Origin of the sequence: Kribbella antibiotica (genome assembly GCF_004349055.1) — a bacterium.
GTDB classification, from domain to species: domain Bacteria; phylum Actinomycetota; class Actinomycetes; order Propionibacteriales; family Kribbellaceae; genus Kribbella; species Kribbella antibiotica.
Genome location: NZ_SMKX01000005.1, coordinates 1 through 56921 on the forward strand (window position 1 = coordinate 1; position 56921 = coordinate 56921).

The 56921-nt window shown below is 67.5% G+C and carries 51 protein-coding genes (1 of these 51 running past the window's edge); 22 read left to right on the forward strand and 29 right to left on the reverse strand.

The genetic code is table 11. From position 1 onward, the window contains the following. Both E1263_RS02640 and E1263_RS02645 read right to left on the reverse strand, forming a co-directional pair. A partial coding sequence (locus tag E1263_RS02640) for an epoxide hydrolase family protein (protein WP_202868691.1) occupies positions 1–1076 on the reverse strand: 1076 nt, incomplete at its 3' end. Between the two features lie 105 nt (positions 1077–1181). Continuing rightward, entirely contained in the window at positions 1182–2141 is a 960-nt protein-coding gene (locus E1263_RS02645) for a GlxA family transcriptional regulator (protein WP_132164933.1), read from the reverse strand. 70 nt (positions 2142–2211) lie between these two features. Between E1263_RS02645 and E1263_RS02650 the strand changes: the two genes are divergently transcribed. Continuing rightward, complete coding sequence (locus E1263_RS02650; RefSeq protein WP_132164935.1) at positions 2212–3159, forward strand: NADP-dependent oxidoreductase; 948 nt, start codon at positions 2212–2214, stop codon at positions 3157–3159. Here the strand turns inward: E1263_RS02650 and E1263_RS02655 are convergent. Then, positions 3156–4949: a hypothetical protein gene (locus E1263_RS02655; RefSeq protein ID WP_132164937.1), complete on the reverse strand. Its 1794-nt coding sequence runs from the start codon at positions 4947–4949 to the stop codon at positions 3156–3158. The genes E1263_RS02650 and E1263_RS02655 overlap by 4 nt on opposite strands. 16 nt (positions 4950–4965) lie before the next feature. Further along, a complete protein-coding gene (locus E1263_RS02660; protein ID WP_132164939.1) occupies positions 4966–6693 on the reverse strand; it encodes a hypothetical protein in 1728 nt (575 codons plus the stop codon). Between the two features lie 119 nt (positions 6694–6812). On the opposite strand from E1263_RS02660, the gene E1263_RS02665 reads away from it, so the two are divergent. The 4 genes from E1263_RS02665 to E1263_RS02680 all read left to right on the forward strand — a co-directional run bounded on the left by E1263_RS02665 (position 6813) and on the right by E1263_RS02680 (position 11957). Then, positions 6813–7985, forward strand: a complete 1173-nt coding sequence (locus E1263_RS02665) for a PucR family transcriptional regulator (RefSeq protein WP_132164941.1) — start codon at positions 6813–6815, stop codon at positions 7983–7985. A 143-nt stretch (positions 7986–8128) separates the two neighbouring features. Continuing rightward, complete coding sequence (locus tag E1263_RS02670) at positions 8129–10318, forward strand: discoidin domain-containing protein (protein WP_132164943.1); 2190 nt, start codon at positions 8129–8131, stop codon at positions 10316–10318. 113 nt (positions 10319–10431) lie between these two features. Beyond that, entirely contained in the window at positions 10432–10989 is a 558-nt protein-coding gene (locus E1263_RS02675) for an RNA polymerase sigma factor (protein WP_132164945.1), read from the forward strand. Further along, complete coding sequence (locus E1263_RS02680; protein ID WP_132164947.1) at positions 10986–11957, forward strand: CU044_5270 family protein; 972 nt, start codon at positions 10986–10988, stop codon at positions 11955–11957. Before E1263_RS02675 ends, E1263_RS02680 begins: the two co-directional genes overlap by 4 nt. Here the strand turns inward: E1263_RS02680 and E1263_RS02685 are convergent. Further along, a complete protein-coding gene (locus tag E1263_RS02685) occupies positions 11939–13174 on the reverse strand; it encodes an aminotransferase class V-fold PLP-dependent enzyme (RefSeq protein ID WP_132164949.1) in 1236 nt (411 codons plus the stop codon). The two genes, E1263_RS02680 and E1263_RS02685, sit on opposite strands and share 19 nt — an antisense overlap. Between E1263_RS02685 and E1263_RS02690 the strand changes: the two genes are divergently transcribed. The 3 genes from E1263_RS02690 to E1263_RS02700 are packed head-to-tail and all read left to right on the forward strand — an operon-like array spanning position 13173 to position 16349. Next, entirely contained in the window at positions 13173–14561 is a 1389-nt protein-coding gene (locus tag E1263_RS02690) for an aminotransferase-like domain-containing protein (protein WP_132164952.1), read from the forward strand. The genes E1263_RS02685 and E1263_RS02690 overlap by 2 nt on opposite strands. Positions 14562–14584: 23 nt before the next feature. Next, the gene (locus tag E1263_RS02695; RefSeq protein WP_132164954.1) at positions 14585–15253 is read left to right on the forward strand and encodes a response regulator transcription factor; all 669 of its coding nucleotides are present in this window, start codon (positions 14585–14587) and stop codon (positions 15251–15253) included. Continuing rightward, a complete protein-coding gene (locus E1263_RS02700; RefSeq protein WP_132164956.1) occupies positions 15246–16349 on the forward strand; it encodes a sensor histidine kinase in 1104 nt (367 codons plus the stop codon). Before E1263_RS02695 ends, E1263_RS02700 begins: the two co-directional genes overlap by 8 nt. Here E1263_RS02700 and vanX read toward each other — a convergent pair. The 5 genes from vanX to E1263_RS02725 form a co-directional block, all read right to left on the reverse strand. Then, positions 16325–16933: a D-Ala-D-Ala dipeptidase VanX gene (gene vanX / locus E1263_RS02705; RefSeq protein WP_132164958.1), complete on the reverse strand. Its 609-nt coding sequence runs from the start codon at positions 16931–16933 to the stop codon at positions 16325–16327. The two genes, E1263_RS02700 and vanX, sit on opposite strands and share 25 nt — an antisense overlap. Next, positions 16930–17886 (reverse strand): D-alanine--D-alanine ligase family protein, encoded by a 957-nt coding sequence (locus E1263_RS02710; RefSeq protein WP_202868692.1) that lies wholly within the window; start codon positions 17884–17886, stop codon positions 16930–16932. Before E1263_RS02710 ends, vanX begins: the two co-directional genes overlap by 4 nt. Continuing rightward, on the reverse strand, positions 17877–18860 hold the full coding sequence (locus E1263_RS02715; RefSeq protein WP_132164960.1) for a D-isomer specific 2-hydroxyacid dehydrogenase family protein: 984 nt from the start codon (positions 18858–18860) through the stop codon (positions 17877–17879). Before E1263_RS02715 ends, E1263_RS02710 begins: the two co-directional genes overlap by 10 nt. A gap of 123 nt (positions 18861–18983) precedes the next feature. Further along, positions 18984–19436, reverse strand: coding sequence for a hypothetical protein (locus E1263_RS02720; protein ID WP_132164962.1), 453 nt, complete (start codon positions 19434–19436; stop codon positions 18984–18986). Between the two features lie 126 nt (positions 19437–19562). Continuing rightward, on the reverse strand, positions 19563–22055 hold the full coding sequence (locus E1263_RS02725) for an ATP-binding protein (protein ID WP_165956438.1): 2493 nt from the start codon (positions 22053–22055) through the stop codon (positions 19563–19565). 162 nt (positions 22056–22217) lie between these two features. On the opposite strand from E1263_RS02725, the gene E1263_RS02730 reads away from it, so the two are divergent. The 4 genes from E1263_RS02730 to E1263_RS02745 all read left to right on the forward strand — a co-directional run bounded on the left by E1263_RS02730 (position 22218) and on the right by E1263_RS02745 (position 25378). Next, positions 22218–22751: an EF-hand domain-containing protein gene (locus tag E1263_RS02730; RefSeq protein ID WP_132164966.1), complete on the forward strand. Its 534-nt coding sequence runs from the start codon at positions 22218–22220 to the stop codon at positions 22749–22751. A gap of 272 nt (positions 22752–23023) precedes the next feature. Continuing rightward, a complete protein-coding gene (locus tag E1263_RS02735; RefSeq protein ID WP_132164968.1) occupies positions 23024–23968 on the forward strand; it encodes a glycoside hydrolase family 6 protein in 945 nt (314 codons plus the stop codon). Positions 23969–23982: 14 nt separating this feature from the next. Further along, entirely contained in the window at positions 23983–24474 is a 492-nt protein-coding gene (locus tag E1263_RS02740; RefSeq protein WP_132164970.1) for a hypothetical protein, read from the forward strand. A gap of 43 nt (positions 24475–24517) precedes the next feature. Next, a complete protein-coding gene (locus E1263_RS02745) occupies positions 24518–25378 on the forward strand; it encodes a hypothetical protein (protein WP_132164972.1) in 861 nt (286 codons plus the stop codon). Between the two features lie 26 nt (positions 25379–25404). On the opposite strand, the gene E1263_RS02750 is transcribed toward E1263_RS02745, so the two are convergent. The 3 genes from E1263_RS02750 to E1263_RS02760 all read right to left on the reverse strand — a co-directional run bounded on the left by E1263_RS02750 (position 25405) and on the right by E1263_RS02760 (position 29304). Further along, complete coding sequence (locus E1263_RS02750) at positions 25405–26022, reverse strand: hypothetical protein (RefSeq protein WP_132164974.1); 618 nt, start codon at positions 26020–26022, stop codon at positions 25405–25407. Between the two features lie 67 nt (positions 26023–26089). Beyond that, positions 26090–28177: a peptidoglycan DD-metalloendopeptidase family protein gene (locus tag E1263_RS02755; RefSeq protein ID WP_132164976.1), complete on the reverse strand. Its 2088-nt coding sequence runs from the start codon at positions 28175–28177 to the stop codon at positions 26090–26092. Between the two features lie 119 nt (positions 28178–28296). Next, positions 28297–29304, reverse strand: a complete 1008-nt coding sequence (locus E1263_RS02760) for a YihY/virulence factor BrkB family protein (RefSeq protein ID WP_132164978.1) — start codon at positions 29302–29304, stop codon at positions 28297–28299. Between the two features lie 121 nt (positions 29305–29425). Between E1263_RS02760 and E1263_RS02765 the strand changes: the two genes are divergently transcribed. Further along, positions 29426–30247: an ACT domain-containing protein gene (locus E1263_RS02765; RefSeq protein ID WP_132164980.1), complete on the forward strand. Its 822-nt coding sequence runs from the start codon at positions 29426–29428 to the stop codon at positions 30245–30247. On the opposite strand, the gene E1263_RS02770 is transcribed toward E1263_RS02765, so the two are convergent. The 4 genes from E1263_RS02770 to E1263_RS02785 are packed head-to-tail and all read right to left on the reverse strand — an operon-like array spanning position 30244 to position 36370. Beyond that, the gene (locus E1263_RS02770) at positions 30244–33180 is read right to left on the reverse strand and encodes a helix-turn-helix transcriptional regulator (protein ID WP_337590268.1); all 2937 of its coding nucleotides are present in this window, start codon (positions 33178–33180) and stop codon (positions 30244–30246) included. The two genes, E1263_RS02765 and E1263_RS02770, sit on opposite strands and share 4 nt — an antisense overlap. A gap of 56 nt (positions 33181–33236) precedes the next feature. Beyond that, positions 33237–33443: a hypothetical protein gene (locus E1263_RS02775; RefSeq protein ID WP_132164983.1), complete on the reverse strand. Its 207-nt coding sequence runs from the start codon at positions 33441–33443 to the stop codon at positions 33237–33239. Between the two features lie 22 nt (positions 33444–33465). Continuing rightward, positions 33466–33675 carry a hypothetical protein gene (locus E1263_RS02780; protein WP_132164985.1) on the reverse strand — a complete coding sequence of 70 codons (210 nt, stop codon included), beginning with the start codon at positions 33673–33675 and terminating at the stop codon, positions 33466–33468. Between the two features lie 34 nt (positions 33676–33709). Further along, positions 33710–36370 (reverse strand): type 2 lanthipeptide synthetase LanM family protein, encoded by a 2661-nt coding sequence (locus E1263_RS02785; RefSeq protein ID WP_132164987.1) that lies wholly within the window; start codon positions 36368–36370, stop codon positions 33710–33712. A gap of 157 nt (positions 36371–36527) precedes the next feature. On the opposite strand from E1263_RS02785, the gene E1263_RS02790 reads away from it, so the two are divergent. Next, positions 36528–36758, forward strand: coding sequence for a hypothetical protein (locus E1263_RS02790; RefSeq protein WP_132164989.1), 231 nt, complete (start codon positions 36528–36530; stop codon positions 36756–36758). Between the two features lie 8 nt (positions 36759–36766). Here the strand turns inward: E1263_RS02790 and E1263_RS02795 are convergent, their stop codons facing one another. Continuing rightward, positions 36767–37366, reverse strand: a complete 600-nt coding sequence (locus E1263_RS02795; RefSeq protein ID WP_132164991.1) for a hypothetical protein — start codon at positions 37364–37366, stop codon at positions 36767–36769. A 52-nt stretch (positions 37367–37418) separates the two neighbouring features. Further along, positions 37419–37991 (reverse strand): RNA polymerase sigma factor, encoded by a 573-nt coding sequence (locus tag E1263_RS02800; protein ID WP_132164993.1) that lies wholly within the window; start codon positions 37989–37991, stop codon positions 37419–37421. A 22-nt stretch (positions 37992–38013) separates the two neighbouring features. Between E1263_RS02800 and E1263_RS02805 the strand changes: the two genes are divergently transcribed. Further along, a complete protein-coding gene (locus E1263_RS02805) occupies positions 38014–39357 on the forward strand; it encodes a serine/threonine-protein kinase (protein ID WP_132164995.1) in 1344 nt (447 codons plus the stop codon). Here the strand turns inward: E1263_RS02805 and E1263_RS02810 are convergent. Beyond that, positions 39342–40505: a hypothetical protein gene (locus E1263_RS02810; RefSeq protein ID WP_132164997.1), complete on the reverse strand. Its 1164-nt coding sequence runs from the start codon at positions 40503–40505 to the stop codon at positions 39342–39344. The two genes, E1263_RS02805 and E1263_RS02810, sit on opposite strands and share 16 nt — an antisense overlap. Positions 40506–40616: 111 nt before the next feature. Here E1263_RS02810 and E1263_RS02815 point away from each other — a divergent pair, with 111 nt between their 5' ends. Beyond that, entirely contained in the window at positions 40617–42050 is a 1434-nt protein-coding gene (locus E1263_RS02815; protein ID WP_132164999.1) for an alpha-amylase, read from the forward strand. A 35-nt stretch (positions 42051–42085) separates the two neighbouring features. On the opposite strand, the gene E1263_RS02820 is transcribed toward E1263_RS02815, so the two are convergent. The 8 genes from E1263_RS02820 to E1263_RS02855 form a co-directional block, all read right to left on the reverse strand. Further along, a complete protein-coding gene (locus E1263_RS02820; RefSeq protein ID WP_132165001.1) occupies positions 42086–42454 on the reverse strand; it encodes a hypothetical protein in 369 nt (122 codons plus the stop codon). Continuing rightward, positions 42451–42714, reverse strand: coding sequence for a hypothetical protein (locus tag E1263_RS02825; protein WP_132165003.1), 264 nt, complete (start codon positions 42712–42714; stop codon positions 42451–42453). Before E1263_RS02825 ends, E1263_RS02820 begins: the two co-directional genes overlap by 4 nt. Then, positions 42711–42983, reverse strand: coding sequence for a hypothetical protein (locus E1263_RS02830; protein ID WP_132165005.1), 273 nt, complete (start codon positions 42981–42983; stop codon positions 42711–42713). The genes E1263_RS02825 and E1263_RS02830 overlap by 4 nt, the downstream gene beginning before the upstream one ends. 97 nt (positions 42984–43080) lie before the next feature. Further along, on the reverse strand, positions 43081–44841 hold the full coding sequence (locus tag E1263_RS02835; RefSeq protein ID WP_132165007.1) for a 13E12 repeat family protein: 1761 nt from the start codon (positions 44839–44841) through the stop codon (positions 43081–43083). Positions 44842–45005: 164 nt separating this feature from the next. Beyond that, the gene (locus E1263_RS02840; RefSeq protein WP_132165009.1) at positions 45006–45224 is read right to left on the reverse strand and encodes a hypothetical protein; all 219 of its coding nucleotides are present in this window, start codon (positions 45222–45224) and stop codon (positions 45006–45008) included. Positions 45225–45643: 419 nt separating this feature from the next. Next, complete coding sequence (locus tag E1263_RS02845; protein WP_202868693.1) at positions 45644–47212, reverse strand: DUF4139 domain-containing protein; 1569 nt, start codon at positions 47210–47212, stop codon at positions 45644–45646. 52 nt (positions 47213–47264) lie between these two features. After that, entirely contained in the window at positions 47265–50606 is a 3342-nt protein-coding gene (locus E1263_RS02850; protein ID WP_132165013.1) for a S8 family serine peptidase, read from the reverse strand. 206 nt (positions 50607–50812) lie between these two features. Continuing rightward, positions 50813–51985 carry a chymotrypsin family serine protease gene (locus E1263_RS02855; RefSeq protein WP_132165015.1) on the reverse strand — a complete coding sequence of 391 codons (1173 nt, stop codon included), beginning with the start codon at positions 51983–51985 and terminating at the stop codon, positions 50813–50815. Positions 51986–52173: 188 nt separating this feature from the next. Between E1263_RS02855 and E1263_RS02860 the strand changes: the two genes are divergently transcribed. From E1263_RS02860 to E1263_RS02885, 6 genes are all read left to right on the forward strand, one after another. Beyond that, positions 52174–53172 (forward strand): extracellular catalytic domain type 1 short-chain-length polyhydroxyalkanoate depolymerase, encoded by a 999-nt coding sequence (locus tag E1263_RS02860; protein WP_132165017.1) that lies wholly within the window; start codon positions 52174–52176, stop codon positions 53170–53172. Positions 53173–53239: 67 nt separating this feature from the next. Then, on the forward strand, positions 53240–53827 hold the full coding sequence (locus E1263_RS02865) for a TetR/AcrR family transcriptional regulator (protein WP_165956439.1): 588 nt from the start codon (positions 53240–53242) through the stop codon (positions 53825–53827). 2 nt (positions 53828–53829) lie between these two features. Then, positions 53830–54105 (forward strand): DUF167 domain-containing protein, encoded by a 276-nt coding sequence (locus E1263_RS02870; RefSeq protein WP_202868694.1) that lies wholly within the window; start codon positions 53830–53832, stop codon positions 54103–54105. Between the two features lie 148 nt (positions 54106–54253). Continuing rightward, complete coding sequence (locus E1263_RS02875; protein WP_132165023.1) at positions 54254–55936, forward strand: L-lactate permease; 1683 nt, start codon at positions 54254–54256, stop codon at positions 55934–55936. Between the two features lie 148 nt (positions 55937–56084). After that, positions 56085–56525 (forward strand): hypothetical protein, encoded by a 441-nt coding sequence (locus E1263_RS02880; RefSeq protein ID WP_132165025.1) that lies wholly within the window; start codon positions 56085–56087, stop codon positions 56523–56525. Further along, positions 56525–56836 (forward strand): RDD family protein, encoded by a 312-nt coding sequence (locus E1263_RS02885; RefSeq protein WP_272949638.1) that lies wholly within the window; start codon positions 56525–56527, stop codon positions 56834–56836. Before E1263_RS02880 ends, E1263_RS02885 begins: the two co-directional genes overlap by 1 nt. Here the strand turns inward: E1263_RS02885 and E1263_RS02890 are convergent. Continuing rightward, on the reverse strand, positions 56829–56921 hold the 3' portion of the coding sequence (locus E1263_RS02890) for a hypothetical protein (protein ID WP_132165029.1). It continues 135 nt past the right edge of the window; 93 of the gene's 228 nt are visible here — the last part of the coding sequence; the start codon falls outside the window, past its right edge; its stop codon occupies positions 56829–56831. The two genes, E1263_RS02885 and E1263_RS02890, sit on opposite strands and share 8 nt — an antisense overlap.

Consider the following 56921-nt stretch of genomic DNA (forward strand, 5'->3'; position numbering starts at 1 on the left):
CTTTCCCAGTAGACGCGGGCTGCGGAGGCGCCGGTGCCGGTGAGCCAGTAGAGGGAGATGTTGTCGAGGATGTGGTCGCGGGTGAGGTTGCCGGCGGGGTGGTTGCCGACGAAGGCCTGGGAGATCTTGTAGTAGCTGTCGGTGTCGTGGTCGAGCATCCAGGCGGCTAGCGCGACGGGGGAGTCGAGCAGGGCGTAGCCGATGGTTTGGGGGCGGGTGGTCTGCTCGATGCGGTAACCGTTGCCGGTGGCGTTGAATTCGGCGACGGCGGCTGCGGCGGCGCGTTCTTCGTCGGTGGTGGTGGGCCAGCCGACTCCGCCCAGGGCTGCGCCGAGCAGGTTCACGTGGATGCCGAGCAGGCCGGTGGGAGCCTGGCGACCGAGATTGTCGGTGACGGCGGAGCCGACGTCACCACCTTGGGCGACGTACCGGGTGTAGCCGAGCCGGTGCATGAGTTCGTTCCAGGCCCTGGCGGTGCGGCCGGGATCCCAGCCGATCTCGGTGGGCTGGCTGGAGAATCCGTAGCCGGGAATCGACGGCAGGACGAGGTGGAACGCGTCCGCGGCGCGACCGCCGTGCGCGGTCGGGTTCGTCAGCGGGCCGATCGTTTCGAGCAGTTCCACGAACGAGCCCGGCCAGCCGTGTGTCATGACCAGCGGCAGCGCGTCCTTGTGTGGCGACCGAACGTGGATGAAGTGGATGTCCACGCCGTCGATCTCCGTGGTGAACTGCGGCAGCTTGTTGATCTTGGCTTCGAAGCGGCGCCAGTCGTAGCGACTCACCCAGTACTTCGCCAGTGCCTTGGTGGTCGCTAGTTGCACCCCTTGGGTGCGGTCGCCGACCAGCTCAGCGGTCGGCCAGCTCACTCCGGAAACTCGCCGCCGCAGGTCCAGCAGTTTCTGCTGCGGGATCGACGCCCGGAACGGACGGATCCCCGTACTGCCCGACGAGCTGACCGTTGCAGCGCTCGCTACCTGGTTGCCGAGGGCAGCCAAGCCGACCCCCGCGGCAAGCCCGCCCTGCAGCACTGCCCGTCGTGGCAGCATTGTCTGTGTCAGGCCATCCGTGAACTGCATCCGTCTTCCTCTTCCCATCCGGCAACTCGTGCGGTCACCACCCACCCTGGTCGGACCACGGGCCCGTCGCACCCGTGAAACCCCCTGGTCTGCACGGGTCAGCGGTCAGTTGCGGAAGGCCCGCCGGTACGCCGTGGGGGACACGCCGTGGTTTTCGCGGAGTTGCAGGCGCAGCGTGGTACCAGTCCCGAGGCCGGCGCGGTCGGCGACCTGATCGACGGTGAGGTCGGTCTCCTCGAGCAGTTGGCGGGCGTAGTCGAGGCGCTGCATCGTCAGCCAGGTGGCCGGGCTCACGCCGGTCTCGGCGCGAAAGCGACGGGTGAACGTGCGCACGCTCATCCGGGCGTGCTCGGCCATCTGGGTGAGGCTCAACGGCCGACCGACCTGCTCAGCCGCCCAGGCGCGAGTGGCCGCCGTACCGCCGTCTTGGGCGGGTGGGATCGGGCGGAGCACGTACTGCGCCTGGCCACCATCACGCCGCGGCGGTACGACGCACAGTCGCGCGACCGAGTTGGCAACCGCGCTGCCGTGGTCGCGGCGGATCACGTGCAGGCAAAGGTCGATGCCCGCGGCAACACCCGCGGAGGTGAGGATGTCGCCGTCGTCGATGAACAGCACCACCGGATCAACCCGTACGGCGGGGAACAGCTCCTGCAGGAGTTCCGCCTCGGCCCAGTGTGTCGCCACGGGCCGTCCGTCGAGCAATCCCGCAGCAGCCAGCACGAAAGCGCCTGTGCAGATCGCTAGCAGCCGAGTGCCGGGCCGAACCTCCTTGAGCGCACGCAGCACGGCGTCCGCGATCAATCCGTCGGCGTCGACGATCTCCTGGAGCATGTGCGACGGCGGGATCACCACGGTGTCGACCGTCGCCAGGACCGACGCGTCGTGCTGGACGGTGATCGAGTAGTCGTCCGAGGTCTGCACGGGAGCGCCATCGACCGAGCAGGTGATCACGTCGTACAGCGGCTCGTCGTCGCTCGTCAGCGCGCGCCCGAAGATCCGGGCCGCGATCCCGAGCTCGAACGGCACGACCCCAGGTAAGGCCAGTACGGCGATGCGATGCATGGCCGGATTCTTTCACATGATGTCCATCCGGCCAGTAGTCGCGAAGCGGAGCAGCCGAAAGACTTGCCCCATGAACAAGAAGACGATGCAGGCCGCAGTCGCCAAAGCGCCCGGCGGCCCCGAGGTTCTGCAGCTCGAAGAGGTCGAACGCCCGACGCCCGGCCTGACCGAGATCCTGGTCCGGGTCCACGCCGCCGGGGTCAACCCCACCGACTGGAAGAGCCGCGCCGAGGGCCGCGACTACGGCTACCCGGCGATCCTCGGCTACGACGTTGCCGGTGTGATCGAGGAGGTTGGTGTCGGCGTCACCTGGCTGCGCGTCGGCGACGAGGTCCTCGGGATGCCGATGTTCCCGCACCTGCCGGGCGCCTACGCCGAGTACGTCGTCGCGCCGTCTCGCCAGTTCGTCCGCAAACCGAAGACCCTCACCTTCGAGCAAGCCGCCGGTCTGCCGCTGGCCGCGCTCACCGCCTGGCAAGGCCTGGTCGAAACGGGCGGCCTGCAACCAGGTCACCGCGTTCTGATCCACGCCGCCGCCGGCGGTGTCGGCCACCTCGCCGTACAGATCGCCAAGGCGCTAGGCGCCTACGTCATCGGTACGGCGAGTGCCCCGAAGCACGAGTTTGTTCGCGCTCTCGGCGCCGACGAGGTGATCGACTACCGCACCGAGGACTTCACCGCCGTACTGGCCGATCAGCCGGTCGACGTCGTCTTCGACCCGATCGCGGGCGAGACCGGCCTCCGCTCGCTGAAGATCCTGAAGGACGGCGGCTCCTTCGTCTCCATCCTCCCGGTCGCCCCTGAGGCAGTGGCAGAAGCCGACCGCCGTGGCATCCAGGCCGAGTTCACCCTCGTGGAACCCGACCGCCTGGCCCTGACTGCGATCACCGACCTGGTCGAGGAGGGCAAGCTGCGCCTGGAGATCGACTCGGTCTTCCCACTGGCCGAGGCCGCCGACGCGCATCGACGCGGCGAGACGAACAAGGCCAGCGGCAAGATCGTGATCAAAGTTCTTTAAGGCTGCGTATTCGCGGCCATGAAGTTGGTCAGGGCTGTGCTGACGATCTCGGGCCGTCCGTCGTTCTGCCGGGCGGCGCCGGCCATCGTCGACTGGTGGTGGTAGTTCGGCGCGATCACCGCGTCGGCCGGCAGCACCGGCGGGTCGGCCGGGTTCAGGTAGGCGGTGATCGGGTTGAGGAGCTTGGCCGTCGGCAACGACGGCCCGTCGCCCGCCAGCACGATCAGCATCGGCTTCGTCGCCGCCGCGTGGTCGTACTTGATGTGGCGAAGCTCGCCGGTCCGGGCACCGGCCAGGTCGAACAGGTCGACGATCGCCCGGGTTGGGTAGAACGAATCGAGGTAGCTGGTGGGTCCGTCGAAGAGCAGCGGCGCGAACTCGCGGATGTCCGTGACCTCATTGGCCGGTGTCGAGAACACCTTCCCGTCGATCCGGCGCTGGGCGGGCTCGTCGTAGTTCTGCCAGCGGTAGAGCTTGCGCGGGTCGAGCGGCGCGACCTTGTCCTGCCCCGAGCCACCACCCCGAATGATCGGGCCGATGAGCGGGAAGGCGTTCACCAGCTCAGGAACCGCGAAGGTCTTCGGTCCCAACGGTCCGCCGGCCAGGCTGCCGAGCCCGAGGTGACCGATCGCGATCGGGCCGGAGTTGTCGTCCCACATCGCGCCGAGCAGCGCTTCGTTCGTGTACCGGAACGATTGGACGGCAGGGATACCGGTGCTGAACTGCGTGTACGTGCTGGAGAAGAAGGCGCGCAGTGTCAACTGGATGTTCAGCGTGCCGAGCGGCGTACTGATGGTGCGGGCGAAGTCCCGCAACAAGGTCGACTCGGCATCGGGTTCGAAGTACGCCGCCATCGCGATGATCGCGGCCATGTTCCAGGTCTGCGCGGTCATCACGACCTTGAGGTCGATACTCGGGTGGAAGCCGAGCCGGCCGAGCAGTTCGATCACCTGCGCCGACGCCAGGTTGAGCCCGCCGACCGCTTCGCTCACCAGCGGTACGTCGGACAGTCCGGCCGGATCCTGGATCACGTACGAGTCGAGCGCGAAAAATCCGGCACACAGATTCGCACCGGCATCATCCCCAGTCGCAGTGTCGCCATCGAAATCCCAGGCACTCAGTACGCCGGTACCGAGCCCGCCGAGCGAGTGTCCGCCGCAGAAGACCTTCTTCGTGCGCTGAGCCGGATCCGGGATACCTTCAGTGATGACGGTGCGCCAGTCGTTCATGGTTTGCGCGACACCAACGGTGGCCAGCCAGGATTCGTCGCGCCAGCTCGGCCACCCGGCGAACCGCTTCCCGTTCACCGCCTGGTTCTGGTAGTAGTACCCGTACGCGACCCGATAGTTGCGGGCGGCAACAGCTGCGTCGAGACCGGTCCGGTCGTTCAGGCACTCCGAGCGATAACTCAGCACCCAGTACTCGACGTACCGGCCGAGTTTCGCCGAGCTCTTGATCGTGTTCCGCGCATTCGGCTCGAACTCGTCCGCGCCACCGGCCAGCCCGGGCAGTACCGTCATGATCGAGTCCGCGGCCGACGACTGCGCCGGCCCGGAAGCGGAGCGATACCGGACGTACCGGGCGTAGTCGCAGGCCGCCGGATGCGCCGCGGTCCCCGCCGGCAGCGGCGAATAGATCTCCACCAAAGACTTCCGTACGGCGGGATCTGCGTTGATCGACGTGATTGCGCGCTCGGTGCGCGGACCGGGTTCGGCGGCCGCGGGTGCGGCGCCGAGGGTTGTGGAGATGAGGGCCGTCACCAGTGCGGCCGGCATCCTGCGATGGGACATGAATGCTCCTGGGAGGTCAGCTGCTGGCGAGGACGAAATCGGCGAGCAGTTGGCCGCTCGGATCCGGCCGGCCGTCGTTCTGGACAGCAGCCGCGTTGATCGTGTCGATGTGCGTGTACCCGGGGATCACCGTCGTCGCGCCGGGCAGGAAGATCGCGGTCGCATGCCGCACCGAGCTGTTCCCGGCCAGCAAGGTCACCGTCGGCTTGGTGGTGTCGCGGGCAGCGTTTTCGTAGCGCACGTTGGCCAATTCGCCATCCCGAGCACCACCGAAGGCGAAGATGATGTCGGCGAGCAGTTTGACCGGGAAGTTCTCTTCCCAGTAGCCGATCGGGCTGCCCTGAGCGAGCTGTCGCGCAAGGTCGCGAATGTCGGTCGCCTCCTGGTCAGGCGCCGTAAAGGACACCCCACTCACTTCGTTGAAGTTCTTCCAGGTGTAGAGCGCCCGTGTGCTCAGCGGCGCAACCCGCGGCGAAGGCCCAGCCACCGCACTCAACAGTCCACCAGCGATCGGGATCTCGCTCACCTGCCCGGGCAGCGGGAACGTCTTCGGCCGAACCGGCCCACCACTCAGCGCTCCGACACTCACCTGGAACAGCCCGATGTTGACCGAGTTGTTGTCCACCAGCGTTCCCAGCAACGCCTCGTTCGTGTACCGGAAGCTGCGCAGCCCGTTGAGCCCGGTCACGAACTCCGTGTACGACGGCGCGTACAGAATCCGCTCGCCCAGCTTGGTGGCCGGGTCGTTCGGCAGGTACGACAACACGTCAGTCTCGGCCTCGGGCGCCAAGTACGCCGCCAGTCCAGCCATCCGCTGCAGATGGAACCCCTCAGGACCAAGAGCCGGTACGCCGGCCAAGGTGCGGGGGAGCGTGCCGTTGCGGAAGGCCGCGCTGGCTGCTTGGTGCGTCGTACCGACGAGGAGGTTCGACACGAATCCCAGCAGGGGATCGGCTTTGAGCTGCACCGGATCGCTCGGCAGGATCGTGTCCTGGGCCGCGAAGCCCGCGCACTGGTTGAACCCGGCATCGGCCGTCGTCGCGGGGTTGCCGTCGAAGTCCCAGGACGCGAACAGGCCGGTCACCAGGCCGCCCATCGAAATCCCGGTGCAGAACGCCTTCGTCTGCCGGACGTGCTGGCTGGGAAGCTCGTGCAGCATCAGGTCGTACTGGTCGCGCAGGGTGCGCTCGAGCCCGAGGTCGGCCAGGAACGGCGAGTTCTTCACCGCGTCGTACCCGGCGAAGCGGTGGCCGTCGATCGTCGTACCGCGGTAGTAGTAGTTCAGGGCGACCCGGTAGTCGCGGGCGCGCAGAGCCGCGTTGATGCCGGTGTCGTCGTTGAGGCAGTTGCCGCGCCGGGCGAGTGACCAGTACTCGAGGTGCTTGCCGGCCGCGATGGCCGAGCGCACGGTGTTTCGCGCGACGCTGTCGGAGTTGTACGCGTTACCGAAGGTGCCCTGCTGCGAGACGACCACCGAGTCGGCCTGCTGCGGATCAGCCGGGCCGGCCGTGTCGCGGTACCGCAGGTAACCGATCGCATCGCAGGCCGCGGGGTGCGGGTTGGCGTTCGGCAGCGGCGAGGTGAGACTGACATGGCTCACCTGGATCCGGCCATCGGTCTCCAGCACGGTCTCGGTGCGGCCCGTGATGGGGGAGGCGGTCGCTGGGCCGGCCGGAAGGGCGACCATGAGGCCGGTGGTCAGCGTGAGCGCGACCAGTACGGCGGTCCTACGTGGAGCGGGCATCTGTTCTCCCTGATCACGGCATTGTGCTTGTAGACAGCATGGTCCGCAGGGCTGCCGCTGTCTGCTGGCAGAAAGCGCAATCAGTTGCCTGTTCGGTTTGTGCATGATGACAATGCCTGATGGAACCCGAGCACGTTCTCCAGGGCGCGATCGACCAGATGACCGAACACCTCGACGAGATCGCGGCCCTGGTGATCGCCCGCAGCGCAGAGCGGATCCCCGCCTACCACCGGCTGCCGACGAGCGTCCTCGAAGGCGACCTGGTGGCCAACGCCAAGGATCTGATCGGGCTGTTCCTGCGCTCGATCAAAGAAGGCCGGACGCCGTCCGAGGAAGAGTTGCAGCAGCCGGTGGCCTGGGGAGCCGAACGCGCCCGCGACGGCCTGCCGCTGGACGCCGTACTGCGGATCTATCCGATCGGTGTCCGGGAAGCCTGGGCCTACGCGGCCGAGCACGCCCTCCCGCCGCAGGACCCCGAGATCGTGGCATTCGTCGACCATCTCCTGGCGTTGCTCGGATCAGTTCAGCCGCTGGTGGCCGCCGCCTACCTCCGCGAGCAGCAGGAGCTCGCCTGGGAGAAGCGCGAAGGCCGCCAGAACCTGGTCGCCCGACTGCTCGAGGGTCTGCCCGCTGACCGCCTCGCCGCCCGCGTCGGCACGAGGCTGGCCGACCAGTACGCCGTCGTCGCCTACCGCCTGCCCGATCTCCAGCGGGGTGCCACGGCCACCGTTCGGGCGATCCAGTCTGCGCTCGACGAGCAACCCGAGGTGATGTGGACCTTCGACCACGACCTCGGCATCCTGCTCGTGCCCGACGCCAGCCAGGTCCCCGACGTGCTGGGCCGAGTGGACACTGCTGCAGGCGCCGGTACGACGAGGCTCGCCGCGGCCGCGATCGCAGCAATCGCGGCGGACATCCCGCGCGCCCGTCGGGAGGCCGTGGATCTGCTCCAGCTCGCCGAGCGGCTCAATCGTCCGGCTGGGTTGTTCTGGCTGCCCGATCTCGCGATCGAGTACCAGCTCTCTCAGCCGGGGCCGGCGCGCGACTACCTGGCTGGCTTGATCGCGCCGCTGGCCGGCCATCCGCATCTCGTCGACGCGCTGCGCGCATTCGTTGCCACCGGCTACAACCGGGCCGAAGCAGCGGAGGCGCTCACCATCCACCGCAACACCCTCAACTATCGCCTGGGCCGGATCCACACGATCACCGGTCACGACCCGACCCATCCCACGGCGGCCGGCACGCTGGCGGCAGCGCTCATCGCCCACGACCTGAGCCCTAGCCTGCAATGAACTTTGCACAAGAGTTCTTGACTAATCGCTGACCGACCACAGGTTGTTCCGTAGCTAATTTGCAAGAACGTGTCGAACTATTGCGTCGACTTGGCTCCTTCCTTAATGTGTGCGCACCCCCCGCCCCGAGGAAGGCACACGCCATGCCAAGACGCGTACAAGCACGCCCAAAAACAGCCCCGTGGCTCGTCCTTGCCGCTCTTGCCGCCACCGGGCTCTCGGTGCCGGCAGCCCACGCCGCACCGGCTGCCATTCAGGCTGTCGGCGCCACGCTGCCGTTCACGATCCTGGAGGCTGAGAACTCGGCCACCAACGGTAGCAAGATCGGCCCGAGCTACGCCCAGGGTTCACTGGCCTCCGAGGCCTCCAACCGGCAGGCAGTGACGCTGAACGGCGGCCAGTACGTCGAGTTCACAGCGCCCGGCACGACGAACGCGATCAATGTCGCCTACTCGATTCCGGACGGCCGCACCGGGACTCTGTCGGTCTACGTCAACGGGCAGAAGCTGTCGCAATCTCTGGCGGTGACGGCGAAGTACAGCTACATCGACACCTCGTGGATCCCCGGCTCGCGGACACACAAGCTCTACGACCACGCGCGGCTGCAGCTCGGCCAGACGGTCAACGCAGGCGCGAAGATCAAGCTCCAGGTCGACGGTGAGAACACCGCCGGGCCCTACACGATCGACGACGTCGAGTTCGAAAATGTGGCCGGTCCCGCCGGTCAGCCTGGTGGCTCGATCTCGATCGTCGACCGTGGTGCGGACCCGAACGGGAACAACGACTCGACCGGTGCGATCCAGAGTGCGATCGACAGCGCCCGCGGTTCTGGTGGAACCGTGTGGATCCCGGCCGGGCGGTTCCGCGTCGGCGGCACGATCAACCCGGACGGCGTCACGCTCCGCGGCGCGGGCCGCTGGCACTCGACGCTGCTCAGCCACCACCTGATCGACCGCCCGAACGGTGGCGGCAATGTCAAGCTGTACGACTTCGCCGTGATCGGTGAGGTGACCGAGCGGAACGACCAGTCGCCGGACAACTTCGTCAACGGCAGCCTCGGCCCGAACTCGATCGTCTCCGGACTCTGGTTGCAGCACCTGAAGTGCGGGCTGTGGCTGACCGGGAACAACGACAACCTGATCGTCGAGAACACTCGCTTCTACGACATGACGGCCGACGGCCTGAACCTCAACGGTACGGCGTACAACGCGCAGGTGCGGAACAACTTCCTGCGCAACCAGGGCGACGACTCGCTCGCCGCCTGGTCGCTGCACTCGGCGAACCGGAGCAGTACCTTCGCCAACAACACCGTCATCCAGCCGAACCTGGCCAACGGCATCGCCATCTACGGCGGCACCGACATGACTGTGCGGGACAACCTGATCGCCGACACCAACGCACTCGGTGGCGGGATCGCGATCTCGAACCAGAACTTCGCCTCGCCGTTCTTCCCGCTGGCCGGGACGATCACCGTCTCCGGCAACACGCTGATCCGCACCGGCGCGATGAATCCGAACTGGGGCCAGAACCACCCGCACGGCGCGATCCGCGTCGACTCCTACGACAACCCGATCAACGCCCAGGTCCGGTTGCTCAACAACCGCTTGGTCGCGAGCCCGTGGTCGGCGTACCAGTTCGTTGATGGTGGTGGCGCCGGGCGTGCGGTGCAGAACGTCACCGTGGACGGCGGTTCGGTCGAAGGGGTGGGGACGTTCGTCTTCCAGGCCGAGACGACCGGATCCGCGACGGTCAGCAATGTCGTTGCCAGCGGCATCGGTCGGGCCGGCGTCTACAACTGCCCCTACCCGAGCGGTTCCTTCGGTCTCAACCGTGGCTCCGGCAACAGCGGCTGGGACTCGAACTGGAGCGGCTGCAACTGGACCGCACCGGGCAGCGGTGGCGATCCCGGTACGCCGACCGGCAATCTCGCGGCCGGCAAGCCCGTCACCGCGACGACCGTCAACCAGACCTACGTCGCGAGCAACGCGGTCGACGGGAACGCGGGCAGCTACTGGGAGAGCGCGAACAACGCCTGGCCGCAGTCGCTGACCGTCGACCTCGGCAGCAACCAGAACGTGAAACGGATCGCCCTCAAGCTCCCGACGAACTGGGGTGCGCGGAACCAGACCGTCGAGGTCCTCGGCAGTACGAACAACTCGTCGTACAGCCAACTGGCCGGTGCCGCCGGCCGCACCTTCGACCCCGGCTCCGGCAACACCGCCACCATCACCCTCCCGAACGTCGTCAACACCCGCTGGGTCCGCCTCACCTTCACCGCCAACACCGGCTGGCCCGCCGCCCAACTCTCCGAATACGAGGTCTACGCCTCCTGAAATCGACCCGGCCGTCCCCGCGCTGACCGGGGACGGCCGGACCCCCGGTTACTGAGATACTCGCGGCCCTGTGATGAATGGCTCGCTGCGGCGGTAAACGGGGTGTGGAACCGATGACCAAACCTGGGCTGGCTGAGATCGAGCAGCTCTATCAGACGCACTATCGCGCCGTCCTGCGGTATCTGAGCCGCCGAACCGAGAGTCCGGACGCTGCTGCCGACCTCGCCGCTGAGGTCTTCCTCGTGGCCTGGCGACGGCGGTCGGAGCTGCCGTGGAACCGGGCACTCCCGTGGCTGTACCGAGTGGCGTCGTACGAGTTGGCCAATCGGCGGCGTTCGGCGAGGCGGGCGACCGCGGCGTACATGCGGGTCGGCAACGACCTGGCGACGCAGACCTCGGCTGAGCCGGGGGAGCAGATCGAGTGGTCGGCCGAGCTGGGTGACACCTTGACCGCGCTGCGGGAGCTGTCCGCTCCGGACCAGGAAGTGTTGCGGCTGGCTGCGTGGGAGGAGCTGCACGGCAAGGACCTGGCCGTGGCGCTGGGGTGTTCAACGACGGCGGCTGCGATGCGGTTGCACCGCGCCCGACGTCGCCTGCGAGCTGCGCTGCACGACCCTGTGGTCCAAGGCTCCGCACCCGTCATCACCAGTCAGCAGGGAGAGCACGCATGAAGATCAACGAACTTGACGCCCTCCGTCGCGTCGACCCCGCCGCAGGCATCCCCGACGGCCCTCTGACCGAGCAGGAGCTCGCCGGGCTGACCCGAATCCGGACCCGCGCTGCCGCAGAGCAGCAGGTCGCGCTCGCCACTGCTCCCCGAAAGCCGGTACGACGACGCCTCGTGCTGGCCGGGGCCGCCGCAACCGTTGCCGTCATGGGAGCGAGCGTTGTGGTGGCCGATCCCTTCGGCTCGACCCCGGTGACGATGGCGGCAACTCCGCCACTGCTCGACCGCGAACTGGCCAAGGGCGGGCCTGCCAAGGCGGAGTTGATCGCGCTGGCCGCGAAAGCTGCCCAGGACACCACCGTCCCGGGCGAGACCGGAGCTGTTCACACGGTCCGAACTCAGGGCTGGAGCCTGTGGACCAGCGTGGACGGGGACGTCGCGACGTCCGAGGTGGTGCCGGGACAGACCGAGCTGACCTGGTCGAGCGCCGACCGGTCCGGGAAGTCCGTCCAGAAGGACCCCAAGACCGGCAAGGTGACCGACACCACGACGTGGACCGCCGGGACCTACACCCCGCAGTTCAGCTATCCGCTGCCTGACGACCCGGAGCGGTTGCTGGCTGAGCTGGAGGTCGGGCACCACATCAAGGAGAACGGTCCCTCGGCGCTGATCGCCGCGATCAGTGATCTGAACCGCGAGTCGGCGCCGACCCCCGCGGTCCGATCGGCGCTGCTGACGATCCTGTCCGGCCAGCGCAAGGTCGTTGCTCTCGGCCCGATCACGGACCGGGCCGGCCGGACCGGTCCGGCCTTCGCGGTCGAAACGGACGCCAGTGGTTTGCCGACCCGCTACATCCTGATCTTCGACCCCAGCACCGGCAAGCTGCTGGCCAACGAAGAGGTGCTGACCACGCGAGCCGGCAAGCTCAACGTCCGGGTCCCGAGTGTCATCAGCTACGCGCTCTTCGAGTAGGCCGGGGCCTGGAGTTCGGTGAGGGCGGCGACTACCTGGTCGATCTCGTCGTCGGTGTTGTAGTAGTGCGGGGACAGACGCAGGCACCAGTCGACATCTTTGTCGCCGAAGTCGAACTGGGCGAATTGCCGGAAGCTCAGGGCGGAGTTGATGCCTCGGGCATCTACTGCCGCCTTGAGTTCGGCGGGCTGCCACCCCTCGAACGCGATCGTGACAAGGGCGGCCAACTGTGAGCCGTGGTCGAGAGCGCGGATTCCGGCGACCGCGTCGAGCTCGGCCCGCAGACGCCCCGCCAGCTGGGGAGTGCGTTGTGAGATGGCTTCGACGCCGACCTCGCGGGCATACCGTACGGCGGCAGCGCAGCCGAGGACGGTCGCGTAGGGGAACTCCCATTCCTCGAAGCGGGAGGCCGTTCGGCTCGGGGTGTACTCCTCTTCGGCCGTCCAGCCGGCGGCGTGCATGTCCAGGAACAGCGGCTCGTAGCCGGCCGCGAGCACGCGGTCGGAGACGAACAGGAACCCCGAGCCACGCGGTCCGCGCAGGAACTTGCGGCAGGTCCCGGTCAGGAAGTCGCAGCCGATCTCGTCGACGTCGAGCGGGTACTGGCCGACCGACTGGCACGCGTCCACCAGGTAGAGCAGATCCAGTTCGCGGCAGTGCCGGCCGATCTCGGCGACGGGCTGGACGAGTCCGGAGTTCGTGGGGATGTGGGTGGCGGCGACCAGCCGCGGCTGGTGTTGCCGCATCAGCAGGGCCATGGCCTCGACATCGACGCCGCCCTCGGGCAGGTCCGGGGCATGCACGATCTGGACCCCGAAGCGTTTGCGCAGCGACAGGAACGCGATCTGGTTGGAGATGAAGTCGTTCCTGGTGGTGAGGATGACGTCGTCGCGCTGGAACGGGATCGACGAGAGTGCGGTCGAGTACGCGTGGGTCGCGCTGCCGGAGAAGGCGAAGTTCTCCGGCCGGCCGCCGATCAGTGCGGCGAGTTCGGTGTAGAAGCCGCGCACCTGTTCCGCGCGTACGGCGGCCGCTTCGTAGCCACCGATCTGGGCTTCCAGCTGCAGGTGCTCGAGCATCGTCGTCAGCACCGGGGTGGCGAGCAGCCCGCACCCCGCGTTGTTGAAGTGGATGACCTGTTCGCAGCCTGGGGTATCGGCCCGCAGGATGGGAAGCGATTCTGTCCACAGCGTAGTAGCACTACCATAGTCTCTCATGAAGGACAGTAGCACTTCTGAAGACCTCTTGAGGGTGCTGCGCGGACTGGTCCATGAGCTGGCGCCGGGGGAGCGACTGCCCAGCAGCCGGGAGCTGATCGAGCGGCATCGGGTCGGTCCGGGCACGGTCTCGCGAGCGATCGCGCAGCTGACGGCTGAGGGAGTCGTCATCACCCGGCCCGGCAGCGGCACGTACGTGGCGCCGCGACAACGCCGTACGGACGCTGCTCTCGACACGGCCTGGCAGACGGTCGCACTGGCCGACCGCAGCGTCGATGCGCGCTCGCTGGCTGATTCTCCTGTTCAGGCGGATGCCATCCGGCTGGACGGCGGATACCTGCACCGAAGCCTCCAGCCGACCCGGCCGCTGGCATCGGCGCTCGCCCGCGCGGCTCGGCGCCCGGACGCGTGGGACCGAGCTCCGGCAGCCGGTCTGCATTCGCTGCGAACTGTCTTCGCTGCTCTGGCAGACGCCGAGGTCGGTGCGGACGACGTACTGATCACTGCCGGCGGTCAGAGCGGGCTGTCGATCGCCTTTCGGGCCATCGCCGCGCCGGGAAGTCCGGTGCTGGTCGAGTCGCCGAGCTATCCGGGTGCGTTGGCGGCGGCTCGGGCCGCCGGTCTGCGACCGATTCCTGTTCCGATGGACGAGAACGGCATCCGGACCGACCTCTTGGCCGAGGCTTTTGCCCGCTCGGGGGCTCGGTTGTTGTACTGCCAGCCGACCTATCAGAATCCGACCGGCGTCGTGCTCAGCGCCGAACGACGGCAGCAGGTGCTGGCGGTTGCCCGGGCAGCCGGTGCTTTCGTGATCGAGGACGACTTCGCCCGGTTCCTGCAGCACGGCGGCTCCGTGCCCAAGCCGTTGCTGAGCGACGACCGGGACGGGACGGTCGTCTACCTCACGTCGCTGACCAAGCCGGCCGCGCCCAGCCTGCGGATCGGCGCGCTGATCGCGCGCGGGCCAGTGCTGGAGCGGCTGCGCGCGATCCGCTTGGTCGACGACTTCTTCGTCGCTCGCCCCTTGCAAGAGGCGGCGCTCGATCTGCTCAGTTCACCCGCCTGGGATCGCCATCTGCGCGGGCTCTCGGTCGCGCTCCGGGACCGCTGTGGTGCGCTCGTGAGTCTGTTGGCCGAGGCTCGTCCTGACTGGACCGTGGATCGGATCCCGACTGGCGGTTTGCACCTGTGGGTGGGTCTCCCATCCGGCATCGATGACACGACCGTCGCGGCCGAAGCACGCCAGGCCGGGGTTGTGGTCAGCCCGGCAACGCACTTCTTCGCGTCCGAGAAGCCGGCCTCCTGGCTTCGCCTCAACTTCGCCGCGGCAGCCGACCTCGCCGAACTCGCCACAGCCGCCGGCCGGCTGACGATACGCGGACGATAGGTGCCGACTCGTAGCATCGGGGCATGCGGGTGCTGATCGTGGAGGACGAACCGGAGTTGGCGGAGGCGATTCGCGACGGGCTCCGGCTGGAGGCGATCGCCGCGGACATCGCTGGTGACGGTAACACCGCGCTGGAGTTGCTGAGCCTGCACCAGTACGACATCGCCGTACTTGATCGGGATATCCCCGGCCCGTCCGGTGACGACGTCGCCGCCAGCATTGTTGCCTCAGGCAGCGGAATGCCTATCTTGATGCTGACTGCGGCCGATCGGCTGGATGACAAGGCGTCGGGGTTCGAGCTCGGCGCCGATGACTATCTGACCAAGCCGTTCGCCCTGCAGGAGCTCGTCCTCCGGCTCCGGGCGCTCGATCGGCGGCGGGAGCACAAGCGCCCGCCGATCTGGGAGGTCGCGGGGCTCAAGCTCGACCCGTTCCGCCGCGAGGTCTACCGCGACGGCCGGTACGTCGCCCTGACGCGGAAGCAATTCGCCGTACTGGAAGTGTTGGTCGCGGCCGGGGGCGGCGTGATCAGCGCGGAGGAGTTGCTGGCCCGGGCGTGGGATCAGAATGCCGATCCGTTCACCAACGCGGTCCGGATCACGGTGTCGACGCTGCGCAAGCGGCTCGGCGAACCGTGGTTGATCGCGACCGTGCCCGGTGTCGGCTATCGGATCGGCACCGAGGATGAATAGGCAGCCTGGGCTGAGTGTCAGGCTGAAGCTCACGCTCAGCTATGCCGGTCTCGTGATGGTTGCCGGCGTTCTGTTGATCGCGGCCGTGATGGTCGCGTTCCGGCTCATCCCGCCGGACGGTGTGGTGATCACCGTGCGGTATTCCTACTACGAGGGCATCCTGCGCAAATTCCTGCCGGCCAGCGGCGTGATGCTGGCGCTCTTGCTGATCTTCGGGCTGGTCGGCGGCTGGATCCTGGCTGGGCGGATGCTCGCGCCGCTGTCGCTGCTCACGAACGCAACCCGGCTGGCCGCGACTGGGTCGCTGTCGCATCGCATCCAGTTGCCGGGGCGCAACGACGAGTTCCGCGAGCTGGCCGACAGCTTCGACGCGATGCTCGCGCAGCTCGAAGCGCATGTCGCCGAGCAGCGGCGGTTCGCCGCGAACGCATCCCACGAACTGCGCACGCCGCTGGCGATCACGCAGACGATGCTCGACGTGGCGCGCAAGGACCCGAACAGTTCGACCGGCGATCTGGTCGACCGCCTGCATGCCGTCAACGCCCGCGCGATCGACTTGACCGAAGCGCTGCTCCTGCTCAGCCGCACCGACCAGGGCTCCTTCACCCGCGAAGCCGTGGACCTGTCCCTGGTGGCCGAGGAAGCGGCCGAGACGCTGCTGCCCCTGGCCGAGGAACACGACGTGCTGCTCGAAACCTCAGGCGATGTTGCCTTCACCGTTGGCTCCCGCGCGCTCCTGCTGCAGCTGACAACAAACCTTCTGCACAACGCGATCGTGCACAACCTGCGTACTGGCGGCATCGTGCAGGTCGAGGCTGCCGAGTGGGCCGAGGCCGTTGTCCTGACGGTCGAGAACACCGGCGAGCCCGTCACCCCCGAGCTGCTCTCGACCCTCACCGAACCTTTCCAGCGCGGCGCCGAACGCCTCCGCAGCGATCACGGTGGCGTCGGCCTCGGCCTGGCCATCGTCAAGCGGATCACTCAGGTCCACAACGGAACCCTGAGCCTGATGGCCCGCCCCGACGGCGGCCTCCGCGTCACCGTCGAGCTTCCTCGCGGCGAGCTGGGTGCTCATGCGATCGGGAAGTCGAAGTAGCTGTCGGGGTAGGGCTCGTTCCGCAAGGTGTAGTGCCACCATTCGTAGTCGTAGTGCTGGAAACCTGCGGTGGCCATGATGTTGCCCAGGTGCCGGCGGTTGCGCGCCTCGGTCGCGGTGATGCCGTCGGCACCGTGGTGGGAGATCGAATCCATCAGGTCATGATCGCCGCCCATCGAGGTCAGCTCGCCGGTGTCGAGGTGGTAGAGCGTGAGGTCGACCGTGCTGCCGCGGCTGTGCCCGGACCGAGCGGAGACGTAGCCCTGGTCGAACATCTCGGCGCGGGCGATATTCGGGTAGTGCCGCGACTTGGTGCGGTTGTCCTCCGGCTCGTTTGCCCAGCGCAGGAAGCGATTCACGGCACTCTGCGGCCGGTAGGCATCCCAGATCAGGAGCCCGAATCCGAGCGCGGCCGCTGCTTCCCGGCCGTCGGCCAGCGCAGTGGCCAACGCTTTGGTGCCCACGATCCGGTTGGCGAAGTAGCCGTCGACCGGGCGGCCGGTGAAGTTGTCCCAGGTCGCGTATTTGGCGTCCCAGCGGATGCCGGAAACGAACTCGTCGAGGAAGACGAAGTCGGCTCTCATCGTCCCTCCAGCGCCAGCGCGACCGCCTTGTCGACCACGTCGCCCAGCGACAGCCCAGCCGCCGCCATCATCCGCGGATAGCGACTGTACGACGTCAGTCCCGGCATCGTGTTGACCTCGTTGAGCACCACCGTTCCGTCATTGGTCAGGAACATGTCCACGCGCGCCAGCCCGCGGCAACCGAGCGCGCGATAGATCGCCATCGCCGTCTCCTGGACCAGCTTGCGAGCATCCGACGAGATCTGCGCCGGAACGATCGGTGTCGAGTTCTCGGAACCGTCCTCGGGCGAGTCCTCCTGATGGATGCGGAAGAAGCCGTGGGTGAGCGAGATGTGGTCGAGTTCGCCGGTGACAAGCTCGCCGTCGTTGCCCAGCATCGCGCAGCCGATCTCACTGCCCGCGACACCTTCTTCGATCAGCACCTTGTCGTCGTACTGGCGAGCGGTGGCCAGCGCTGCGGGCAGTTCGTCCGGTCCGTTGACCTTGCTGACGCCGAACGACGATCCCGAGCGGGCCGGCTTCACGAAGACCGGGTAGGTCAGTTCGGAGGGAAGCGTGTCCTCGGTCCAGAAGTTCGGTACGGCGATCCCCGCATCGCGAGCCACGAGGTAGGCGAGTGATTTGTCCATGCAGATCACGGAACTCTGGATGCCGCAGCCGACGTACGGGATGCCCGAGAGCTCCAGCAGCCCCTGGATCGCGCCGTCCTCACCGTACTTGCCGTGCAGTACCGGCAGCACGACGTCCAGCTGCAACTGCGACAAGGTCATCGGGCGCCCCGCACCGAAGTACGGGCCGTCGCAGAGTTGCCACGCACCGGCCTCGGTGATGCCGATCCAGTCCACCTCGTACTTGGCGGGGTCGAGGTGTTTCGCGACCTCCTGCGCGGATTTCACCGAGACGTGATGCTCTTCGCCGATGCCGCCGAAGATGATGCCCAACCTCATATCCATTCCCGCTTCCTGCTCTCGACCTCGAGGCAATTGATGATGGAGTTCTCGACCGTGTCGCTGAGGGCGTGGTCGGTGTAGTAGGCGGTGTGCGGGCTGACGATGACGTTCGGCAGCTTCTGCAACCGCAGCAGCAGATGACTCTCGATCGGCTGGTCGCGGTGGTCGGCGTAGAAGATGCCTTCTTCGCCTTCCAGCACGTCGAGCGCCGCGCCACCGAGTTGGCCGCTCTCGAGCGCGGGGACGAGCGCCGCAGTATCGAGTAGCGCGCCTCGGCCCGTGTTGACGACGACTGCGCCGTACCGGAGTTGTTCGATCCGCGAGCGATCGAGGAGATGGTGCGTCTCCGCGGTCAGCGGAGTATGCAGGGTGACGACGTCGCTCACCCGCAGCAGTTCGGAGAGCGGCACGTAGTCGGCCGAGGTTCGCGGGCAGTTGTCATAGGCAACGACCTGGCAGCCGAACCCGCGGAGCCGGTCCAGGACCGCCGCGCCGATCCGGCCGGTGCCGATCACCCCGACGACGAGGTCGCGCAGTTCACGGCCCCGGGACGCGGTCAGCCGGTAGTCGTACAGATCTGTCTGCCGGACGGTCGACTTCGCATTGCGGAGCACCATCAGCATCAGCATCACGGTGTAGTCGGCGACACTGTCGGGGGAGTAGGCAACGTTCTCGACGGCGATGCCGAGCGTGTCGGCGTACTCGAGATCGAGATGGTTGTAGCCGATGCTGCGGGTCGAGATGTAGGTGACCCCGGCCTGGCGCAGCGCCAGCAGAGTGGCGTTCGTGATCCGGGCCTTGTGTCCGACACTGATACATCGGTTGCCGGACACCAAATCGATCGTGGCCTCGGAGACTGCCGCCGGGGTGGTGGTCAGCACCACGCTGAAGCGAGCGGCCAGCTCCCGGAACAAGACGGCCTCGTCGGGTTCACAGCTGTAGACCGTGATCCCGAGTCCTGGTTCGCTGAAGTTCATACCGCCAAGTCAAGAGCGTCAGCGGTTGCCGGCCCGTATCCGGTTTTTCATATGCTCACCACATGAACGGCCAAACGAAAAGGCCGGACCCCGACCTACGGGACCCGGCCGATTCGGGGTGACTCAGGTGTGCGGGTTGTCGCGGTAGCTCGTCGAGCACTTGTTGCTGCTGCCGAGGTCGACGCAGATCTCGACGCCGGCCTTGACGATGTTGGTGCTGGTGTTCAGCTCGAGGTTGCTGTACGGGCCCCAGTCGGCGCTTTCACAGGTGCCCTCGTCCTCGTGCCAGGTGCCGTAGGCGTACGCGCCGTTGGTGAGCAGCGCGCGGGCGCGGCCGATCACGCGGTAGCCGTCACCGGGGCAGGTGTCGTTGATGGTCCAGTTGTTGTAGGTCACCGAGCGCGCGCCGGTGAAGTTCAGGTCGGCGTCGGACTCGCCGCCCGACGTGCCGCCGGACGGGTAGGTCAGGACGCGGGAGTAGACGTGGCCGTCGGCGGCCATGGCCGGCGTCAGGCCGACGGTCAGCAGAGCGGCCGAGGCCACGGTGACACCGAGGGCCCTCAGGGGGATACGCATAGCAGAACTCCTTGTCACTGGGCGGCGTTTGTCCTGATAAGGACAACGCGCCCCATGCTCATGGTGACCGGAGTGAAGTGTCCCCCTTTCCGGTCAAATCCGGTCAGCCCGATCACGGCCGATCAGCTATGCCGACAGGGCTGCCAGCTGGCTTGCCACGGCGTTGGCTTCGGGAGTCTTCAGGCGATCGAAGATGGTCAGGGCGCGGCGGAGCTCGGTCTGGGCGGTCCCGGGGTCGCCGAGCAGGACTAGAGCGCGGGCGCACCCTTGGTGGCTGCGGGCCTGCTCGTACGGGTCGCCGACTTCGGTCGAGATCGCCAACGCGGCTCGGTGCCGGTCGAGGGCGATGGCGGGCGATCCCGCCGTACAGGCGACTGTGCCGGACTCGTTGAGGGCGAGGGCCTCGGCATCGCGGTTGTCGACCTCGACGGCGATCGTGAGGGCAAGCTCCAGGCGGGCCCGGGCCGGTTCGAGGGCGCCGAGTGCGCAGAAGGCGCGGCCGAGCGTGACGAGGGCATAGGCCTCGCCGGTGCGGTTCGCGGTCTCGCGGGCAATGGTGATCGCGGCCTCGGCATCGGCGCGAGCCTGGTCGTGACGGCCGAGGCTCAGGTTGACGCCGGCCCGGCTGTTCAGCGCGCGGCCCTCGGTCACCCGGTCACCGGTCTCGCGCAACATCGCCAGGCATTCCTGGACGCGTTCGTACGCTTCGTCGTACCGGCCGAGTCGCTCGGCGAGATGGACGACGTTGTGCAGAGCCTGCGCGGTCGCCAGGTGTGAATCGATGGAGGAGGCGATCTCGAGCGACTGCTGGTAGTTCGAGTAGGCCTCGCTGTAGGCGCCGACGCGTTCGAGCACCAGGCCGAGGTTGATCAGCGCGCGGATGTGCTCGCGGTGATCGCCGCCGGCCGAAGCGATCGATAGCGCCTCGGCATACACCTCGCGCGCCTCGCCGAACCGGCCGAGCCGCCAATAGACGACGCCAAGGCTGCTCAGCGCTCGCCCGCGTGCCGCTCTTGGTGATACCTGGGCGGCGGCTGCATGCAGGACCTCACCGTCGGCGTAGTGACCGGCGTCGTCGAGGTAGCGGTAGAGGATGGACGAGAGATCGGCCGCGTGACTGGCCAGGCCCTGCTCGGCGGCGCTGAGCCCGCAGGCGACGAGGTTGACGCGCTCGGTCTCCAGCCAGGCAAGGGCGGCGTCGCGATCGGTCGGAGCCTTGGCCGCTGAGGTTTCCGGCGGGCGCCAGTCAGCCTCGTACGGCGCGTAGACCGACATCGCGAGTGCAGCCATCGCCCGATAGTGGTCGGCCAACCGGGTGAACGCGGCCCGCCGAGCGCTCGCCGGATCCTCGTCGCTGCCGCGCTTGGCGGCGTACACGCGGACCAGGTCGTGCATCTCGAACCGGCCGGGGGAGCGCTGTTGCAGCAGGCTTCCGGCTAGCAGATCGCCAAGCAGTTCAGACGTCTCGGCCGCACTCGCATCGGCGAGCACTGCCGCGGCGGCGGTGTCGAAGTCAGCCCCGGGATGCAGCGCAAGCATCCGAAGCAGGGTGCGGTGAGCCGCCGGAAGGCTGCTGTCCGACTGCGCGAGTGCGATCTCGACGGCGTCGTCCAGCGAGAGAGTTCGGCCGCGTTCGACGAGCCGCTCCAAGTGGTCCGACAGACTCCAGGTCGGCGTGGCCCCGATCCGGCCGGCGACTAGCGCAAGCGCGAGCGGCAACTGACCAACCTGTACGGCGATGCGCTCCGCCGTCGCGGGGTCGGCGCTGACTCGCGCTGACCCGATCGACTTCCGGAGGAGTTCATCGGACTCCGCAGGTGTGAACGCGCCGAGCTGCAACCGCACGGCATCGGGCAACTCCAACTTTCGGCGGCTTGTCACGAGAACCACGCTGCCCGGGACCGCGGGCAGGAGCGGTACGACCTGGTCGGCAGACGCGGCATTGTCGAGCAGGATCACGCTTCGCTTGCCGGTCAACGCTTCGCTGAGTCTCGCCGTACGGGCACTGGGTGGGGCGCCGCGGACGCCGAGGACACGCAGAAAGGCCTCCAATACGGCGCCTGGCTCGGCCGGCTGGCGCGGATCGAATCCGCGCAGGTTCACCGCGAGCACCTGGTCGACACCGTCCATCAGATGCGCCAGATGCACGATCAACCGCGTCTTGCCGACCCCCGCCATCCCATCCACGGCGATCACTACCGGCTCCGACCGGCCGTTCACCCACGGCCGCAACCGCGCCAACGCGTCGGCTCGGCCGGTGAAGGCCTCCAGATCATCCGGCAGCCGGTCAGTCACGTTGACCACGGCCGCATCCGAAGCAGCCCCGCACACCAATTGATAGGCCTGCCGCCAGGCCAGCACATCCGCATCCCCGGTCAACGCCCGAACGACGTCGACCACCAACTCCACATCCAGCCGGCTCCGCCCCGGCTGCAAACATCGGTAGACCGTGTCGTACGCCGGAACCTCAGCGACCCCACGCGCCGTACGGCTGCGGACAATCCGCCGATGCAGCTCGCGGTAAGACACCCCGGACCACACCCGCAACTCCCGCAACCGACCGCCGAACTCGGTCAGCCCGATGATGCCGTCCGGCCCTGGCTGTGCGCTTCCCGACATGCTCGCGTGGCCTCCTCGGGGGCGGTCAAGTGGCGCGTACAGCATGCCGCCCGGCTTGCCGCTTGTACAGGCATTCACTCGGGGTAGCGACGACGGTGCCGGTTACTCAGCGTTGCGCCGGGTAGGAGCGCCCGTACTACTCAACGATGTGGGAGGCAACGAATGGCTACTGACTTCCAGCGCCGTAAGGTGGCCGGCGTCTTCGCCGCGATGGATGCCGATGGCAATGGGTACCTCGAGGAGGCCGACTTCCAGGCGCTGACCGAGCGTTGGGTCGGGCTACGCGACTGGGAGCCGGGGACGGCCGACTACGACCGGATGAGCTCGATCATGATGGGCTGGTGGTCGGCCATCTCGACACTGTCCGGTGCCGAGAACAGCGACAAGGTCTCGCTCGACGAGTTGATGACGGTCGTCGACCAGCTGCCCGCCATGGACGACGCGATCTACGCGACCGCCGACGCCATGTTCGACGCCATCGACCAGAACGGTGACGACCGGATCGCCCTCACCGAACACAAGCAGGTCGTCTACGCCTGGAAGGGTTCCGACGACGGCATCGAAGAGGTCTTCCCGCAGCTCGACCTGAACGGCGACGGCCACCTGTCCCGCGGTGAGTTCCGCGACCTCTGGGCCGACTTCTGGCGCGGTGACGATCAGTCCGCGCCGTCGCAGTGGGTCTTCGGTCCCTACTGAGCTCAGGGTTTCCGCATTCGGCAGCACTGCACCAGGTCGCGCCAACGGTCGGTGCCAGGTACTGGGAACGCTTCCAGGAATTACTGCGGCCGAATGCAGGAAACCGTTCTGGATAGAGGCGGAGAGCTTGGAAGCGCTTCCAAGGAAGGTAACCGCTTACCCGGGTTGAGGGAAGAGCTCCGACGCATTGACAGCACCCACGCGGCTGGTCCAGCATTCCGGCCAACGCCACGGTTGGTGCCGGACGACCTTCACTCAGAGAGGGCGCCGGAATGTTCGTACTCAAGACGCTGACAGCTGCCATCCTCGCCGCGGCCTTCGTACTGCCCGCGACACCTGCCGCTGCCGCGAGCCCCATCAGCCTGACCAGTGGTTTCTACGTCAACCCCGACTCATTGCCCGCCGCCTGGGCCCGCAACAACGCGGGTGATGCCCGGGCCGCGCGGATCCAGAGCTCGATCGGGTCCAAGCCGATCGCGCGCTGGTTCGGCAACGACAGCGCCATCGGCACGACCGTTGCGAACTACACGGGTGCTGCTGACGGTCAGGACAAACTCCCGGTCCTGGTCGCCTACAACATCCCCGATCGCGATATCTGCGCCGGCCACTCCGGAGGTGGGGCCGGCAGCGTGGCGGCGTACAAGACCTGGATCTCCAGCTTCGCCGCGGGGATCGGCTCCAAACCCGCGGTGGTGATCATCGAGCCCGATGCGCTCAACGGCATGGACTGTATGACGCAGGCGCAGAAGGACGCTCGCCTCGGGATGCTGCTCTACGCCACCCAGATGTTGCAGCAGAAGGCCCCGAACACCTACGCCTACCTCGACGCGGGCAACCCGGGCTGGACCGCCGCCTCGACGATCGCCTACCGCCTCGGCCAAGCCGGTATCAACAACATCCGCGGCTTCGCCGTCAACGTCTCGAACTTCTACTGGACCAGCGAATCCATCACCTACGCAAACTCCCTGAACAGCTACCTCAGTACGGCGAAACCGTTCGTCATCGACACCAGCCGCAACGGCAAAGGTCACGGCGACGGCTGGTGCAACCCGCCCACCCGCAAACTCGGAGTCGTCGCCCAGACAGGTGGCGGCGCGGAGATGCTGCTCTGGATCAAGACCCCCGGAGTCTCCGACGGCCCCTGCGGAACCGCGCCGGGGACTCCGGCCGGCCAGTTCAACCCTGACCTGGCGGTCCGGTTGATCGACGGCACCTGAGGCAGACTGGCTAGGTGATCGAGTACTGCTTCAAGTGGAACTACGCCGACGGTCGCCCCGGAGTGCCGCTGACCGTTGACGAAGCACGCGACCGAGACCTGGCGGGTACGGAGTTCACCGCGATCCTGCCCGCCAGGCTCGGTAGTACGAGCCCAGTTCTGGTCACGCCGGTCTGGGCTACCGGCGTACTGGTGGTGACGTTTCTCGACGAGCCTGGCCGCAAGGCGACTGAGTACACCTTTCAGAAGCGGACCGACGATCGCCTGTTCCTGACCCGGGTCCACACCTGGACCTACCCGACCGACGAGCCTGGGCTGCGGCTGTCTGCCGCATCGACGCACGAGACCGTCCTCTATCAGGAGGACGGTTTGGTGAAGCGCGTCGTGAAGGACAAAGTCGAGCGTACGCAGGAGACTGTCGAGTACGCCGACGTTCCGGTCGACTCGAACTGGGAGCCGATCCCGGTCTTCGGCGACTACGGTTCGATCGCGCGTTGGGACCGTTGATCGGCCACTATGGAGACAGCGCTTCTGATCGAGGAGGACGGCCATGGCAGCAGGACTGAAATCTCGCCGGATGATCGCGGCTGCTGGAGCCGCGGTCGTGCTGTTGGCCGGTTGCTCCGGGGAGAAGCCTGACGCGGTGCCGACACCGAGTGGGCCGGTCAGTCAGTCGACGCCTGCCCCGACTGTCACCAACACTCAGCCGCCGACCACCTCCACCCCACCCGGTACGTCGGTCACGCCGCCGGCACCGACTGCTCCGCCGACCGTGCCGCCTAGCTCCTCAGCGCCCGGGCGACGGGTGTTCCGGTATCAGGCGGCCTGGCCGTTCACCTCCGAGGCGCGGGCGGGGGAGTGGCAGCGGTCGTATCGGAGCGGCGGGCACCAGCCGTGGCACCTGGATGCGGGCGAGACGGCGCTGTCGTTCACCCAAGGTTTCCTCGGGTTCAAGGACCTCAAGCTGATCACCTCGCGCAGCATCCGCGGCGACGAGGCGTATGTCGGCGTCGGCTATCAGATCGAGACCGGCCGCAAGTTCACCGCCGCCGTCCTTCACCTGGTCCGGATCGGCCAGGGCGGCGACGCCCCCTGGGAGGTCGTCGGCACCCGTGACTCCGACCTTTCCCTGACCACACCCCGGTACGGCGCCACCGCCGGCTCGCCGTTGACCGCCGGCGGCCGCATCACGGGCGTCGATGAGGCGATCCGGATCGAGGTCCGCCAGGCGTCCACGGCCAAACCGCTCGGGACACTGTGCTGTGTCCCCGCAGGCGGTGAGCGCAGCCCGTGGACCGGCCGGGTCACCTTCCGCGGTGCGACCGATCCCGCGCTGATCGTCGTAGCCTCGGCCGGCGGTCACAACCAACGCACCGAACGCTTCGCCATCACCGCCGTACGGCGTAGCTAGCGGCAACCCCAACGCCGGCCAACGCCTCAGTGCAGGATTCGGGACCTTAGCGCGAGGTCGTCCATCGTCTCCAGGACCCGGAGGTGGGTCACTCGGACAGGAAGGCGGAGCGGCTGGTAGGTGGCGATCAGGTCGCGGAGTTCGGTGTAGGCAATGCCGGTGACGTCGGCGGTTAGTTGGAGGTAGCCGGCTAGCAGGGGCTGCTGTACGACGAGGGCTGCTGCTTCGTCGGCCGGCTCGACCGGGAGGTAGATGCGGCCGGTGTTGAACTGTCCGATCCAGGGGCCGCGGACGATCAGGTCAATGGGGGCATCCAGCGTGCGTGGCTGGTCGCTTGCGTGGACGAGGGTGGCGTGGACGCGGTCGGCTCGCAGATCGAGGCCGCGCCACCAGACCAGGTTGGCGAGGCTGGAGGCGGCCAGGGCCGACAGGAAGGGCTCGGGGCGTGGGTCGGGGAGGGGCACGACCAACGAGCGGGCTGGTGGCCAGTACTCGCCGGGTCCGGGGTCCGGGCCGAGTGGAGCGCGGAAGCGGTCGGTGAGCAGGGGTAGGTGACGCGTTCGGTAGCGATCGTCCAGCAGCAAAGCGTCATGGTCGGCCCAGGCGTACTGCTGGTCGGCGAGCCTGCTCAGCACATCAGGCACTGCGATTCCCCTCTCGCGAAAAAGCGCCGTACCCGAGGATTGTCCCCGGGTACGGCGGTGCTGGCGATCAGCAGCTGGTGGCGGTGTACGTCTCGCCGCGGAAGAGGGCGTTGCCGGGGGCGCCGCAGATGACGGGGTTGCGGTTCAGGCCGGCCATGAAGCCGGCGGAGTTGATCGGGCTGGCGAGGTTGTAGGGGACCGAGACCTCGAAGTGGAGGTGGTCGCCGTCGGCCTTGCCGACGTCGCCTTCGATGCCGAGGACGGTGCCGGCGGTGACGACGTCGCCGACCTTGTGGCCGCGGCTGGTGACGGAGTCGGTCTGGACGTGGCTGTACTTGGTCCACTCGCCGTCCGCGTGCTCGAGCCAGACGTAGTTGTTGTCGGAGGTCGGCTCGGAGTTGGTGTCGACGATGTACTTGATGGTGCCGGTGCGAGCGGCCGCGATCTGGTATTCGGGGCCGGCGCTGACGCCCGACATGTCGATCCGTCCGAGCGGGCTGTGGGCCAGTACGTCGTTGGTCACCTTGACCTTGGTTCCGGCCTTGTAGCCGAGGCGGTACTCGCCGATCGACATTGCCGGGCCGCCGAACCGGTCGTGGGCCTGGGCGACGCCGTTCACTCCGGCGCTGTCCTGGGTCCAGATCTGGTCGTTGGTGAGGGAGAGGAAGCCGGAGGTGCCGTAGAGGACGTTGACCGCGCCGCCGCTCGACTGATTGCCGACAGCTTCACCAGGTGCACCGGCTGCCAGGTCGGCGCGGCCGTTGCCGTCGAAGTCACCGGCGGCGAGGGCATAGCCGAGGTAGTCGCCGGGCTCGGAGGCGCCTTCCATGTCGTTGACGCTCTGGCTGAGGTGCTGGACAACCAACGGGGACAGTCCGTCCGCGCCGCCGTACAGGACGCTCAGGCGGCCGGCCGCAACGTTGCCCTTGACAATGGTTCCGGGGGCGCCGATCGCGAGATCGTCACCGGCCTGGCCATTGAAGTTGCCGGCGGCAAGCGCCGTACCGAACTGGTCGCCGGAGGACGCCGTACCGCCGAAGAGCAGGCCGGCCCGGGTGAAGATCTGGCTCCAGTTGGCCTGCAGGCCGTTGGCCGTGCCGTAGGTGACGTTGACGGCGCCGGCGTCGCGGGTGTCGCCGTCGTTCTCACCCGGTACGCCGACCGCCAAGTCGTCGCGGCCGTCGTTGTTGAAGTCACCCGCGGCCACCGACTGGCCGAAGAGGTCGTTCTTCTCCCAGTTGCCCGGTACGCCGTCGGTCGACTGGTTGATGACCTGGTTGCCGGCCGAGGTGAGCCCGGCGGCCGCGCCGTAGATGACGTTCACCGTGCCGGCCGCGCCCTGGTCGGTGATGGACTCGCCCGGTACGCCGACCACCAGGTCGGAGCGGCCGTCGTTGTTGAAGTCGCCGGTGGCCAGCGAGGTGCCGAACTGGTCGCCGCCCTCGACGTCACCGGTGATCCCCGGCGCGTTCTGGTGCCAGGTCTGGCTGCCCGTGGTCGCCAGGCCCGCGCGGCCGCCGTACAGGACGATGACGTTCCCGGCCTGGTTGGATCCGGCGACCTCTTCCTTGGCCGCGCCGATGGCGAGGTCGGCACGGCCGTCGTTGTTGAAGTCGCCCGCGGCGACCGCCGTACCGAACTCGTCGGTGCGCTCGGCCTTGTCGGGGATACCGGGGGAGGACTGCGTGAAGACCTGGTTGCGGGCGGTCGTGAGCCCGATCTTGGAGCCGTAGAAGATGTTGACCGCACCGGCGTCGTACACGTCGGTGCCGTCGGCGGTCTCGACGCTTTCGTGCGGTACGCCGACCGCGAGGTCAGCGAAGCCGTCGTTGTCGAAGTCGCCGCAGGTGGTGGAGTGACCGAAGGCGTCGCCGCGCTCGGCCACCCCGTTGATACCGGGGTTGTCCTGGTTGATCAGGACGTTGCCGGCGGTGGCCACGCCGGACGCCGAGCCGTAGAACACGTTGACCGAGCCGGCGCTGTCGAGGCTGCCGACACTCTCGCCCGGGACCCCCACCGCAAGGTCCGAGCGGGAGTCGCCGTTGAAGTCGCAGTTGGGCCCGGCGATTGCGTCAGCCGAGGCAAGGAGGGGCTGGCCGATGACCGCGGCGGCCAGCAAGGCCGCGGCGGTGATTCCGGCGGTTCGTCGTTTCATCAGAAGTCCTTCGAAAGATGGGCGGAACTCTTACCCAGGACTCTGCTGGAACGGCGCTGCGAAGGCATGAGGGACGACCCCTCAAGTTGCGGCCTGGGGGTACCCCCAACCGGCGGTCGCTAGCGCGACTTGCGGCGCTGGAAGCGCTTCGTGCGCGGCTTGTCGAAGGTGACGTCGATGGTCTCAGAAGCCTTGTGCCGCTGGGCTTTGGCGTACATGGCGTAGGCGCGGTGATCGGCGGGGGTGAGGTCGGTGGCCGAGTCGGTGAACAGGGCCAGCAGGGAGCGAGGGTAGAGGTTGTGGACGAGGACCGAGTTCAGTTCGGCGCCGATCACGGCGATCACCGCGGCGGCGTAGATGAGACCGATCAGGCCGAGCGTCAGCGCGAAGATGCCGTTCACCTCGCTCGCCTTGGCCAGGACGTCGTTGACGTAGACGCCGCCGAGCCGTTCGAGCAGATGCCAGCCGAGTGCGGTGAAGAACGCGCCGGGGATGATGGTCCGGAAGGCGGGCCGCGGTCTCGTGGCCGGGCGCAGACACAGCGTCAGCATCGCGGTGAGAACGAGGATCGAGCCGATCGACACGAGCCAGCCCAGGTTGTCGGCAACCACCCCGGCCAGTGAGGCCTGGCTGCCGGCCAGGACAGTCAGGGTCGCGAAGCTCAGCACGGTCAAGCCGGCCAGCGACAGCAGCGCCCCCGATCGCAGCCGTCCATGAAAGGGATTCGGGCGCCGGTTGCGCGGCGTACCCCACGTGACGTTGACCGCGTTCTGCACGGCCTGGCCGAGGCCGATGATGCCGTAGAGAGCGGTGATCGTTCCGACGATGACGGCTCCCGTGCTGCCTTGGAGACCCTGAGGCGTCGCCAGCTGCGTGCCGACGATCGGGAACTCCTTGAGCGCCGACTGCAAGACGGCCTTCTGCAGCTCTTCGTTGCCTTGGAGCACGAATCCGAGCACGGACGACGAGATCAGCAACAGCGGAAAGATCGCGGCGAACGCGTAGTAGGTGATGATGACGGCGAGGTAGCTGCCTTGGTCGTCGAAGAACTTGTAGACCACCGCGAGCGGAAACCCGAGCCGCCGGCGCCGCCGCTGCGCAGCATCCAGCCGCCCCAAGGTACTCACGCCCCTACGGTACGATCCGGAGCCCCGGATCCCCTCAGCGGCTCCCCGATGCGGCTCTGCGATGCAGCGAGCTTCACAGTCCGGCAATGCCTGGGCAACGTGGACAGCCGATCCTGAATCCATGGAATCGTTGCGTACGGCGCTGGTCGGTGGGCAGGCCTGTGAGGTGTGCGGGCGGTTACCGCATCCACGACGGTTGCGGCTGACGGTGGCCAAGCTCCTGGCGGTGTTCCCGGTCGAGTTCGCGCTGCACGCGGTCGTGCTCGCACTGCATCCCCCGTACCTCGTTGCCGTGGCGAGCCTCGTGATCACCACGACTGTGCTCGTCATCTGGGTGGTCGAGCCGTCGGCGATGCGTTTCCTCCGCACGTGGTTGCATGCGCCCCGAGCACACGCGGCCGGCGGAACGGATGCACTGTGGCGGATCCGGGTCACGCTGGCAGACCGCGTCGGATCGCTGGAGCGGGTGACGCACGAGCTGGCCGCACTGGACGCCAACATCCTCGGCCTGCACGTACACGCGGTCGAGGAAGGTGTTCGCGACGAGCTGGTGGTGTCAGCACCAGACGAGGTCCGTTCAGCTGAGGTGGCGACCGCGGTCGCGGATGCGGGTGGACGTGACGTGCAGGTGTGGCCGACTACGGCACTCGCGTTGATGGACGGGCAGACCAAGGCCCTGAGCCTGGCGGCGCGCGTGGTCAGCGACCCGACCGAGCTGCCGCATGCGGTAGCGGAGCTTCTAGGCGCCCAACTGATCACCGACCGGGTCCTGCTGGCCGGACCGCTGCCCGGTGATGGGACGGTCCTGAAGATCCCTTCGCCGTGGTCTGGCATGTTCGCGTTTGGGCGCCCCGGCGAACCATTCACGCCGGGGGAGTCGGCCCGCGCGCACCGGCTCGCACAACTGGCCGAGCTGGCCGCACAGACGCCGTACCTGCGTTAGATGTCCTGCTCGAGTGACAGGAGACGCTCGGCATAGCGGCGGAGGGCGGTGCGGTCCGCCTGCGCGGTCTTTGTGATCAGGCTGGCCACGTGCTTCTCGAGTGTGCGCGGTGAGATGAACAGGCGCTCGGCGATGGCCCGGTTGCTGCCGCCGTACACGGCCAGTTGATCGAGCACTTCGAACTCACGCACCGAGACGCCGAGCGACCGAAGGTCCGCCGGAACCCGATCATGATTCTCGCGGCGACGCCGTACGGGGACACCGAGGTCTTTCAGGAGGCGGCGGCAGGCGCGGGCCGGAGCGGGTACGCCGTGGTCGTGGAAGTAGCGTTCGGCGGCCTCGAGGAGTTGGGCCGGATCGCCCCAGCCGTGCTCGATCGCTTCGGGGGCCACGAGCCGGTGGCCGAGGTGCCTGGCCATCGGGAAGAGCGCACTCGCTTCCTGCGCCTGCGCCAGTGACTCCGCGGCCCGCTCGGTCTGACCGGCCCGGCCATGCAGGACGGCTTCGGCCAAGCGGACGAACTGGAGATTCCAGCGCAGTGTGCCGGTCGGCCGCTCGGTGGCCGCATTGAGATGCTCTTGGCGCAGTCGACCGGCCAGGACTCCGAGGAGCAAGGCCATCCCACCTGGACCGGACAGGTGCATCGTGGTGGGGTTGTCTGCTTCGAAGGCGACCACCCGCGCGAGTTCGTCCTCGGCTCGGCCGCGCTCCTCGTGCAGCAGACTGCAGAACGAGCGAGCCAGCCCCAGCGAGTAGGACAGTCCGAACGGCCCGTTGCCCGCGGTGGGTTCGTGGGCGATCAGCGCCGCCTCCATCTCGGCGCGGCGGCCTTGATGGGCCGCCAGGACGGCCTGGACGACCTGCAGGTACGACTCGACGTGTCCGAGTTTGATCCGGGTCGCGGTGGCGAGCTCGGTGGTGAGGATCTGGGCCGCGGCCTGATAGTCCCCGCTCATCACGCGTTGCAGTGCGATCGTCCCGGACAGGCCGACCGCCATCGGGATCGCGCCGGCGATCAAGGCGCGGGCCTGCACCGCCTCCAGCTCCGTACGGCGGCCGTCGGCGAGGAAGGTGATCCCGGCCTTGAGCACCTGGGACTGGATGACCTCGGTCGGCAACTGGTAGGTCGTGGCGAAGCGCTCGGCCTGGTCGAAGTACCCATAGGCCTCGTCCAGGTCGTAGGGGCGCGCAAGGATGCCGAGCCACTGCCACGCCTCACAGGCGATCTCGGGCAACGGCACTCGCGCGGCGGCGTCGGCCGCGCGGCGGGCCAGCGCGATCCCGCGCTGGAGCCGGTCCGGCCCGGGCTGGTTGAGCACGATCGCGGCCGCACTGACATCGACGGGTGCCGTCTCCGCATCGCCGGCACGATCGCCCAGTAGTTCCCGGGCGGTCGCGAGATGGGCGAGAGCCAGTTCGTGCGCCGACAGATCGTTCCGGTTCACCGCGAGATACGCGTACAGCGTGGCGAGCCGCGGCCCGGGCAGACTGTCCGCGCGCAACTTCTCCAGCGCGTCCTGGACGTCGTCCAACCGCTCGAACCGGCCGGCCGCGCGCTGTGCGACCAGCAACGCGGCGATCAGATCGGCCCGGGCCGCCGGGGTCGCGATCCCGGCATCGAGCGCCTGATGGAACAGCTGCACCGCTGACTGCAGGGCTCCCGCCTGGTAGGCCCGCTGGCCGGCTTGAGCGAACAGTACGGCGGCCCTGTCCGTCTCGCCGGAGGCCATCCGCAGCGAGGCAGCCAAGGCGCACCAGTCGTCCTCGAGCTGCGGGTGCAGCGACTCGATCGCTTCCGCCGCCTGCCGTGAGTACTCGGCTCGTTCGATGTTCGTCAGCTGGGCCAGCAACGCCTCTGCCGTCAGCGGATGCCGGAAGGCATACCAGTCCGGAGCCGGTACGTCGGCCGTCACCAGCTGCGCGGCGATGCCGGCGCGCAAGGTGGTGACCATCTCGCGTTGATCGGCCTCGGTGGCAGTTTCGACAACCCGTAAGGAGAACCGTGGCCCAAGGACTGCAGCGACCGACAGCAGTTGTCTGCTCCGCGCACCCAGCGAACTCGTCCGCGATCCGACACTGTGGACGACGGCTGCCGGTACCCCTGCGCGGAGTTCACCGAGCGCTTGCCACCCGGCCGGCGAGGCGACGAGCTGCCCGCTGTGGGCGAACTCGCGCAACACTTCCTCGACCACGAACGGAACGCCGGCCGAACTCGACCACAGCTGTTCGAGCACCGCCGCCGGGATCTCGCCGGCCGGCACATCCAGCATCCCGGCAGCCAGCTCGGCTGTCTGCTCCTGCGGGAGCCGATACAGCTCGAGGATTTCGGCCACCCCGCGACCCTGCGCGGCCGTGGCCAGCTCCAGCGCCGGTCCGGTCTGGGACCGCAGGGTTCCCAGGATCAGCACCGGCTGACCGACGAGGTTGTCGACCAGGTAGTCGACCACCGCCAGCGTCTCGGCATCGGCGGCGTGCAGATCGTCCAGCACCAGCAGGCAACCACGGTCGCGGCCGAGCTCGGCCAGGAACCGCAGGATCGCCTCAGCCAGTACGGCGATCGAGAGCTGCCGACGGACCTGTCCGGTCTCGGACAGACCGGGGACCAGCCGGGTCAGCACCTCGCGGTAGCCGCCCAGTTGCTCCAGCACGTGATCATGGCCGTCGCGCAAGTGCGCGGCCAGTGCCTCGGAGAAGGGGCGCAACGGCATGGCCGCACCCAACGTCCCGGCCCGGCCGCGCAGGACCGGTACGTCGAGCTCAGCCGCGACACCGGCCGCCACCGCGCCGAGCCGGGTCTTGCCGATCCCGGCCTCGCCGGTGACGAACAGCGCCCGCCCCTGCCGGGCGGTTGCCTGCTCGACCGCCGTCCGGATCTGCAGCAACTCATGGTCCCTGCCGACCGTGACGGGCGAACGAGCACGCAGCCCGCGAATCTCAGACCGCCTGTACTTCGGAGTTCATGGTTCCCCCCAGGGTGTGTGGTGCCTGGCTACATGATGGTGACCGGCGGCGTGTGCGTGATCGTGGCCATGCAGGGCACCGACGTCTGGCCGGCCTCGCTCCGGAGCCTGCCGAGCATCTGCGTGTAAGCACCGGCCAGGGCCGCGATGCGCAAGCCCTTGCGCTGCGGAACCGGCGAGGCCAGCGCACCGGCGTACAGCTCGTCACTACCGAACAGTTCTGATCCTGCACTCATGTTTCCCCCATTGATGTGTGTGTCAGAAGGTGACCGGTGGGAAGGTGGTCTCGTGGCTGGTGCCGACGCAGGCCGCCGACGTCTGGCCGGCCCCTCCGCGGAGACCGGCGACCACCTGCGTGAACGTGCCGGACAGGGCTGCGATCCGCAGGCCCGCGCGCAGCGGTGCCGGTGCGGCCAGGCCGCCGGCGTACAGCTCGTCACTACCGAATGAAACGGCTCGCTTACTCATGGTTCCCCCAGGACTTCTTGTCGGCAGCGAAGGCTCAATTTACCGGTGAAGACCGCAATGCGGCATCCCTCTCGCGAGTGGCGTGCCCGCCCGGAGTCGGCTCGAGCATCAGCACCGATGGCACCTGGTCGGCGAAGCCGAGCCGGAGCAGCCCGTAGCCGATCCCGGCCAGACCCAGCAGCAGCCCCGGAGATTCCACCCCGTCCGGAGTGCCGCTGCGGGCACCGTCCTGCTCGATCGACGAGAGGACGGCCCCGGCTCGCCGGGCCAGCAGCCCCGCGACTCCTGGCCGTCCGTCGAGTGCCAGCGTGGCCAAGCGGTCGAGTGCGCCCAGCTCGCCATGGCACAGGCTGAGATCCGCGAGCCGCGGCCGGCTGGCGGTCCGGGCCAAGTAGACGTCCGCGTTCTCGTCGGGTGCGGAGACACACCACCCCGGGCCGGCCGGTGCGGACCTGACGGTGTGCCCAAGTGCCCAGGCCACACCAGCACCTCCCCTGAGGAAACCGTCCGGCAACCCCGGCCGCAACCGCAGCCGTCGCTCAAGCTGGTCGGCGACCTCGACCGCAGCCGAGGTTGGCAGCAACTGGGCAACCGCTCGCAGCGCGACCAGACCGCCGGCATCTCCGTCCCCGTACGTCGGTACGGCGGCCGCCGCCGGAACGGCTCCGATCAGCGCGATCGCGGTCTCGGCCCACCCGGCCAGCTCGCGGTCGTCCAGCAGCCGGCTCAACCTGGCCAGCGCATAAGCGATCCCGCCCAGTCCGTGGTATCCAGTTCCGGCGGCGACGAGCGCTTCCGGCTCGTCCGCCAGGGACTCCAGCACCTGGTGAACCGGTCGGACGGCCTCGAGCGCAGTGGCCCGATAGCGGTCCCCGTCGGTGAGAACCGCGAGCTGGGCCAGGAACAACGCCGTACCGCAGTATCCGCTGGGCAGTCCGGCCCCTAGCGGGAGCACCGCCCAGTAGCTGTCGTCCACCGGCTCCAGGCCGATCCAGTTGGTCCGGTCCGGCCCGACGAGGGCGGTCGCGAGGAGCGTATCGGCGACTTCGGTCGCTGCCGCCAGCAGCCGCTCGGGATGTGCACTGCCGGCCGATTCGTGCTGCCGCGACAGCACAGGGGAGCGGTGCTCGACCTCCGCCTGCCGGGTGGCCAGCGTTGCGCGGATCACCCAGTTCTGGCGGTCCCGGTCGGTGTCGTTCAGCTCGCGCAACCGGCGCTCAACCGTGGCGGCAGTCGATTCCGGCCAGGCTTCGGGCACTCGGGTGCCGTCGGCGGCCCACAGGTCGGTGCTGGCGGGAGTGGACCGGAAGTACGGGATGTCGTCCTGCTCGAGGTCGGCGAGCTCGTGCACGATCAAGGACTGCAGCAGTTCGGTCGGTGAACTGTCCTGGAGTTGCCGGAACAACTTGTCGCGGACAGCTTCACTGCGCAGAGCTCGTGGGTGCCCACTCGACTCCTGCAGCCAGCCGTACTCAGCGGTCGGCCGCGCCACCCAGCGAATCTCGTCGGTCGCGAACCGGGCCAGCAGTCCGTCCGCCCCGAGCAGTTCGTCGCGATACCGCGCAATGACGTCGTACGCGAAGGTGAACCCGGCCACCATCGCGGACGCGTGATCGCGTGGCTCAGCCGGTACGTCGCCCACCCGCGGCCGGTTCGGTGTCACCGGAGCGGTCCGTTCGACGCGCACCGAACGCATCAGATCGGTGCCCTCGCCGGCCCAACCGAGTTGTGAGAAGGGCATCTCACCGGCGTCACCGCCGAGACCCGACAGGTCGCGCATGCCGATGTCACCGGTGACCGAGAACGGCAGCAGCGCCGTCCGGTGCACCGATTCGGCCAGGACCCGATCCGCAGGATCCGTGGTCGACATCGGCAGCGCCGAGTGGAACAAGGTCTCCAGGTCGACAAGCACCGGATGCTCGCCGGCCGCGATCAGGTTCTCGAAGTGCATGTCCACGCCGTCGAGCAGATGGAGCAGCGCCAGGATCACACCTTGGCGGTAGTAGTACCGGGTTACCCCGGCCACGTCCGGACAGCCCTCCGGCTCGATGAACTCCGCCCAGCCGTAGCTGGACCGGCTCACCAATCGGGCTGTCCGGACGGCGATTCCGCTGCGGAGCGCCAGCCAGTCCAAGAGCTCGTTGAAATGCGCATGGACCGCGAGCGACCGCGGCTTGTAGACCAGCCGGCGGCCGGACGCGAAGGTGAGCAACTGCACCGCCCGCCCACCACAGTGCCCATCTCCGGCCTGTTCGGCGGCGGTCAGCGCACCAGGGTCCACTCCGTCGAACAGCGCCCGTACGACGGCCGACCGGTCAGCCGCCCATCGCGTGGTCAGCTCGTCCCAGTTCTGGACGGCGCGATCGCAGATCCGCTCGCAGCGCTCGTGGAGCAGGGGGTAGCGCTCGAAGATCTCCTCCATGCCCCCGTCCTCCGCGAGGCTCCGCAGGAAGTGATCGAAGCGATCAGCCGGACTGTCACCCCGCAGGACACCGTGCTCGCGCGCGCGGTTCAGCTCAAGAACGATGGCCCGTGCCGACGCATGGACCAGCCGGCGCGCCACCTGATCCAGCTGATGGCCGGAGGCCGCGGCGCCGGCTCCGGTCAAACGCTTGCGGGTGCGCTCGAGCATCGGCTCGAAACAGCGCCGGAACGCCGCCTGCCACTCCGGCATTCCGTCGTACGAGGTGATCACCTGCGCAACTATGGCAAAGCGGACCGGGCCGGAACACGCCCATCGCTACCCATCTAGCCGCGCACCCTACCCATTCAGCGCGAAGCCTCGCCGTACCCACTGAATGGGTAGGCATCCCCATATCGGCGAGGGCGGGTCCGCCGGTTGACTCGGTGCCATGACCGAACCACAGCTCACTTCTCTGCCCGACGCCGTCGTCGACGGACAGCGCCTGCTGGAGCGCTTCGGTCGGACCGCGGACGGCCGGCCCCGCAGGATGTCGCCCATCGAGGCCTTCGTACTCGCGGCAACGCGGACCAGCCTCGTACGGCGCGACGCGAACGGCGCGCTGCTGGTGCCGGCGCAAACCGACGCCGGCCTCGTTCTCACGAGACGGCGTCGGTGGTAGTCAGCAGGTCAGTCGCAGGTGTCGCAGATGCCGCTGGCGGGCGTCTGCAGGTTGCACTTGGGGCAGGCCTTGATCGGGCGCTCGGCGATCGCGGCCTTGCGGGCGCGGGCACGAGCGGCACCGAGCTTGGCCGGGATCATCGCGCTGCCACCGTCGGAGGGCAGGTTGCCGGCCTCGAAGTGGCGGTAGGCGGCGAGACGCTGGTGCGAAGCGTGCGCGTCCGGGTCGGCCGGGGTCTCGCCGGTGGCGGCGCCGACGATGGCGGCATAGCCCTCGAAGACACTTTCGTCGGGGTTGACGGCCAGCGCGGGCAGCATCGGCTCACCGCGGCGCAGGTTCTCCGCGTAGACCTCGGCGAGCGTGCCGCCGATCCAGAGCTTCGGCAGCTGCTTGGTCCGGATACCGGTCAGCTCCTGCACGCCGACGGCGAGGTCCTTGAGCTGAACGACGGATTGATACTTCTTCGCGGCGACCAGGAGCAACTCACGTGCTGCTCCGGCCCACTCGACCCGCGCGGCGGCTACTCCGATATCGGACACCTCACGCCATTCACGCGCTTCAACTTCCGGCAGTTCTTGGTCTGATGTGGCGACATCGAAGATAGACACACTTGAAACCCTACGGGGCCGGGGCCGATCGGCGAAACCGAACGGTGTGAGTTCAGTCCTGCTTCGGCAGCAGTTGAGCCTTGAGAGACACCCTGGCCCGGCTGATTCGTGACTTAACTGTGCCCACCGGGACCCCGACCTGGACAGCGATCTCGTCATAACTGAGCTCGTAGATGTCACGCAGGACGACCGAAGTGACAGTTTCGGGCAGGTCGGTCTCGAGGTGTTCGAGCGCGTCGAGCAGATCCAGCCGGGTTCCGGCGACCACGCTCGTCGTCCGGGGGTCAGGGCGGTCGTAGTGCGCCGGGCGGTCGTCGTCGTGCCAGGCGGCCGGGTTCTCGGCGGCGCGGCGTTTGAGCCGGCGATAGGTCTCGCGGGCCGCATTCGAGGCGACGACGTGCACCCAGGTGCTGAAGCGGCTGCGGCCGGAGAAGGTCCCGATCTTGGTCGCAATAGCCAGCAGCGCGTCCTGACAGGCATCCTCCGCGTCGGCCCGGTGCGGAAGGACCCGCTGGCAGATCCGGATCACCTGCGGCTGTACCTGACGGATCAGCTCATCCAGCAGTGCGGGTTCCTGGGCAGCGCGCCGAGCCAGGTCGTCGAGCGCGTCCGCGTCGTTCGGCATGTCGTTGACGATAATGGCCGGCATGGTTCAGCCCTCTCATTTTGGCCGTTACGCCGTGATCCGGCGGCTGGGCAGTGGTGGATTCGCTGCTGTCTGGCTGGTTCGGGACGAGTCACTCGACGCCGAGGTGGCGGTCAAGGTGCTGGCCGAGCACTGGGTCGACAATCTCGACGTACGGCGTCGCTTTGTCGAGGAGGGCCGGTTCCTGCGGAAGGTCGATTCGCCGTACGTCGTCGGAGTCCACGACATCGGCACGACCGACGACGACCGGCCGTTCCTGGTGCTCACCTACGCCGATCGCGGGACGCTGGCCGAGCGCATCAAGGCTGGCCCACTGCCGCTGGCCGACACCGTGGCCGTGATCGAGGACGTGAGCGCGGGACTCCAGGAGCTGCACGACCGCGGCGTACTGCATCGGGACGTGAAGCCGGAGAACGTTCTCTTCCGCAGTACGCCGACCGGTGAGCGGGCGATGCTGGGTGATCTGGGGCTGGGGAAGTCGCTGGAGGCGGTGTCGCGGGTGACGATGCCAGGCGGTACGCCGGCCTATGTCGCGCCCGAGCAGGTGCGTGGTGACGTGCTCGATCCGCGGGCCGATCTGTATGCGCTGGCCGCGGTCACGTACGCCGCCCTGGCCGGACAGCCGCCGTACGGGGCGACGACCCTGGCCGCGGTGCTCGCGGTTGATGGACCGCCGCCGCCGTTGGAGACAGTGCCTGCGGCGGTGAACGACGTCATCCGGCGTGGGCTGCGCAAGGACCGGGATCAGCGCTGGCCCGACGTACGGGCGTTTGCCGAGGCGTTGCGATCGGCTGCGGACACTGCTGAACCTCGGCGCCGCTTCTCGCTGAACCCGTGGGTGGCGGCCACGGTCGCTGCTGCGGTGCTCGGTGGGGCTGGGGGCTATCTGGGCTGGCAGTACGGCGTTGGGCGGCAGTGGGTGCGGGTGGTGGATCAACAGAAGGTCCTGTCGGTTGAGCTTCCGCGGGACTGGACGGATAGCCGGACCGGCAGCGGCTGGCAGCCTGCGGGAGCGACCGGTCAGCTGCCTGGTCTGCTGGTGAGCGCTGACAACGCCGCCTGGAGCAGTGCTGGGGCGAAGGTTCCGGGGGTGTTCGTTGGGGTGCTGCCGTCGGGGACGCTGCCTGCGGCCAGCTCGCTTCCGGGCCCCGAGGGCTGTACGGCGTCTGCTCGGAGCGACAGCGGGCCGACTGCCACTGCGACGTACGAAGGCTGTCCGACGGGGATGACGACGTACGAGCGGGTGAAGCAGTTCGACGGGGCGCTGGTCCGGATCCAGGTGCGAGCCGAGGACGCTGCTCAGGCTGAGCAGGTCCTCGACTCGGTGAACTACGCGCCGAGGTAATACGGGCGGCTGTCTTCGGCGCCCGCCTTCACCGGCGTGGCCAGCTCGCAGGTGCCGTCCTTCGGCGTGCAGCGCGCGATCGCGGTCTTACCGCCTTGCTCGGCGAGGACGAGGATGTGGGTGGCGTCCTCCATCGTCGTGGAGATGATCGCAACCTTGGAACCGCCGCCCCACTCCCGAATCGGCCTGCCGTTCTTCAGGTCGAGCGCAGCGAACAGGCCGTCGCTGTACCCATCCCGGTACGCCGGTCCACCGAGCGCGAAGGTGCTTCCGCCGAGGATCTCGTCGACCCCGTAGTCGCACGTACCCCAGCGCTTCTGGCCGTTCGCGAGATCAACCAGCGCTGTGCAGCTGCCGTCGTTCGAGGTGGAGACGATCGACGCGGCGAGCTGAAGGTTCGAGGACACCGCGGACGGCGAAGGCGCGCTGTTGACGGCCTTGGGGGCGTCGTCGCCAGCGATCCACTTGTAGAGGTTCTGCTTGCCGCTCTTGTTCAGTGCGCTGAAGTAGATCTCGCTGCCCTGGACCGCGTGGACGATCGGGCCGTGCTCGCCGGTGAGCTTCAGCTCGTACTTCTCGCCACTGCCGTTCTCGCGCCAGACCAGCGTGTACTTCGCGAGCTCGGTGCCGTCCGCACTCGTGGGCTGGATGGCGTACGCGCTGGTGGAGCGGTCGGCCGAGGAGCGGACCGTGGAGACGTCCTTGACGGTCTCGCCGCGCTTGCCCGCGGTCCACGTGGTGAGTGAGCCCTTGCCGGTGTCGCCGGGGCTGCTCAGCACGAGCGCGTCCTTGGTGCCTGCCCGGGCGATGTCCCAGACCGGGCCGTCCGTCGCCGGCAGCGTGAACTTGGTCGCGCCGAAGTGGACGGTGCGGCCGTCCATGTACGACGCCTTGGGCGCCGCGCCCTGCTTGAGCTTGGTCAGGTCCAGAGTGAGCTTGACTGTGCTGCCCGGTGTGCTCGAAGGCGTGCCTGAGGGCTTGCTCGGCGTCGTGGACGGCTTCGTCGTGGTGCTGCTGATCGGGTTGGCGTTGCCACCCGACGCTGCAGCGAGCGTCGGCGTCTGCTGTGCAGCCACCAGCGCACCCGCGACCACAGCAGCGACCGAAACGCTCGCGACCAGGCCGGCCAGCTTGATACTCCGATTCATGATTCCCTCCGGGGAAAATTCGTGCTCAGTGTGTCGTACTGGAGGGCTTAGATGGTGGGCCGACACGTTCGGTTCACGACACCGGAAAGTTTTCGCTGCGAGACTGGATGGATGCGGAAACTTCTCGTCGTACTGGTTGGGTCAGCGCTCGTCTCGGCCGGTCTGTCGGCGGGTACTGCGGCGGCGGTGCCGGACGGGCCGCGGGACGTGATCGTCCAGCTGTTCGAGTGGAACTGGAAGTCGGTCGGGCGCGAGTGCGGCGCGTTCCTGGGACCTCGCGGGTACGGCGCGGTGCAGGTGTCGCCGCCACAGGAGCATGTCGTGCTGCCGGGGCAGGGGTACCCGTGGTGGCAGGACTATCAGCCGGTCAGCTACAAGATCGACAACACCCGGCGGGGGACCCGCGCTGAGTTCGTGGCGATGGTGAACAGCTGCCACGCCGCCGGAGTGAAGGTGTACGTCGACGCTGTCATCAACCACATGACGGGTGGCTCGTCAGGCGGTGCGGGGAGCGCAGGATCGTCGTACACGCACTACAACTACCCGGGGCTGTACCAGACGCAGGACTTCCACCACTGCGGCCGCAACGGCAACGACGACATCGTCAACTACGGCGACCGCTACGAGGTGCAGAACTGCGAGCTCGTCGACCTCGCCGATCTCGCGACCGACACGGACTACGTTCGCGGGCGGATTGCGGCGTACCTGAACGATCTGTTGTCGATCGGGGTCGACGGGTTCCGGCTGGACGCTTCGAAGCACATGCCCGCCGCCGACATCGCCGCGATCAAGGCGCGGCTGTCGCGACCGGCGTACCTGGTGCAAGAAGTCATCCACGGCGATGGTGAGCCGGTCACCCCCGACGAGTACGTCGGCAACGGCGACGTGCACGAATTCCGCTACGGCAAGGACCTCGCGAAGATCTTCAACACCGAGAAGCTGTCGTTCTTGCGGACCTTCGCCTCACCACTGCCCTCCAACAAGGCTGTCGTCTTCACCGACAACCACGACACCCAACGTGGCACGGGCGTCCTCACCTTCCGCGACAACGCCCGCTACGCCCTAGCCAACGCCTTCATGCTCGCCTGGACCTACGGCACGCCCGCCGTCATGTCCAGCTACGAATATTCCAACAACGACCAAGGCCCACCGGCTGCAAGTGACGGCCGCACCACCGACACCACCTGCTTCACCAACCGCTGGCGCTGCGAACACGAATGGCGCGTCATCGCCAACATGGTTGCCTTCCGCAACGCAGCCCGCGGCACCGCCGTCACCGAATGGTGGGACAACGGCAACGACGCCATAGCCTTCGCCCGAGGTAACAAGGCCTACCTAATCCTCAACGACGAGGCGTCAGCCCTCACCGGCCGCTCCTTCCACACCAATTTGCCGGCTGGCGTGTACTGCGACATCTTCCACGGCGACTACACCCCAGGCACCTGCACCGGCCCGACGTACACAGTCGACGCCAACGGCTGGTTCCAAGCCAACATCGCATCCCAAGACGGCCTAGCCCTCCACACCGCAGCGAAGGTGAGCTGACGCCCTGCCCCGTCCAGCCACGCTCGAGCGTTCCATCAGTGCGACGGGCTTGGCCAGCCCGCACCTCGCCGAATCACGACGCGCCCACAGACCACGAAGCCCCGGTGAACCTCATCAGAAAGCTCCAGTTGCAGGAGGTGGCCCTGGTGTCGATCGGGGATGTGCAGAAACTCGTCGATCTCGGCTCGGTTCGCTGAGACCGCGACCGTGAGCCCGTTGTATCCGGAGGCAACCTTCATCCCCAGCACACCGGAAAAGACGACATCCACGAAGTGGTCGTATCCTGCACCCGGTCGTCCTCGAAGCACCAGCGTCGAATGCGACCTGCTGTAGGACCACAGCTGGAACGGGTGGTCGAGACGGAACGGCAGCGACTGCCTGTCGGCCGCCCCATCGGCCCTCACCGCAGCACCTGCTCGAAACGGTCGAGCCACTCCCAATCACCCGGCCCGTCCCGTAGGCCGGCCAACGCTGCCCCAAGGCAAGTCTCGAACGTCGGATGCCCCTGCACCCGAACACCGCTCGTGGGGGCGCCGGGACCGGACGCCGATGCTGTCCACGGCCCCGCGCCCTCCGTGATGCGCGCCGGCTCGATCATGACGACGAGCGTCACACCCGCCGCGCCGAGCCGCTCGAACAGCTCCTCGACCTCCGCCGCGTTCATTCGTACAACTCCAGCCATTCCCAGTCCCCAGGCATTGTCTTCAACCGGTCGACGACAACGTCGATGCACTGCTCCAGCCGCCGCAGATCCCAGCGCACCGTCCCCGACCCGCCCACCAGCGGCCCAGACAGCAACACTGTCCACCCCTGCCCACCTTCGGCCAGCCGCTCGTGATCGATCTTCAGCATCATCCGCACCCCGGCCCGGCCGACATCAGCCATGAACTCGCCAAGATCGAACTTCGTCGGATCGAACTCCTCCAGGTTCATCCCCGTCCCCGTCTCCGTCGCTGGTGCGTGTGCAGGAACGGTGGATTGTGCCAGCTGAGGGTTTCGGCGGGGGACAACCTCGGCGAGGTTGTCCCGATCACGGGGCGGAACCTGGTCTGGCACTAACACCGTGCCGGTCGGCCACGGGTAACTGGCCGGCGGGCTTGGTGATTCGGCGGGTCCCGGTGGCGTCGACGTGGAAGACGAATCCGTGGGGTGTGCTCCATTCCAGGGTGGTCGGGTTGATCCAGTGCGCGTTCCAGCCGCGCGCATGGGTCTTCAGCCGATGGCTGTAGCGGCTGAGTGGGATGAGGTTGGTGGTACTGGTTTGGCCTGGTGGCCCAAGTGGGTCGTACGGCTCGAGATGGTCCAGGTCGATGCTCCCGCTGGTTTCGCGGGTGCCGAAGGGGAACAGTTCGACTGGGTGGGTGAGCTTGACGCGTTCCCGGATGCGGTCGGTGGCTTCGTAGCAGTTGACCGAGACGGCGTCATTGAGATCTATGACGGGCTTGACGATGTAGGGGCCGTACCCGATCAACTCGCTCAGCTGCGAGGTCAGTAACGGCCCGACCCCCTCCACCCGCACAACACCATCACCAGCACGACCTGCGGCAACAGCGGCCGCGGCAGTCGCGAGCGTCTGATCGGTGAGGTGGACATAGATCACGGTCTTGCCTGGCCGCACCGCAACACCAGGGCGTGCAGGGGCATCCGAGGTCGCGTGCGATGTGAACCGGGCGTAGGCGTCCTGTTTGATCTGCATCAGCTGTCTGGTGAGCGCGAGGTGTGCAGTGGGATCCATAGGCTCAGCGTCGTCAGGAAGGCGGCAAGTGGCAGGATCGAACGGCTCCGCCGACCAATCAGGTCTGCGGTCGGGGCGGTCGAGCGGATCGGGCAGATCGCTGCTGCTCGGGTGTGGCGCGTCCCGGTCTGCTTCGTCGTCGGGGCCAGGCTCGTCATCGCTCACCGAACCGGCCCGGTCCGGAGTTGCCTCGTCGTGCTGGGGCGCGTCCGACGCTGCGGTCTCCCGAGCCGAGGGGACCGGGCTGCCCGGACCGGCATCCACAGTGGAGGAATTCGGATGGTTGTCGGCTTGAGCGAGGAGTTCTTGGGCGAAGACCGGATCGGCGATGACGCCGACCGCATCGGCGCGGCGGAGCTGGATCGGGCGCGTGTCACCGATGATCTGCTGGGCGTCGCCGAGTGCGTCGATGGCGGCATCGAACCGGGCCGCCGCGCCACACGAGGTACGGATGTAGATGGTCTTGGTGCCGTGCTCATCGGACCGGCCGACAAACACCCCACGCTCGCGAACCTTCGCCGCTGCCTCCGCCCGAGCACCTTCAGGATCGGCGTGCATCTTGGCTGCCTTCACGATCTTGCCCAAGCGGTACGGAGTGATCGTGTCGATCAAGTCTGCAACCCGGCCATCGACATACTCGGCGGCCTGCTCGGACAGGTCGATGCAGTCGCGCACGAGGCGGCACGCCTTCCAAGGAGTCGCCTCACCAGCCAAGACCTTGGCCCAGGTCAACGGGAACCGATGCCGCAACGCCAACGCATCACCGATCATCTGGGCCCCGACCCGGTGCGAAACACCGTGCACCACCGCGTACTCGCCGATCGCGAAATCAGCGATCGGTGGACAACCCTCACCACCCAGCACCACCGCACGTTCCCGACCCTCGAAGGAACGCTGACCCGGCCGCGGAGTACACGCATCAGGATGAAACCGATCCGCATAAACCTGCGCATGCTCGAGCACGCGAGCCTCAGCCCGGTTCACCAACGCACGCTGCTCCGCAGACGACTCCAGTAAGTCGACTGTAGGGAGCAGTGTCAGATCAGTCTCGAACATGTGTTCGATTCTAGTCCAATTATCGAGCGTGGCCAAATTATCGAGTGGAGTCTCTTCCCTTATATACAAGGGAAGAGACTCCACTCGAGCCACCTGGTACTCCAGTCGTAGTCCGTGACCTGGACAGTCACTAGCTCTGCCTGTTTCAGGACCCTCCCTCAGCGTCACTGTGGGAGGGATGCTCGCAGCCGGCCGATGGTCCGCAGGATCTCAGTGCGGTGCTTGGCCGCCTTCAGCCACGCCGGCAGCCGAGCCAACATGGTCATCCCGACGTATTCGCCGCGTTCGCGGAGCCGGGCACCGACGGAACTCTCCAAGATGTCCAGGTGGCGTTCGTTGAACGCCCACAGAGTCTGGCCCCGCAGCAATCCGCCCGCAGCCACAGTGGTTGACGGAAGTAGGGATCGACCGCACAGCCCCAATACGAGGAGGCCTGCTTGGCCTCGCCGGGCCAATTCCTGACGTGGCCACACGTGCGGCAGACTAGCCGTCGACGCCACCAGGCCGAGTGAGTACTACGGGGTTCCCCATCCAGCCACGGCGCCACCTGAGCGCGGCCCTGGCCAGCCGATCACCTCCGGGACAGTCGTAGGTCTGTGGAACTTAATGTTCGCCGGCTGCAGACTTCTTTCCACCGAGTTCGGGGGTTTACGACTGCCGGAGCAGTCCGACGGCGCGCTTCACCCGGGCCCGGTCGGATTCCTCCCCGAAGCATCGAGCCAGCGACTCGACGATCAGGAGCTCAAGCTCTTCGTCTTCCACGGTCACCGCCGCGTCGAATCGTCTGCCTGCGTGGAGTGGGTCACTCGCGCCAGCCGGTGAGGTCTACGGTTTTGGCGGATTCGACGCGGAAGCCTAGGTGGATGGTGGTGGATTCGCCGGGCTCTAGGTCTAGCTGCCAGGTGATGATGCCAAGGTCGGTGGTTTCCGTCGGGTCGGGGGTCGCCGTGGTGGGTTTGACGGCGATCTCGTGGTCTCGGGGGACTGGGAGTTGGTCCAGGACGGTGATGTGGGCGGCTCGGGGAGTGTGGTTCTCGATCTGCGTCGCGTATTCGACCTCGCGGCGGCGGGTTGAGCCGAGGGTTGCCTTGGTGGCGGTACGGCGGGTCAGTTTGCGGTCGACGCGGATTCGGTCGTCGAGGCCGAGGGCCAGTTCGACCTCTTCGCCGGGGGCCCAGAGGGGGAGTGCGCTGGAGCCTACGAAGTCGGATTCGTGGAAGACGGAGGCTTTGCCGGCGGGGAAAGTGTGGGTGCCGGAGTTCACCACGGTGGCTCGGAGGTGGACGTCGGTGGAGCGGACGGGGGCGGTGATGTAGTCCAGCGACGTGTCGAGTTCGACGGAGGCGATGGTGGCGCGGTGGGCGGCACCGTCGGCCGGTACGGCGACTGGGCGGGGCGGGATGTAGGTCGCGGCGGTGAGGCCTTGCTCGACGGTTGCTGCGACCTGCCTGAAGTCGGGAGCGGGTGCGCCGGCCGCTTGCAACATCTCGCCGAAGCCGGCTTCCGTCCGGCCTCGGGCCATGGCGAAGCTGGCGGGACCACCGGGTGCGGCCGGGACCGGTGGGTGATAGCGGTCGAGGTACCACGGGTCGAGCTCAGGCACCTTCGCATTCACCGCGGGCCGCGCGGTCGACAGGGTGAGCTCGCACTCGGGCCAGTCCTCGCCGGTGTGCTGCGTGATCAGGCCGAACCAGTTCAGCGTCAACCGGTCGCCGGCCACGCGGACGTCGTACGAGCTGGTCCAGCCTGCGCCGAGGACGACGTACGAGAGCTCGATCTCCACCTCTGCCTCAGCCTCGAGCTCCAAGGCAACGCCCACCGACCGACGGTCCGGCACCCGCTGCTGCGCGACCTCGGCGAGCCGCCGCTCGACTGCAGCAAGCCGCTCCGAAGCCTCCTGCTGCTGACGCGCAAGCTCACGCCGCTTACCCCGTACGGCGGTCAATCGCGTCGCCAGCGATTCCGTGAACTCACCCAGATCCGTGGTCGACGACCCCGCGGCCAGCGTGCGCGCGAAGCTGCTGCCGGCGCGTTTCCCCAACTGGGTAAGGAATGCGTCGAGCTCCGCCTGCACGTCATCGGCGTCCACGAGCCCCGCCACCTCGTCCGAAGCCTCACGGCGTTGCCGCTCCAGCGTAGCCACGGCCTCGTCGGGCGCCTGCGCGTGATGCCGCATCAAGACGTCCACCCCGAGCACGGTGGCCGCGCCGCGACCGGACACTCGGACCGAGTCCTCCTGCAACCCCAGCGGTAGCGCGTCGACGTACACGGTCTGGTCGCCGGCAGGGACGACAAGACGGCCACGCCGGGTCACGCGCGCCCGGTCGGGATAGACGGCGACGGCCACGATCGGAGCAGCGAGTTCTGTCATGCCCAGAACAGTAGTCCGGGCCGGGGACAGAAACCCCGGCCCGGAACCACAGTTAGTTGACGGTGATCTTGTCGACCTCGATCGTGAGGCCCTTGACGAGTGGCGTGGAGGTCCCGGTCGTCACCGAGCCGGTGCCCTTCTGCACTCCCTTGACGTTCATCGTGTAGGTCATCGAGCCACCCGGAGCACCCGGCGTACTCGTGATCCGGTAGTCCTCGACCGGCGCACCGGTGATCTGGCTACCAGCAGTCCCGTCGGCGTTCTCCGCACCCACAGTCAGCCCGTACGACGGCCCTGGGTCGCCCGGCAGATTGCCCGGATCGTAGGAGTAGGCGATGTCCTCGGCACCGTTCACGCCGATCCACTGCTGGAACACCTTGAGGTTGTTGGTCCCGAACAGGTTCACTCGCCACTCCAGGACGAGCCACGTGCTCACCCCGTCAGTCAGCGTCCCGGCAAAGACACCCGCGGTTCCGGTGCCGTCGAGGTCGGTCCAGTACGGCGCCAGCACGTTGTTCGGCTTGGCCGCATTCGGCAGCGACTGTGGCGCGAACTGCACGTCATCACCCGACGTCGTTCCACCGGCAACCGTGTATCCGTTGGAGACCACGCCGATCCGGTTGTAGGTCTGCCCGGCGAACACGTACGGCGGCACGTTGAAGTTCAGCGCTTGCTCGTCACCGATCGGCGTTGGTGCAATGCCGAACGCGTCTAGCGGCAGATAGCCGGCCACCGTCCCCGGAGCGATTCCCGGGGCATCGGGCTGCCGCGCGGCCAGCGTCGCTGTCTTCGTCGCGATCTGAGTGCCGACCTTGGTTGCACCCGTCACGCTGTTGAGCCGCAGCTGCGAACTCAGCGTGCTGAGCGCCGTTACCTCCGTCGCGGAAAGACTGTTGTTCTGCACAGTCACGGTGCAGGTCGACTGACCGGTGTTCTTGGCAATCGTGCTCGGCACACAGCTCTGATCAATCGGTACGACGCCCTCCTGCCGGAAGAACGCGACCGGCAGATGCAGGGCGCGGTTGCCGCCGACCTGCTTCAGGTTGACCTGGCCGAAGTACTGGCCATCGGGCAGGTCGGGTGCGGTGATCACGATGGTGAGCTTCTGCGTCTTACCTGCCTTCAGTGAGAAGACCGGAGGCAGTACGGCGACGTTCGCGCCACTGACCGTCGTACCGGTGGCGGTGAAGGCGAGTGTCTGGTTGGTGACGTTCTTGACCACTCGCTCGGCGGTGATGACGCCGGGCATGGTCGGTGCGTTGACCGACGGCAGGTTGAGGTCGATCCGGTTCAGCGCGTCGGTGGCCGAGGCTGCGTAGTTCGCTGCGGTCTCGTCCAGGGTCAGACCGGGGTCGCCGGCCTTGGTGAGGTCGATGCGGCCGCCGCCGTAGTCGAACGGATCGGCTTGCGTGGTCCGGTCGGGCTTCTTGACGGTCGTCTTGCCGGTTGTCTCCAGTGCGGACTTGACCTGGCCCGGGGTCCACGACGGGTGCAGCGCGAACAGCAGTGCGGCTGCGCCGGCCACGTGGGGCGACGACATCGACGTACCGGCGATCACCTGGTACAGGTTTCCGGGCGGTCCTTCGGACGGGGACTCGGGAGTCGGCGTCTGACCGGCGAGGATGTGCAGACCGGGCGCGGTGACGTCAGGCTTGAGGAAGTCGCCACCGGGACCGCGCGACGAGAACGACGTCATGACATCGCCCTGCCAGGTGGTCTTCGTGCCTTGGGTCATCTTCGCAGTGCTGCCCGGATGCGCGGCGAGGAACGCGAGCAACGCATCGGCATCGGCCTTCTCAAGCTGTGCCGCAGGCAACCAGTGGTTGTCGCTGAACACGTCGGACGGGAAGGTGGTGTTGTACATCAGCATGCCAACAGCGCCACCCTGCTTGACGTTGAAGCCCTTCATCACTCGCCCCGGTGTGAACTGGCAGGCCACGATCTTGCCTGCGAAAACCCCAGGAGGGGCCGGAGTGTTACAGGCCGCATCGCTATAGCCACCGGTAGACCCAGCCAGTACGACGGGAGTCGGCGTACTGATACCCGCCGTCACCGAGATCCCGGAGACCGTGGCAGTCGCGCCACCGCCGGCCAGCGTGATCGTCGACCGGAAGGTCCGAGACTGGGTAGAGGCCGCGACCGTGGTCACCCACGGGCTGCGGTGATCGGTGGTGTCCGCGCCCGGACCCGAGTTACCGGCCGAGGCGGCCACGAAGACACCCGCGGCGTACGCGTCGAGGAAGGCGAGCTCGACCGGGTCGCTGTACGGATCGCTGCCACCGGAGATCGAGAAGTTGATCACGCGCACGCCATCGAGGATCGCGCGGGCGACCGCTGCCGCCGAGTCGGACGGGAAGCAACCCTCAGCACCACAAACCTTGTAGACCGAGACCGCTGCCGCCGGTGCGATTCCGCGGGCCGGGCCTCGATCGATGCCGAGCGGGTTCGCGTGCGCGACCGGACCACCGGCCGAGGTCGTCGAGGTGTGCGTGCCGTGACCGTTCGAGTCCCGCGCAGAGTCGGGGTACACGTCGCCACCGATGACCGCGTTGTAGGTGTCGAGGAACGGCTGGCCGCCGATCAGCTTGCGGTTGCAGGTATAGACATCCGTGGCCGGAGTCAGCGGGTTGTCGCCGAAGTCGCACACGCGCGGCGTCCCGTCGGCGGTCGCCGGGGGAGCGGGCAGCGTGCCAGGATCGGCGTACGACGGGTGTTCCGGCCAGGCGCCGCTGTCGAGGATGCCGACGATCACGCCCTTGCCCGCGGACGACGATCCGCCGAGCTGGTTGTAGATGGTCGGTGCGCCGATGAAGTCACCGCTTGAATCAGTCAGTAGTTTCTGCGGGTTGTCCTGCTGAACCGCGGCGACACCGGGAAGTTTGAGCAGATCACGCGCTTGATTCGCGGGGACGCTGAGCGCGATGCCGCCGTACACGGTGCGTAGTTTCTGCCCGGCGCGAGCGCTCGGAACCCTTGTCTGCAACGCATTCAGGAAGCCGTTCTCGACGTTACCGACGTGCTTGAGGTACTTGGTGGCGTTGGTGCCCTTGGGATCAAGGCGTTTGCCGGTGACCGCCGGGCTGGTGCCGGGCAGGCCTTTGAGACCGCCGCGATAGGCGGCGAGTGAGTCGTAGTCGAGCTTGACGACCACGCGGATCTGCTTGGCCGAGGTGCTGTTGAGCAAGGCGGGATCGCTCTTGGCGAGCTGGCCGCTGGGCGACTTGGCGCCGTTGACCGTGCTCGCGACCTGCAGTGGCGTCGCGGTCCATTCCCGCCCAACAGGTGGTTGGTCGGCAGCAACCGCTCCCGTCGGCGACAAAGTGGCCGCTAACAACAGACCGGCGGACAAGCCGGCCACGGTACGTCTCTTGGTGCGTAGCAGTGGTGACCTCATGCGGTGGCCTCCCGTGAAGGCAGATGACGCCGTCATCGCGGGCAAGGCACAGCAAGACCCCCCAGGCCGCCGCGCCCCGAGCCCCCCTCGGAACGGCGTACCGGCAAGCACCCCCACGGTGCCTGCCTGAGCCGAATCTAAGCCCAAACGCGCAGCACGGCCAGACCTCACACAGGTCTGGCCGTGCTCATCCAGTAGATGCGTGGTTAAGGAATGCCTACCCCGAAGTCGCGGTTGGCGGTGGCGAAGTCCTGGAAGCCGATCCGGGCACCCGCCGTCCGGGTGGTGGTGCCGTTGGCGATCAGGCCGGCGTCGCCGCGGGAGTACATCGGGCCGCCGGAGTCACCGCCGCGGGCGGCCTCCTGGCCGTTCATCTGCTCGCCTTCGACGAGATCTTCGCGGTCGTTGTAGAAAAAGAGGACCTTGATGTTGCAGACGGGTCCGCCGACCACACCGGCGCTGGTCTGGCCGCCTTGGCACAGGAACTGCCCGACGTAGACGTGACCCCAGTAGGGGACGTTCTCGACGAGGCTGTCATTGCTGTTTCCGACGTAGAGCTGGAAGTCGACAGCGTTGGTGGGGATCAGGGCGATGTCGTGGTCGCCGTTCTTGGCGCCCATGTTGCCGATGTATTCGCCTTGCCGATCGGCGAACTGCTGCCCGGGTGAGCCACAGTGGCCCGCGGTCAGGATGTACGGGCGGCCTTGGCCGTCCTTGACGCCGAAACCCGTTGTACAGATGGCTCCTGCGGACTGGTTCCACAGACCGGCACCGCCGATCCACGGCGACCAGTCGTCGTTGCGGGAGGTCTGCTTGAGCGGCTCTTCGGCAACAACCCGAACCGGTACGCCGGTGCGCTGCTGCAGGGTCTGTCCGAGCGCGGACGCGGTCTTCCGGTACGACGGGCTGACGCCCAGCACCAGGCCGCTTCCGTCCTGCGGATCCTTCACGGCGTCGATTCCGTTGCTGGGGTTGAGCTTCTGCCAGGCCTCGATCGACCGGGCGGCTTTGTCGATCTCTGCCTTCGAGTGAAGGGCTTTGGCGATCCGTACCGGCGCAGTCCGGCCGGCGGAGGCGACCGCCTGCTGGATCCGGGTGGGCGGCGTACCTTTCCACCAAAGCACGGCGGCGTCATCAGCCAGCGTGACGCCGGCGTACCCGGCCAGGCCTGAAGATTCGGCGACGAGCTGGTCGGCAGCCTCGACGAACGGTCGCTGGGCCAGCATCTGCCGGTCAGCAGCAGACATTTGCTTGGCGACGGTTCGCGGTCCGGACGGGGTGAACTCGGAGGCCTGGGACGGCCCGGTGGACAACGTGGTCAGGAGGGCAGCGGCGGTGACAACGGCCGCTGTTCGAGCACTAACAGGTGGTTTGCGCATGAGCGGTCCTCACACTGGGGGCGGTTGCGACCCACTGTGAGGAGCTTGCTACCGACTGTCAATACATCGTTGTCATCTTGCCCTGGCCGGTACCGGCACTTGCCCATTTCCCCCCACCCTTGACTAGTTACACCTTGTATACTTACGCTGTAAGTACACGCCGAACGACGAAATCTGGGGGGTTCTGGATGAATCGACGAGTACTGATCGCCGGTCTGGTGGCCGCGTTCGCACTGGCCTTACCGCTGGAGCCGGCGACTGCTGCCGAGCCGCAGGCCGAAGGCACGAATCAGACCAAGTGGTACAACGGCCCTGAGGGTCAGATGTGGTACCAGGTGCACATCCCGCCGCAGCAGGCGGCTGGGAAACCGTTGCCAGTGGTGGTTTCGCTGCACGGGTGCACGATGAGCGGCTACGGCCTGAACAACATGCGCGACCTGACGAACTTCAACCAGGTGGCCGACGAGAAGGGCTTCATCGTCGTCTACCCGACCCAGGACGTCCTCCGCAATCTGGTGGGCTGCTGGAACGCTTTCGAACCGGCGCACCAGCGTCGTGGCAAGGGGGAGCCGGGGCTGGTCGCGGGGGTGACGAAGAAGGTTGTCGCCGACCTGAAGGCAGACCCCAAGCGGGTGCACGTCAACGGTGCTTCCTCGGGAGCCGGCCTGGCCGTCATCCTGGGGGTCACCTATCCGGACGTCTTCGCGACGGTGACTTCGGTCGCCGGTGGCGAGTACTCGCTCAACGACGTCGACCCCAACGATCTGGACGCGGTAACTCCGGTCGACACGGCCAAGCGTGCGTGGGCGGAGATGGGTCCTCGGGCCCGGCCGGTGCCGACCCTCGTCGTACAGGGTGACCAGGACACGACCGTGCGGCCGTTCCTCGCCGACCGGCTGGTGAAGCATTGGGCAGCCATCGACGATCTGGCGCTGAACAGTGCGCTCGACAACGACATGGACGCCGTGGCGGACAGCAATGTCACGGTCACGACTCCTGGGCTGAAGACGTACACCCACAAGAGCTACGTTCCGCGCGACGGCGGCCCGAAGCTGATCGAGTACGTCACCGTCCAAGGCCTCGAGCACAAGTGGCCCGGCCCGGGGACCGGCGCGCTCGTCGACAACACCGGACCGGATCTGGCTCGGATCATCTGGACCTTCAACGCCACCCGGACACTGCCCTGATGCAGGCCTTGAGCCTGCGCTAGCGCGAGAATGCCCTATGGGCACTCAGGCGGAACGCAGGACCCGGATGACCCGGGAGACGCGGGGCGCGCAATTGCTGGACGTGGCCGAAGGGCTGTTCGCTGTTCACGGCTTCGAGGGCACGTCCATGGAAGACATTGCGCGCCACGCGGGCGTCACCCGGCCTGCGGTCTACCAGCACTATTCGACCAAGGACGCCATCTACCTGGCGTGCGTCCGCCGCGCCCGCGACGAGCTCGAAGAGAAGATCCGCGAGCCCGAGGTACTGCTTGAGGCCGGCGCCGGGATCGGGCCGGTGATGGAGCGTGCCGGTGAGGTCTTCTTCTCCTTGCTGGAAAGGGATCCCCAGCGCTGGATGGTGCTCTTCAATCCGAGCATCGCCCTCTCGAAGGACCTCTCCGAGCAACTCACCGAGATGCGCCGGCAGACCATTGTCCGGATCGCGGGCATGCTCCGGCACTTGCCGACCGAGGACGACGTACGGATCCTTGCTTTCTCGTACGCCGTCAGCGGGGTCGGCGAGCAACTCGGCCGCTGGTGGCTCGCGAACCCCGAGGTTCCGCGGGCCGAGGTCGTCGCACTCTTCCGCGACTTCACCACCGGCGGCCTCACCCAATGGCTCAAGGCCGATTGAGCTTGCGGATCTTGCTGAGGGTCAAGCCCGGCGCCTCCCGGACCGCGGTCAACGGCCGGTACGACGGCCCTGGCGGTCCTGCGCTCGTTGTCGCGGTGTCGGCTCGCGCGGTCGAGGGGCAGGCGACGAAGGCCGTGCTGGCGGCGGTCGCGGCGGCCTTCGCTGTCCGGCGGTCGGCCGTCACATTGGTGCGCGGGGCAACGAGCCGGGACAAGCTGGTCGAGGTCGACGGTGATGAGGCGGCGCTGAGCTCGAGGCTGGCCGAACTGCTCGGTTGAGGATGGAACTTTTCCGCCGGTTGTGCCATCACCGATGGACCTCCGAGGCCTGGAGTTCCATCCGAAAAGCATGCTTGTAAGCGTTTGCCGATCGGTGTTAGCGTCCCCTCGCTGTGCGTGAGGCACGCACCTTTCTGGGGAGGACGCCATGGGCTGGGTTCAGGATTATCAGCCGGCCGGACCGCTGTGGTTGTCGGCCCTACTGGCCGCGTTGCCGGTCTTCGTCCTGCTGATCGCGCTCGGTATCGTGCGGCTCTCGGCGCCGATCTCGGCGGCGCTGTCGTTGCTCACGGCATTGATTGTCGCGCTGGTGGTCTACGGGATGCCGGCCAAGCTGGCGTTCGACTCGGCCGCGATGGGGGTGGTCTTCGGCGTCTGGTCGGTGGCCTGGATCGCCTTCCATGCCGTGTATTTCCACAACGTCACCGTGGCGACCGGCCGGTTCGAGCAGATCAAGGCGGTGCTGGCCGGGTTCAGTGAGGACCGTCGGCTGCAAGCACTGCTGATCGCGTTCGGCTTCGGTGCGTTGCTGGAGGGCGTCGCGGGTGGCGGTTCGCCGATCGCGATCACTGCGGCGATGATGGCGGCGCTTGGTTTCCCGCCGGTTCGCGCGGTCGTGCTGGCGTTGCTCGCCAACACCGCGCCGGTGGCCTTTGGTGGATTGGGCAACCCGCTGATCGTGCTCGGCCGGTTGACCGCGCCGATCCTCGGCATGGAACAGGGGGAGGCAACCGACCTGTACTCCTCGATGGTCGGCCGTCAGCTGCCGCTGATCGCGTGGGTCGTCCCGGCATTCCTGGTGATCGTGATGGCCGGCTGGAAGCGGATGATCGAGGTCTGGCCGGCTGTCCTGACCACCGGTCTCTCCTTCGCCGTCATGCAGTACGTGACCGCCAACTTCATCAGCCCCAGCCTCGTCGACGTCATTGCGGCCCTCGCGGCGATGGGATCGCTGTGGGTGCTCACGCGGTTCTGGCAGCCGAAGACGATCTGGCGCTTCGAGAACGAGAGCGCGCCGGTTGAAGAGGCCGCGCCGAAGACCGCTCGGACGGGTGCGGTCTACGCCTGGGCGCCGTACATCATCCTGATCGTCGCGATCTTCCTGTCCCGGATCGGCTCGATCATCAAGGGCCTTCCGGCCTGGCTGGACCTCAGCGCCCTGCTCCACAAGGCCGACTGGAAGTTCCCCTGGCCCGGCCTGCACAACCAGGTGATCCAGCACGCGCCGATCACCCCGAAAGACACGCCGTACGCCGCTACTCTCACCATCGACTGGCTGTTCTCGCCCGGCACGGTGGCACTGATCGCGGCCATCATCGCGGGTCTGGTGATGGGCGCCCGGCCTGGATTGCTGGTCGCGACCTACCGCAAGACGCTGCACCAGATGCGCTGGGCGCTGCTGACGATCTTCATGATCCTCGCGATCGCGTTCGTCATGAACTACTCCGGCGCGACCCAGACCCTCGGCCTCGCACTGGCCACAACCGGCGTACTGTTCCCGATCTTCTCGGCGTACATCGGCTGGCTGGGCGTCTTCCTGACGGGCTCGGACGCGTCCGCCAACAGCCTGTTCGGCCCGATGCAGGTCATCTCCGCGCAACAGCTCGACCTCAGCCCGATCCTCGCCGGCGCCACCAACACCTCCGGCGGCGTGATGGCCAAGATGATCTCCCCGCAGAACCTCGCCATCGGCGCCACCGCCATCGGCCAGAGCGGCAAAGAGGGCCAGCTGCTTCGAATGACCTTCTGGTGGTCGGTCATCCTCGCCTTCGTCGTCGGCCTGATCTCGCTGCTCCAAGCCACCGTCCTGAGCTGGATGATCCCCGGCTGAGTTTGCAGCTTGCTGCAGGTCGATCCGCTGGGCAGTCGCCCATCGAGCTGGCATCCTGCTCCGGACGATAGGGGGCAGGATGCAGACGTACTTGTTGCGAGCACCGAGCTGGATGGTCGCTGTCATCTGTGGCGGTACGTTCGCCGTGATGATGACCGTGCTCGGGTTGATCAGCGATGTGGGCGGCACCTTCATCGCGCTGAGCGCCGTGATCGGCGGCGTTGTGACCGGCACCACCATTGCACTGGCAACCCGGAAGCAGCGGCGCGAGCAGCTCCGTATCCTCGAGCAACGACCAGTCGCGGAGTGGAAGCAGGTACGCCGAGCGATGTGGCGGGGGCCGGTGCCTGCCGACCCTGAGATTCGTGGGTCTGCGCTGGAGCTGGCGAGGACCATGTACGGCAGAGCTCACCGTTTCCGCTGGTGGATCACCATCATCCTCGCCCTGAACCTCGTGCTGTCGATTGCGCGGGTCGCGACCGGCGACAATCCTTGGTATCTCTTGGCGGGCGTTGCGTGGGTTGGGGCGGTCGTCTCGCACTGGTACACCATCCGCCGCCTGCGGCAGCGGATCGCGCTGCTGCAATGATGGGGGAATGGCTGCCAACGAGACCGCGCCCGTCCGGCGCCGGGTGCTGCAACGGCGGATCCACACTGGGCATGCGCCTCACCAAGCTGAAGGTGATCCGGCTCGACGGGTCTGCGCCGAGCCGTACGCACTATCTGATCCGCTACGCACTCTGGGTCGTCGACGGCCTGTTCTGGGCCATCGTCGCGCTAGTAGCCATCCTGGCCACGCCGCACCCGGCAGCGCGTGGGCGATCTCGCCGCCGGCACCATCGTGGTGAATGCGCGCTAGCGCTGCAGATTGCGGTGCCGCCCTCGGCACACCCTAATTGATGTGTACTTCGTAGATCTTTCCGTAGTTCTGCTCTTTGACCTCGTTCTTCGGGAAATTGTGCCGGTATTCGGAGCCGTCGCCGGG

Bases quoted from the DNA above. Each gene is read 5' to 3' on its own strand.
- E1263_RS02645 (WP_132164933.1), bottom strand. From the start codon at position 2,141: ATGCATCGCATCGCCGTACTGGCCTTACCTGGGGTCGTGCCGTTCGAG.
- E1263_RS02650 (WP_132164935.1), top strand. From the start codon at position 2,212: ATGAACAAGAAGACGATGCAGGCCGCAGTCGCCAAAGCGCCCGGCGGC.
- E1263_RS02655 (WP_132164937.1), bottom strand. From the start codon at position 4,949: ATGTCCCATCGCAGGATGCCGGCCGCACTGGTGACGGCCCTCATCTCC.
- E1263_RS02660 (WP_132164939.1), bottom strand. From the start codon at position 6,693: ATGCCCGCTCCACGTAGGACCGCCGTACTGGTCGCGCTCACGCTGACC.
- E1263_RS02665 (WP_132164941.1), top strand. From the start codon at position 6,813: ATGGAACCCGAGCACGTTCTCCAGGGCGCGATCGACCAGATGACCGAA.
- E1263_RS02670 (WP_132164943.1), top strand. From the start codon at position 8,129: ATGCCAAGACGCGTACAAGCACGCCCAAAAACAGCCCCGTGGCTCGTC.
- E1263_RS02675 (WP_132164945.1), top strand. From the start codon at position 10,432: ATGACCAAACCTGGGCTGGCTGAGATCGAGCAGCTCTATCAGACGCAC.
- E1263_RS02680 (WP_132164947.1), top strand. From the start codon at position 10,986: ATGAAGATCAACGAACTTGACGCCCTCCGTCGCGTCGACCCCGCCGCA.
- E1263_RS02690 (WP_132164952.1), top strand. From the start codon at position 13,173: ATGAAGGACAGTAGCACTTCTGAAGACCTCTTGAGGGTGCTGCGCGGA.
- E1263_RS02685 (WP_132164949.1), bottom strand. From the start codon at position 13,174: ATGAGAGACTATGGTAGTGCTACTACGCTGTGGACAGAATCGCTTCCC.
- E1263_RS02695 (WP_132164954.1), top strand. From the start codon at position 14,585: ATGCGGGTGCTGATCGTGGAGGACGAACCGGAGTTGGCGGAGGCGATT.
- E1263_RS02700 (WP_132164956.1), top strand. From the start codon at position 15,246: ATGAATAGGCAGCCTGGGCTGAGTGTCAGGCTGAAGCTCACGCTCAGC.
- vanX (WP_132164958.1), bottom strand. From the start codon at position 16,933: ATGAGAGCCGACTTCGTCTTCCTCGACGAGTTCGTTTCCGGCATCCGC.
- E1263_RS02710 (WP_202868692.1), bottom strand. From the start codon at position 17,886: ATGGATATGAGGTTGGGCATCATCTTCGGCGGCATCGGCGAAGAGCAT.
- E1263_RS02715 (WP_132164960.1), bottom strand. From the start codon at position 18,860: ATGAACTTCAGCGAACCAGGACTCGGGATCACGGTCTACAGCTGTGAA.
- E1263_RS02720 (WP_132164962.1), bottom strand. From the start codon at position 19,436: ATGCGTATCCCCCTGAGGGCCCTCGGTGTCACCGTGGCCTCGGCCGCT.
- E1263_RS02725 (WP_165956438.1), bottom strand. From the start codon at position 22,055: ATGTCGGGAAGCGCACAGCCAGGGCCGGACGGCATCATCGGGCTGACC.
- E1263_RS02730 (WP_132164966.1), top strand. From the start codon at position 22,218: ATGGCTACTGACTTCCAGCGCCGTAAGGTGGCCGGCGTCTTCGCCGCG.
- E1263_RS02735 (WP_132164968.1), top strand. From the start codon at position 23,024: ATGTTCGTACTCAAGACGCTGACAGCTGCCATCCTCGCCGCGGCCTTC.
- E1263_RS02745 (WP_132164972.1), top strand. From the start codon at position 24,518: ATGGCAGCAGGACTGAAATCTCGCCGGATGATCGCGGCTGCTGGAGCC.
- E1263_RS02755 (WP_132164976.1), bottom strand. From the start codon at position 28,177: ATGAAACGACGAACCGCCGGAATCACCGCCGCGGCCTTGCTGGCCGCC.
- E1263_RS02765 (WP_132164980.1), top strand. From the start codon at position 29,426: ATGGAATCGTTGCGTACGGCGCTGGTCGGTGGGCAGGCCTGTGAGGTG.
- E1263_RS02775 (WP_132164983.1), bottom strand. From the start codon at position 33,443: ATGAGTGCAGGATCAGAACTGTTCGGTAGTGACGAGCTGTACGCCGGT.
- E1263_RS02780 (WP_132164985.1), bottom strand. From the start codon at position 33,675: ATGAGTAAGCGAGCCGTTTCATTCGGTAGTGACGAGCTGTACGCCGGC.
- E1263_RS02790 (WP_132164989.1), top strand. From the start codon at position 36,528: ATGACCGAACCACAGCTCACTTCTCTGCCCGACGCCGTCGTCGACGGA.
- E1263_RS02800 (WP_132164993.1), bottom strand. From the start codon at position 37,991: ATGCCGAACGACGCGGACGCGCTCGACGACCTGGCTCGGCGCGCTGCC.
- E1263_RS02805 (WP_132164995.1), top strand. From the start codon at position 38,014: ATGGTTCAGCCCTCTCATTTTGGCCGTTACGCCGTGATCCGGCGGCTG.
- E1263_RS02810 (WP_132164997.1), bottom strand. From the start codon at position 40,505: ATGAATCGGAGTATCAAGCTGGCCGGCCTGGTCGCGAGCGTTTCGGTC.
- E1263_RS02815 (WP_132164999.1), top strand. From the start codon at position 40,617: ATGCGGAAACTTCTCGTCGTACTGGTTGGGTCAGCGCTCGTCTCGGCC.
- E1263_RS02825 (WP_132165003.1), bottom strand. From the start codon at position 42,714: ATGAACGCGGCGGAGGTCGAGGAGCTGTTCGAGCGGCTCGGCGCGGCG.
- E1263_RS02830 (WP_132165005.1), bottom strand. From the start codon at position 42,983: ATGAACCTGGAGGAGTTCGATCCGACGAAGTTCGATCTTGGCGAGTTC.
- E1263_RS02835 (WP_132165007.1), bottom strand. From the start codon at position 44,841: ATGTTCGAGACTGATCTGACACTGCTCCCTACAGTCGACTTACTGGAG.
- E1263_RS02845 (WP_202868693.1), bottom strand. From the start codon at position 47,212: ATGACAGAACTCGCTGCTCCGATCGTGGCCGTCGCCGTCTATCCCGAC.
- E1263_RS02850 (WP_132165013.1), bottom strand. From the start codon at position 50,606: ATGAGGTCACCACTGCTACGCACCAAGAGACGTACCGTGGCCGGCTTG.
- E1263_RS02855 (WP_132165015.1), bottom strand. From the start codon at position 51,985: ATGCGCAAACCACCTGTTAGTGCTCGAACAGCGGCCGTTGTCACCGCC.
- E1263_RS02860 (WP_132165017.1), top strand. From the start codon at position 52,174: ATGAATCGACGAGTACTGATCGCCGGTCTGGTGGCCGCGTTCGCACTG.
- E1263_RS02865 (WP_165956439.1), top strand. From the start codon at position 53,240: ATGACCCGGGAGACGCGGGGCGCGCAATTGCTGGACGTGGCCGAAGGG.
- E1263_RS02875 (WP_132165023.1), top strand. From the start codon at position 54,254: ATGGGCTGGGTTCAGGATTATCAGCCGGCCGGACCGCTGTGGTTGTCG.
- E1263_RS02880 (WP_132165025.1), top strand. From the start codon at position 56,085: ATGATGACCGTGCTCGGGTTGATCAGCGATGTGGGCGGCACCTTCATC.
- E1263_RS02885 (WP_272949638.1), top strand. From the start codon at position 56,525: ATGGGGGAATGGCTGCCAACGAGACCGCGCCCGTCCGGCGCCGGGTGC.